Source organism: Devosia yakushimensis (assembly GCF_030159855.1).
GTDB classification, from domain to species: domain Bacteria; phylum Pseudomonadota; class Alphaproteobacteria; order Rhizobiales; family Devosiaceae; genus Devosia; species Devosia yakushimensis.
The window spans coordinates 687069-743252 of sequence record NZ_BSNG01000001.1 but is presented as its reverse complement, the minus strand read 5'-3'; the positions used below and the strand labels follow the sequence as shown (position 1 = coordinate 743252).

The following is a 56184-nucleotide window of genomic DNA, read 5'->3' as shown; positions in this document are numbered from 1 at the left end:
GTGGGGACATGACCGAGCTGGGCGAGAATCTCGTTGGCCTCGGCAAACGTGACCCTCGGAAAGGGCAGCGCCGGCGGAACGATCCTTATGCCGAAAAGCAACTCAATCTCTGGCCCATGAACCTCGGCTACCGTTCCGATGGCATAAGCCAGCCAGCGCTCCTCGAACGCCATCAATTGATGATGGTCCTCAATCCAGCCAATTTCCATGTCGATGGAGGTGAACTCGGTTTCGTGTCGCGAGGTGAACGACGGCTCGGCCCGGAACACGGGGCCGATCTCAAACACCTTTTCCATACCGCCCGCTATGGCCATCTGCTTGTAGAATTGCGGCGACTGGGCAAGGAAAGCCGTGGTGTCGAAATATTTGACGGCGAAAACCTCGGAACCGGACTCGCTGGCCGTCCCCATCAGCTTGGGCGAGTGGATTTCGCGGAAGCCTTGCTGCTTCCAGAACGCACGCATTGCCTCTTCCAGCGTCGTTTGCACGGCAAAGACTAATTGCTGCTCGGGATAGCGCAGGCTCACCTGCCGGTGGTCGATCCATTTATCCAGGCCTGAATCGTGCGCGATCGGCAGATGAGCATCGGCCAGCGCGCAGATCTCGACGCTTTCGAGCACGACCTCGAGCCCGCCGAGCTTGACGGCGGGCGCAGCGACCACCGTGCCGGTGACGATCACCGCGCTTTCGGGCGTCAAGGCGTCAAGAGCCGCTGTCAGGACCGCTTGGTCTTTGCTCTGGGTGAGTTGAACCTTGCCGGTCGGGTCGCGCAGGACGATGAAACGCATGCGTTTCTGATCGCGAATGGCTTCGGCGAACCCACGCAACGTTACGCGTTGCCCGATGCAACGGGGCAAATCGGAAACCAGGGAGCGGCTTGAAGGTAAAGTATCAGACATGACTTTCTCCGGGACAAAAGCCGGGATGGAAAAGCCAAATCCTGCAGCCCTTCCGAAAACCGGCAGGGCTGTGGTGATTAGTGAGCTACGCTAGAACGCGCACACGACATCCACGACCCCGGAGGGGCCGTTATTATTGACCGTGGTGTGGCGCTGCGTGCTCATGGCGCGATTTAGTCGCAACCACGAGGAAATGTAAACCACCAGTCCCTGAACGGCTTCAAACGCACCGCTTGTCGGCCGGCCGCCTCAATACGACCTTGGCTCGCCCATATGCGTCCACGTCCCTAATACTTTAGTAGCGGCCCGCGCCGCCGCCGGCCCCGCTCGCCGGGAACCGCCCGCTTTACGGCCCGTTTAACGAACACAGCTGTCACGGGTCGCGAACACTATCTGACTGAGCGCACCCAATTTTTCCTTGTCTGCCATATTGATCCGATGGTGCTTGCGCCATATCGTAGCACTTGGAGGACAGCTGAAATCGGATGGGCGCGACACCAGCGTTACTGGCGCTTGTACATGCCGTGTCCTATGAGTTTTCCAAGCCAATGCACCCGTTTGCATGGGCTTGCACCACATTGCGCCCCTGGGGCGCCAAGAAGGAGTAATTAACGTGAAAGTTTTCGGTATCCTCGCCTTTGCGGCCGCGACTGCTGTTTCGACGCTGTCGCTGTCCGCTGCCGAGTTCGAAGTCCACATGCTCAACAAGGATGCTGCCGGCAACACCATGGTGTTCGAGCCCGCCTTCCTGCAGATCGCTCCCGGTGACACCGTTACATTCATTCCCACCGACAAGGGCCACAATGCCGAGACCATCAAGGGCATGTTCCCCGAGGGCGGCAATGAGTTCAAAGGCAAGATCAACGAGCAGTTCAGCGTGACCTTCGATGTCGAAGGCGCCTACGGCTACAAGTGCGCCCCCCACCTTGCCATGGGCATGGTCGGCCTGATCGTCGTCGGCGAGAACCCCGCCAACCTTGCAGACCTGCAGGCCGCCCGCGTCCCGCCCAAGGCCAAAGCCAAGTTCGACGAATTCGTCGCGCAGATCGGCCAATAATCAATGCCATCGAAACGGGGACAGACGTGCCGGCAAGCAGATGTCCGGCCGCCTGTCCCGGTAGACCAATAGTGTCATGGAGCAACCCAGTCCTTCTGCCGAACAGATCGCCAAAGTCGTCGGAGCGATAGGAAAACGCGCTGCACTTGCGCGTACCCTGCCCCTCGTAGCGATTGCCATCGCCGGTGGATTGACCGGGTTCTCCCTTATTCTTGCCCTTACCCGCACGGCTCATTCCGGCCTGCTCCTGGCCATGGCCAGCCTCACCCTGCTGGTGGTTCTGGGCCTCGTTGCCTGGTCCTGGCGCCGCGCCGGCAATTTGCGCCGCATCGCCCGGCGCACCGATATCCGCCTGCACCTGAACGAAGCCCTCTCAACCACGATCGGGCTCACCCCGGGCAATCAGAACGCAGTTACCCGCGCCCAGGCGGCCCATGCTTCCGGCGTCGCCGGCCGGATCGATATCGGCCGCGCCATTCCCCTCTTTACGCGCAGCATGGCCCTGGCCATTGCCGTACTGACATCAGCCATTTTCGGCGCCTCGGCCGCCTATAGCCTGATCGGCCCCGCCGCGCTGCCCCCGGCGGCAGAAGCAGCTTCCGCCGAACCCGCCCCCCAAGAAACCATAGCGGCCGATGATATCGACGTCCTGGCACGCCTCATTGCCGACGACGCCGAGCGGCGCGACAGCGACTATCTCAAGGCGGTCGCCAATTCATTGCAGGAATTGGCCCAGGCCGCCCGCGATGGCACGCCTCCCCAGCAATTGCACGACCAGCTCGACGCCCTGCTCGATCACGCTGCTGCCGGATACGATGGCCGCATGCCCGATTGGATGTCGGCCAATACCGCCGATGCCAGCGCGCTGATCCAGAATGCCCGCGCCTTCAGCCAGGCGCGCCAGCAGGCCGCCCTTGCCCGCCAGCAAGCGCAGGGCGATACCCCTACCGCCGGCAGCTCCAGCGCCGACATGTACAATTTGCCGGAAGACCGGCTGGTGCGCAGCGCCAGTACGCCACCGCCCGGCACCCAGCCGCCACCCAAACAGGGTGAAGGAGGCGAACGCGAAGGGGGGCTGGAAAGCGCCAGCCTCAATGGCGGCGATTTTGCCGCGACGCCCATGCAGGACGAAGCCTTCGAAAGTGCCGGCGCGCTGCCGGTCGGTGCCGCGGCGCAATCAGGCAAGGGCGAAAGCAATATCGCCGGCGGCGGTTCCCAGCCGCTCGCGCCCGATAGCGGCTTTCTGCAATCCATGCCCGACCCCAGCCAGGCTATGTCCATCGCCGCCGACGACCCGCAAAGCGGCAGCCGCATCCGCCTGCATGTCCCCACGGGAGCCGAGCTGAGCGACACGGCATCGCTTGGCGGTGACCTTGCTACGGATTGGGCACGCCAAAGTGCACAGTCTGTTAGCCGCCAGAAGGTGTCTGCTAACGCGAGCGCCCTCGTCGCGCGCTATTTCAATCGCCTCATCCAGTCACCCGCCCCGGTGCAGTAGCTCATGGTCCTGCTGCATCCTCTGTCCCTGATCCTGCTGAGCCTTGGGCTGATCATCCTGGCGTTCCATATCCGCCGCCGGCAGACCATCAATGTCCCCAGCCTGCGCATCTGGCGCGAAATCGGCATGGGTCAGGCCAGGCGCAACCGCATCCTGCAATGGCCCCGGCCCAGCTGGGCCCTGTTGCTGCAATTGCTCGCCCTGGCTGCTTTGGCCGCAGCCCTCGCCCAGCCCTTGCTCTTCCGCGGCGACAAGGTCGATCACTGGATTTTCGTAGTCGACCGCTCGGGCTCCATGCAAACCATGCAGGACGGCGCTGACCGGCTTTCCCTGGCAAAAGCCCAGCTGCTCGATCGCATGCGCGACCCTGCCAGCGGGGGCAAGATTTCGCTCATTTCGCTCGCGGGCACGGCCGCCCCCCTGGTCGCCCGCCACCCGCTGGGCGGCGAAGCAATCGCCGGCGCCGTAGCTTCCATCCATGCCAGCGATGGCGCAGCCGACTGGCCCGCGCTCTTGCCGGTCGTGCAATCGCTGCTGCACCCCGGCGAACAAACCAGGCTCGTCATTTACAGCGATGAGGCGCCGCCCCAGGCCGGCCTTGCCGATGTCTCCCAGGAGACTGTCACCCTCGGCAACACCGCGCCCAATGCCGCCCTCACCGCCCAGCTTGCCCCCCGGCAAAACGAACCCAACCGCTGGACACTGAGCGGCAATGTCCAGCTCGACGACCTGCCAAGCACCGAACTCATTGTCTCCTATGCCCCCGACGCCAAGGCCACGCCCCTGGAATGGACAAGGAAAACAATCGGTTCGACCGCTACGGAGGCGCCGCAAGACACTGGCCCGCAGACCAAAAGCTTCACTATCAATCTCAACCTGCCCGGCCCGGGCATCGTTTCCGTCGCCCTGGCAGATGATGCCGCGCTCTTCGACAACAGCGCCTGGTTCGTGACCCGGGCCGAGCCGGCGCCGCTCGATATTCTCTATGTCGGAGGCGGCGAGCAGCCCCTGCTGACCGCCCTCAAGGCCATTGACGGCGCGGCCATCTACCAGGCCGAGGGTCTCCCCGGCGACCTCTCGCAATTCGGCCTTGTCGTGGTCGATAATCGCCAGGTGGCGCGCCAGCCTGAAAGCAATGTCCTGTGGATCGGCAATGCCGGCGTTTCCGGCACCGCCCTGCCTCCCTTGAGCGCGCAATCTCCAACATTTGTCGCTTCAGCCCATCCGCTCATGCACGATATCGCCTGGAGCACGCTGTCCATCGACGCGGCCCAGGCCATTGGGCCCGCGGACAATGCCGATGTCCTGCTCCGCGCCGGCGAGGTTCCGCTGATCACCGCCACGCCCAATGCCAATGGTTACGACATCCGGCTGGCCTTCGATCCCCGCCGGTCCAATTGGCCGCAGCAATCCGGCCTGCCCGTCTTCGTCGCAAACCTCATCCACTGGCTGGGCCTTGCGCCCCAGGGCCAGTTGCAGCCCAACTGCACCATAGGCGAGCGCTGCGCCCTCGATGCGCGCTTCGCCGGTGGCACGATCCGCCGCCTGGATTGGCCTAACGAGCCAGCGCCCCTCCCCGCCGCAGATTTCGTGCCCGAGCAGGCCGGGCTCTACGAGCTGAGCGCCGGAAATCTCACCCGGCTTCTCGCCATCAATCCCGCCGCACCGACCCTGCCTTTGGCAGCCAGCGAGGACCTGCCGCAACCCGCCGCATTCCCGCTGGCACTGTGGCCAATCCTGCTCGGGCTCGTGATCCTCGCTTTGATCGCCGAGGCCATCATTTCCGGTCGCGGACCCGAACGCTTTCTCCAGGCCGAAGGCCTGCGCAACGCCAATCCGCTCAGCACCCGGCGCCGCCTCACTTTGGCCCTCCGCGCCCTGGCGCTTGTCGCTGTCACGCTGGCCTTGCTGGATATCGGCATCCCATGGCAACGGGCCGGCGAACACACAGCGACGGTTCTTGCGCCCGGCGGCCCAGCAACGGCAGGCGAGGCCACGATTATCGCGGCCCCCGTCCCCAGCATCACCGGCACGGACGCCACGTCGCCCGCGCGCGCCGGAGCCATCCCGGCCGCCATTCAGCTCGCCGCGGCCAGCCTTCCCTGGGGCGAACCCGGCCGTATCATCGTTTCCGGAGCAACCGGCACGGAGCCGGCGGCCATGGCCGCGCTCGCCGCCGCACTCACCGAGCGTCAGATCTTTGTCGATGCCCAACCCGCCCTGGCAACAGACGACGCCCTATATGTATCCGCCCTGGAAGCACCCACGCCCGTCTATGCCGGCGACACCGTCGCCCTGACGGGCATCGTCCACGCGACCACGGAAACCCGCGTCACCCTGCGTTTCGAGCGGGAAGGCGTGGTTCTAGTGGAGCAACAGGCGGCCCTCACCGCGGGCGACAATCGCGTCGAAACCATGCTTTCCGACATGGCCGAAGGCGCCGCCGAATATACCCTGACCGTTACCGCCGATGACACCGATCCGGCCAATAACACGCTCTCCACCATCATCGACGCGCGCCCCGCGGGCAAGGTCGCCGTCATCGCCAATGATCCCATGCGCAGCGCGGCATTCCTCGATTGGCTGACCAGTCAGGGCATTACCGGCGCAGCCCTCGAGCCCAAGCAGGCGCCCTATAAGCTCGAAGACTGGAAGGGCTTTGACGGCGCCGTCCTGCTCGATGTGCCGGCCATCGCCCTCACCACCCAGCAGCAGGAATTGCTCGAAAGCGCCGTCGCCGAACAGGGGCTGGGCCTGCTGATCCTGGGCGGCCCCAACAGCTTCGGCCCCGGCGGCTATCTCGAAACCCCGCTCGACCGGGCTTCCCCGCTCTCCAGCCGCGTGCCCCGCGATGCGCCCGAAGCCACCCTGGTCTTTGTGCTCGATCGCTCCGGCAGCATGCAGCAGCCGGTCGGCGCCACGACAACCCGCCTCGATATCGCCAAACAGGCGACGCTGGCCGCCGTCCGCCTGCTCAATCGCAACAGCCAGGTCGGCATCGTCGTCTTCGATTCCGACCCCAATATCGTCCTGCCCTTGCAGCGGATCGACGACCCCGCCATTGCCTCAGCAGCACTCTCCAATGTCGATCCCGGCGGCGGCACCTCGATTTATCCCGGCCTCAAGGCAGCGCTCGATATGCTGCGCGGCGTCGAGACGCCCGCCCGCCACATCATCGTCATGACCGATGGCTTGAGCCAGCCCGCCGATTTCCCCGGCCTGCTGGCCGATATCCGCGCCGAGGGTATCACTGTGTCTTCAGTCTCCATCGGCAAGGGCGCCGAGCGCACCCTGATCGAGCGCATCGCCCGCCTCGGCGGCGGCACGTTTCACGCCACCGACGACTTTGCCGCCCTGCCCTCGATTCTTTCGCAGGAAGCTATGCTGCTCTCCGGCTCGCCCATCGAGCAGGGGACAACCCAACCGCTCTGGGCCGCCCGCGACGAACCATTTCTCCGCGGCCTGCCCGCCCAGATGCCCCCCATCGATGGTTTCGTGCTGACCACGCCCAAGCCCGAGGCGAGCCTTTCCATGGTCGTGCCCGACAGCAAGGGCGAACCCATGCCCCTGCTCGCCTCCTGGCGCTATGGCGCCGGCCAGGTGCTGGCGCTCACCACCGAGGCCGCCGGCCCCTGGTCCCAGCAATGGCAGGCCATGCCGTCCTATCCCGCGCTCTGGTCACAGGCGATCCGCCAGTTTCTTCCCGCTGTCGAGCGCGGCGATCTCGCCCTCGACATCATCCGGCGGGGTGACGGCTTCACGGCCAACCTGACCCTTTCCGGCGCGGCCGATGGCCTCATCCCCACCCTTTCCGTTGGGCCGGAGGATGGTGAAACGCCGCTACCACTGGAGCGCATCGCCCCAAACCAATATGCCGCCACCTATTATCCTGAAACGGCTGGCCGATACCGCTTCGCCGCCACGGCCGGCGAGATGACCACGCAATCGACCGTTGCAATGGGCTACCCCGCCCATCTCGGCCCGCTGACGCCCGACAATGCCCTGCGCCAGCTCACCACCGCGACCGGCGGAAGTTTCGGCGAACCACGGGCCCGCGACGTTCCCGCCCGCTGGTCGCTGCAATCATTCTGGCCCGCCTGGGCCGCGCTGGCGCTGGCCCTGTTCATGGCCGAACTCGCCGTGCGCTATACCGGGCTCATCCGCCCACGCCGCCAAAACCAATCACCGCAGAAAACAAGTTCGGGTCCCCGGGTGCAAACCCCGCGCCACGAACCTGCGCCCGCCGTTTGATCGAGGAGGAAGATCAGTCCCATGTCCGCAACCGCTGCCAATGCCCAACAGGCCGACGCCGAACTCACCCGCCTGCTGGAAACCCTGATCCGCGCCCGCGCGGAAATCGGCCGCGTGGTCCTGGGCCAGCAGGATATCATCGAGGATCTGCTGATCGGCCTGATCGCGGGCGGCCATGTGTTGCTGCAAGGCCCGCCCGGCGTCGGCAAGACGCTGCTGGTCCGCACCCTGGCCACCGCCACCGGGCTTTCCTTCGCCCGCGTGCAGTTCACGCCCGATCTGATGCCGGCCGACATTACCGGCTCCATGGTCCTGGTGCCCGATACGGATGGCCGCAACCACCTCGAATTCCAACGCGGCCCCATATTCACCCAGCTCCTGCTGGCCGACGAAATCAACCGCGCCACCCCCCGCACCCAATCGGCCCTGCTCGAAGCCATGCAGGAGCGCACCGTCAGCGCTGCGGGCACCAGCATGCCCCTGCCCGAGCCCTTCTTCGTCCTCGCCACGCAGAACCCGCTCGAAATGGACGGAACCTATATCCTGCCCGAAGCCCAGATCGACCGCTTCCTGCTCCAGCTCGACGTGCCCCTGCCCACTTCCGAAACCCTCTCGGCCATTCTCGACAGCACCACCGGCACCGATGAAGCCGTAGCCGAACAATGCCTCTCCGACCAGGATATCATCGCCATCCAGGCGCTGGTGCGCAGCGTGCCCATTGCCGAACATGTCCGCCGCGCCATTGCCGATTTCGCCATCGCCACCCAGCCCGCAGGCGCCAACGCCATTGACGATGTCCGCCGCTATCTGCGCTTCGGCCTCAGCCCGCGCGGCGCCCAGGCCCTGGTGCTGGCGTCCAAGGCCCATGCTTTGCTCAATGGCCGCTTCAATGTCAGCTTCGAGGATGTCAAAGCCATGCTGCTGGCCACCACGCGCCACCGCATCCACCTCAATTTCGAGGGCAATGCCGATGGCGTCTCGCTCGAAGCCCTGCTGCAGCGCCTATTCGACACCAGCATAAAAGGCGTGCTGTGAGGCCCTCTCCCGCCCTTCTCGAGCAGCTTTCGACAGCGCGCCTGCTGATGACGCGTGCTGCGCCCTCGGCCGGCATTGGCGAACGCCGCTCGCTCAGCAAGGGCGCCGGCATCGAATTTGCCGAGCACCGCCCCTATCGCCAGGGCGACGATGTCCGCCATCTCGATCCGCGCGTACTGGCGCGCCTGGGCGAATCCTATGTCCGGCAATATTTCGTCGACCGGCAATTGCCGGTCTATATCCTGCTCGATGGCAGCAAATCCATGCTGGCCGGTAGCCCGCAGAAATACGCCACCGCCACGCAAATCGCCCAGCTCATGGGCTTTGTCGGCCTGGCCGCGGGCGATCGCGTCCGCATTGGCTTTTCCGGCGCTTCCGGCTTCAAATGGTCCCAGCCCATGCAGGGCCCCGCCCGCGCCGAACAGCTTTTTGCCTGGTTCAATGACCTCGCCCCCGGCGGCAGGGCCGATTTCGGCGGGGCCATCGAGCGTGCCGCCCGCGACATGGGCAAGGCGGCCTATGTCGTGGTGCTCAGCGACTGGTGGGACGAAACAATTGCCCACGCCCTCGACCGCCTCGAGGGCAATGGCCACGAGGTCATCGGCGTACAGGTTGCCGCCCCCGAGGAGATCGCTCCCAATGCGCTCGGCACTGGCAGCGTGATGATGATTGACGACGAAACCGGCGATGAACTCGAAACCACGCTCGACGAAACCGTGCTGGCCGATTATCGCAATGCTCTGGCCGCGTTCCAGGCGCAATTGCGCCAGCGCCTGGTCAGTCGCGGCGGCCGCTTCTTCGCGCTCTCCTCCACCGCCGACATAACCAGGTTTTTTCTGCGCGATCTGCGCGCCGCAGGGGTTCTGCTGTGACTGATATCGAGACCCTTCATTCCCCCACCGACGCCATCGTCGTCACCGATCTCGTCAAGCGCTATGGCCGCATGCTGGCGCTCGATAGCGTCAGCCTCACCGTGCCAAACAATACCATGTTCGCCCTGCTCGGCCCCAATGGCGCCGGCAAGACCACGCTGATCCATATCCTGTGCACCATCCTCCAGCCCGATGGCGGCCAGGCCTGGCTCGCTGGCACCAATGTTCAGAAGCAGCCCCTCAAGGCCCGCCAGAATATCGGCGTCGTGTTTCAGGAACCCAGCCTCGACGACCGCCTCACCGCCTACGAAAATCTCGATTTCCACGGCCGCGTCTACAATGTCAAAAGCGCCGACCGCAAACGCGGTATCGACGAATTGCTGGCATTGGTCGAGCTGGAAGATTGGCGCCATGCCGTGGTCCGCACCTTCTCCTCCGGCATGAAGCGGCGGCTCGAAATCGCCCGCGCCCTGCTCCATTCCCCGCGCATTCTATTTCTCGATGAACCCACCGTCGGCCTCGACGCCCAATCGCGCGCCGGAATCTGGGCCTATCTCGATACATTGCGCAAACAGCGTGACCTCACCATCGTCGTCACCACCCATTACATCGAAGAAGTCGAGAACTGCGACAAGGTCTCGATCATCGACCATGGCAAGATCATCGCCGATGGCTCGCCCCTCCACCTCAAGAGCCAGCACGGCAAGGAAACCGCCCGCGTCATCCCGCGCGATGCCGAAACCGCCGCCGCGCTGACCGCCCGCTACGGCGCCTTGCAAACCGCCAAGGATGGGAGCCTCATCATCGACGCCAGCGCCCCCGGCTTTGCCGACGCCTTTCTAGCCGAATTCGGCAGCCGCATCCGCCAGGTCGCCTTCGACAAGCCCAGCCTCGAAAGCGTCTTCCTCACCCTCACCGGCCGCGAATTGCGCGACCGCACTGCCGACGAACACGAAAAGCGCGGCGCTGCCGCCCGCAGGGGTCGCCGCTCATGAAAATCGCCATCTATCGCCTGCTCTTCCTCGCCGCGCTCATTGCCCTCTGGTGGCTCGCCTCCACCATGGTCGCGCGCAATCTCGTGCCCTCCCCGCTCGCCACGCTGGAAGCCGCGCAACGCCTCATCGCCGAAGGCCGGCTGGGCACGGCCCTGTTCGATAGCCTCTCGATCTATCTGGGCGGCTACGGCGTCGCCATTCTCGTCGGCATCCCGCTCGGCCTGCTCATGGGCACCATCCGCCCACTCGGCAAGACGCTCGAAATCTTCGTCTATGCCCTCTCGGCCACGCCCCGCGTCGCCTTCATTCCGCTGATCATCGTCTTTCTCGGCCTCGGCCCCCAAGCCAAAATTCTCATCATTTTCCTGGGCGCCGTCATGCCCATCCTGATCAACACCTATGCCGGCGCGCTGAATTCCGATCAGGAACTGGTCGAAATGGCCCGCTCGGTCGGCGCCACGCGCCGGCGCATCTTTACCCAGATCGTGCTGCCCGGCGCCGTGCCCTTCATCATTGTCGGGCTGCGCGTCGGCGCCACGATCGGGCTGATCAACACCGTCGTCGCCGAACTCTACACCGCCGTCAAAGGCCTGGGCGGATTGCTCGCCATCTATGGCAACACCTTCCGCATGGCCGAATATTTCGTCATCGTCCTGACCCTGGCCTTTGTCGGGGTCATCGTCACCGAAGCCCTCCGCTTTCTCGAGGTTCGGCTGGGACGCTGGCGCCGAAGTGAAGTAATCGTCTGATCAAGAACACTTTTCGATTCAGGAGCGTCCCATGACATTCAAATTGCTCAGTGGCCTCGCCGCTGCCTTCCTGCTCTCCACTCTGGCCACCCAGGCCGAACCCTTCCGCCTCATCGTCACCGATCTTGAAACGCCCCTCGTGCCCAATTCCGTCATGGATCTGGCCCTGCAGGAGGGCTATTTCGAGCGCGAAGGCGTCGAGGTCGAGCTGGTCCGCGTGCAGCAGACCCCATCGGCCCTGGCCGCCATCCAGGCCGGCGAAGGCGAAATGGCCAATATCGGCACCGATGCCCTGCTATTGCTGGTCGCCGGCGGCGCCACCGATCTGCGCGCCGTGGTTTCGCCCAACAAATCCCTGCCCTTCCTGATCGCCGCCAAGGATTCCATTGCCACCCCCGCCGATCTGGCCGGCAAGAGCTTCGGCATCGGCCGTCCGGGCAGCCTCGACCAATCCCTCAGCACCCGCGTGCTGCAAGCCGCCGACGTCGATACCTCCACCCTCGACTTCGTCGCCCTCGGCCAGCCCAATGTGCGCGCCCAGGCGCTGCTCGCCGGCCAGGTCGACGCCACCACGGTTTCCATCGGCACCTGGAGCGCCATGCCCGACACCACGGGCCTCCATGTCCTGATCGACCAGGACGCCTATTACGCAGCCGCTCCCGTGGTCAGCAAGGTGAACATCGTCACCCAGAAAGTGCTCGACGAGCGCCCCGAAGACGTCAAGAAGGTCATCACCGCCCTGGTCAAGGCCTCCCGCGCCTTCGCCGCCGATCCCGCCGTCTGGGTCGCCGCCATGCACAAGGCCCGCCCTGACATCGACGTAGCAACGCTTGAAACGCTGGGCGCCAGCTTCGCCAAAAGCTGGAGCGTCAATGGCGGCCTCAACAAGGACGAGCTCAACTACACCGTCACCTCGCTCTACGAGGGCGAGGATTTCGCCAATGTGCGCAAGGTCGGCCTGGCCGAATGGGCCGATTTCTCCATTCTCGACGCGGTCCTTGCCGATCTCGGCCCCGAAACCACCATGGACAATGTAACCCGATGATCGACGACGTCCCGCAGCAGACCGTGTCAGCCGATAGCGTGGCCACCGCGCCGCGCATCACGCTGCGGGGCGTCTCCAAGACCTTCGGCAACCAGAAGGAGGGCGGCGGCACGCTCGCCCTCAACAATGTCGACCTGACAGTCCGCGATGGCGCCTTCGTCTCCCTGCTCGGCCCTTCCGGCTGCGGCAAGACCACGATTTTGCGCATGGTCAACGGCCTCATCGCGCCCGATACCGGCTCGGTCACCGTTTCCGGGCGCACGCCCGCGCCGGGCCCCGAAATGGGCTTCGTTTTCCAGTCCTTCCGCCTCATTCCCTGGTCGAGTGTGCGCGGCAATGTCGAATTCGCCCTGGTCGAGACAATCCCCGATCGGTCCGAGCGCCGCGCCCGCGCCGAGCGCTATATCGAGCTGGTGGGCCTGCAGCGCTTCGCCGATGCCTATCCCAGCGAGCTCTCCGGCGGCATGAAGCAGCGCGTTGCCCTCGCCCGTGCCCTCGCGTCCGAGCCCGATATCCTGTTGCTCGACGAACCCTTTGCCAGCATCGACGCCCAGACCCGCGAGCTGATGCAGATCGAGCTCATGCGCCTCTGGACCGTGCGCAAATCGGTGGCCCTCTTCGTCACCCACAGCGTCGACGAAGCCATTCTGCTGTCCGACCAGATCGTCCTCATGGGACCCCGGCCCGGCCGGGTGCTGGAAGTCATCGATGTGGGGCTCGAACGCCCCCGCTGGACCTATGACGTACGGGCCGAACCCCGTTTTATCGAGCTGCGCAGCTATTTATGGGACCGGATCAGGACGCTCGTCCTGACCGACCCGCAATCCGATTTTTATGGCCGCGACCTGGGAGCAAATATCTGAAGCAAGGCGCGAAAAGGTGGGAACCGGCTTTTCGCAAATAGCCTTGCGGCAACAGGGAATCTAGAGCCGGCGATTTGACCTTCTCAAATCGCATAAGGCTCTAGGCGCGGGACTTTAGGAGGAAGCCTTGGGACTGCTGGGAGGAATTTACGCGATCTGGTTGCGCGAGGTGAAGCGCGCGCTGCGCGATCGTGGCCAATTGATCGGCGGCGTCAGCCGGCCCCTGATGTGGGTGCTCATCATGGGCATCGGGCTCAATCCCTATTTCCGTGGCGAGGTGTTCGGCGAAGTCCGTTTCGCCATTCCCTATACCTATATCCAGTTCATTTTCCCGGCCATCGTCGTCCTCAACATCATGTACACGTCCGTGCAATCGGCCGTGTCGGTGATCTGGGATCGCGAATTCGGCTTCCTGCGCGAAGTGCTGGTGTCTCCACTCCCCCGCTGGGCGGCCCTGCTCGGCAAAATCCTGGGCGGCACCACCATTGCCGTGTTCCACGGGTGCCTGGTGCTGGTGCTCGCCCGTTTTGCCGACGTCAATTTCACCTTCGAGCAATTGGCGCGCGGCCTGGTGCTGATGTTCCTCCTCGCCTTCGGCCTCACCGCCTTCGGCGTCGTCATTGCCAACCGCATCCGCAGCTTTGAGGGTTTCGGCGTCTTCTCCAACGCCGTCATCCTGCCGCTCTATTTCACTTCCAGCTCGGTCTTCCCGCTCGACCCCGCCCTCACCCGCGCCCAGACCCTGGTGGTCTACCCGCAATGGTTGGTCACCCTCGTCGAGTGGAACCCCATCACCTACGCGGTCGATGCCCTGCGCGGCAATTTCATCCGCTTCAACCAGTTCGACCCCAATGTGGGCCCGCTGCTGCTGCTCGCCATGGCCATAGGCTTTTTCGCCTGGGCCCTCTACGACTTCCAGAAGGCGTGAGGCCATGACCGGTGCCCGTGAGCAAAAAGGCAAAAAGCCGCGCCCCCGCTGGGTCGGCGATATCGGTACGCTCATCGTCATCTTCGGCCTGCTCGGGGCGGTCTATCTGCTGCCCTCCGACAGCGCCCTGTCCGAGCTGGAACGCTCCGGCCGCCTCAGCGTCTGCATGCCCGATCTCTACCCGCCGCTGGTGACCAAAGATCCCGAACGCCCCGGCTTCGACCGGGAATTGCTGGCCGCCGTGGCGCAGCAACTGGGCGTCACCCTCGCAGTCGTGCCCAATAGCTCGATGGCCAATGATTTCAACCCGCGCAGCTGGCGGGTCACGCGAGCGCAATGCCAATTGCTGGCCGGCGGCATCGCACTGACCCGCCCGGTCCTCTCCTATCTCGACGCCACCGAGCCCTATCTCTCGACCGGCTGGGCCGCCGTCTCGCCCACGCCGCTCGACAGCCTCGAAGGCAAAAAAGTGGGCTTCTATGCGGGCCTCACCGGCCTCGACCGCGTCGCCCTCAGCCGCTACCTGCGCGCCGCCGGCATCCGCCCCCGCATCGTCGCCTCGGCTGCAGACCTATCGGCCGGCCTGCTCTCGGGCGAGTTCGACGCCGGGGTAACCGAAGCCCTCACCGCCCGCCAGATTGCGGGTGAGCAGGACTGGCCGGTCGCTTGGGTGGATGGCAATGGCGAGCGCTACCCGATCGGCATTGGCCTGTGGAAGGGCGATCTGACCCTCAAGCGGCGGATAGCCTCGGCGCTGCAGGCGCTTGAGGCCGATGGGACGATTGCACGGCTCAAGGAGAAGTATGACATTGCCGATATCAAGGGTGTGCTGGGTGGTGGTCCGGAGTCGGCACCAGTACTGAACTAGCTCGTCAGCGCCCTTACCAACGGCCGCAGCACACCCCCAACCACCGCACCCCGATCGATCGCCGCCAGCACCACCAGCGCAATGGCGATGATGGTGACCCGCGGCTCGACCAATGCCCATAGCCGTGGCGCCACAGCCGCCAGAATATGCCCGCCCGTAAACGGCGGCAGCGGCACGAGGTTAATCACCGCAAACACCACACTCATCTCGGCCAAAATCTGCAACCACGCCGTGATCTGGTTGGACGCTGCCGCCGGCGCCAGCGCAATCGCCACTGGCTTGAGTTGCAGCAACAACACTCCCACCGCCACGACCACGGCCAGGCTCGCCACCACGCAGATCACCAGCCCCAACCGCCCCTGTCGCAGTTCGGCGGCATCGATCCGCATCGGCCTGATCCAGCCACAAAGGCTCGCGACCGCTGCCAGCAGTCCGAACAAATCGAGATGCGTGAATGGATTACCCGTCAGCCGCCCATCATAGCGCGGCCCCTTGTCGCCCAGCAGCCCGGCAATCCCGGCCAGCGCAAAACCATGCTGGCCCGTGACCACCAGCATGGCCAGAACCCGCATGATGATCTGCTGCAGCGACAGATCAAAGCTCATTGCGGCACGCTCGTTGGCCCCAGGTGATAGCGATCGACCATTTCGGCCAGCGTGCCATCGCTGATCAATTCACCGATGGCTTCGCCGAGAATGCCGTTGAGATAAGTATTGTTCGAGCGCGTCACGATGCCGATATCGGTGCGCCGGTCGGGGAATGCCAGCGGCAGCAGATGATACCCGGCCGCCTCCGGATCGCCCGCCGTGGCAAAATACAGCGCCGGCTCCCAGATCACCGCCGCTCCCACGCGGCCATCGTTCAGCCGGTCCAGCACTTTTTGATTGTCATAGAACGGCTGGCGCACCCATCTCTTGTCCGCTGGCAATGCCCGTAGATAGCTGAGGAGGCGGTTGTCCGACAACGAAAGGCTCCGGCTGCCAATGGCCTGGTCGAGCGGCAGGTCGGCCAGCGATTTCAGCTCCGCATTGCGCGTCACCAGCACATTGCCGGTGGACAGATAGGGCCGCGTCAGCAGCACCCAGTCCGGCGCATTGCGCGACAGCACATAGCCCAGCATGGCGTCGCAATTTTCCGCCAGCAGCACGAAAATCTGCTCGGGAATATAGGGCAAGCGATAGTCCAGTGGATGGGTGCGGACCTGCGGATTGTTGATGGGGTAAAGCTCGACATCCACCAGCAATACCGAGCCGATCGTCTCGGCCAGTTCCTTTTCGAATGCCCCCGCCATGCCATCGGGATTGTAGCAGAAGGTAATGCTATTGCCGTTCTGGCGCAGCTGGTCGGTGTAGAGATCGCGCGGCACGATATCGAATGTGCGCTGTGCCTGCGCCGCTCCGGTGCATAGCAGCGCCAGCACTGCCCCCAGCAATAGCGCCAGATACCGCTTCATCGACAATCCCCTCTTCAAACGGATAGGCCCGGCAGAGCGACACTCTGCCGGGCCCAATTCATGCCGGGTCCGCCTTACTTGGTTTCGGGCAGGGCAAACACGTAGAGCGTGTTGCTGCCGGAAACCGCGTCATCCGTCGCACCCGAAGCGGTGATCAGGTTGGTCGCAAAGCCCGGGCCGCCGGCCGGGATGGCAATGAACTGCCGGCCGTTGGCTTCATAGGTGATCGGATGGCCGGAGGCGCGCGACGCCAGGGTCGTGCTCCACACCAGTTCGCCCGTTTCCTGATCGATAGCCTTGAGCTTGCGATCGGCCCCGCCGGTGAAGATCAGCCCGCCAGCCGTCGCCACGATGGGCGAATATTGCGGCATCTGCTGGGTATAGCTCCACACCGTCTTGCCAGTGACCACGTCGATGGCATCGATACGGCCTGCATCGGTCACGCCTTCCGGCATCTTGTAGGCCATTTCGGTGTTGTAGACGTCCAGGCCCGTCGGCTCCTGGTCCAGCGCGGTCAGATCGCCGCACATATTGGTCAGCGGCACGAACATGACCTTGCTGTCCGGGTTGAACGCCGTCGGCGACCAGTCGCGGCCACCCAGGAAGGTCGGGCACATATGCACCGCAACATCGGGCACCAGCGGCATCGCCGCTTCGTTGACCGTGACCAGGCCCGTATCGTCCACCGACGAAATCAGGTTCTGTTCGACCGTCGAACGGGCATAGATGAAGTCACCCGTTTCGGCGTCGAACTGCCACAGGATACCGGTCTTGCAGGGCACGCCGGTCAGCACGCGCTTGGTGCCGCTGGCATTCTGGCCGATGGCGAGCAGGCCATCCATGTCGGCACTCGGCCCGACATCGATATCCACCGGCACCATTTCATAGGTGCATTCCTGGTCCCAGTTGTCGCGCGGCAGAACCTGGTGACGCCAGACGATTTCGCCGGTCTTGGGCTTCACGGCAAAGCGCGTGTTGGTGCCGAACATGGTGCCGCCCTCGGTCCCGCGCTGGGTTTCCGAAGCCGGGCCTGCGCCGGTCGAGCCGTAATAGACGAGGTCGAGCGTGGGGTCGTAGGTCATCTGGCCCCAGGCGCCGGTCATCCAGCGCTGGTCGAATTCGGAATTGCCCCAGGTATCGTCGCCTTCTTCACCCTTGTTGGGGATGAAGCTGTTGCGCCAGAGCTCTTCGCCCGTGGCCGCGTCATGCCCGGTGACATAGCAGCCGAATTCGGAATATTGGCAGGTCGAGCCAGCCACCACCACGCCATTGGCCACGATCGGGCCGGTCGTGTTGGAAACCAGGTCCGTGCCGCCGCCGCGATCGGTTTCCCAGGCCACCTGGCCGGTCTTGGCGTCGAGCGCGACAATGAAATTGTCCCAGGTCGCCATATAGATCTTGTCTTCATAAAGCGCGATGCCGCGCTTGGCCTCGCCCAGCGTGTTGAGCAATGCCTTGTCCGGCAGCGTGCGGCGATATTCCCAGATCAGCTGCCCCGTAGCCGCATCGATGGCCTGCACCACATCGCCCGGATTGCCGGTGAACAGCACGCCCTGATATTCGATCGGCGCCGCTTCCATATTGCCCGGCTCCATGGCGCGGGCCCAAACCAGCGTCAGCTGGCCGACATTGTCCTTGGTAATTTGATCGAGCGGGCTATAGCGGTAGTTCTCGATCGTGCGCCCGTAAGAGGGCCAATCGCCCGGTTCCGGATTGGCCAGAACCTCGTCGGTCACTGGCGCCAGAGCACTGATATCCACCTGGCCATAGGCGTGACTTGCTAGCCCCAGCACCGCCACGGATGCCAGGAGAACAGAAATTTTCGACTTCATGATCTCTTCCCTAAATTGAAGCTTGTATTCGCCCGGGGTTCAGTCCCCGGCGTTATTATGACCCATCAATATGCATCCGCTTGTCCCCCAGCCCCCCTCAGGGCTTTTTGACGATGAAAATATTGCCCAATTGGTCTTCGTTATAGACCATCTCGCTCGCGCCAGGATCGGCGCCGTGCATTTCCAGCACATAGGCGACGATATTGACGTAGTCCTGCTCATTGCCGATCGTGCCGGCCTTGCCGGGCGGCATCTGGGTGTGGGCGAAAGTGTAGAAATCCAGCACCGAGCTATCGACCCAGTTCTTGTTGAAGAATGCGCCCGTGATCGCCGGGCCTCCAGGGCCCCCGCGTCCGGTCGCGCCATGGCAGGTCTGGCAATTGGTAGTGTAAAGGGCTTTACCAGCCTCAGCCTGCGCCGCCGTGAACACGCCATCCCAGATGGTGCGCTCGCTGGTGTCGACATCGCCGCTGGCGACAGGTTCGGCAGGCGCTGCTGCCGCGGCAGCAGCCGCTTCGGCTTCGGCCTTTTTGGCAGCGGCCTCGGCCTTCTGTTCCGGCGTCATGGAGTGCTGAGCATAGGCAGGCAGGGCAATAGCCGACAGCGCCAGGGCGGCGGCAAGATAGAATGAATTGGCTTTCAAGACTTTTCCTCATTAGGTGCGGCGCGAAGCAAAAGCTTCGTCTTGCGGGTTAGGCCCCGCATTTTTGTTGCCATCTTTGAAGCACCGTAGACCCGTGCGGCACTCTGCCGCAAGAGGGTAAAGTCATCACAGCATTGAATTTTCTCCACACCACCTTCTAGGCAATTAGTCGCATATGCCGCTCAGGCCGCACCTGTCCAGCGCTCGCCTTCGGGCCAACTACCATACGAGAATCAAGGTGTTGGCGGGAATCCACCTACGGACCGCCCCAGATCTCGACGGCGCCGTGACCCCGAATGCGCAATGCGCTATTTGTTCGCTTACCGAACAAGGGAAAACGGCATGCGCGAAGGCGACATCATCAACGGTCTGGTCAAGGGACTCGCTGTCATCGAATGTTTCGACGAAGAACATGCCAGCCAATCGATCACCGATGTCGCCAATCGCACCGGCCTTGAACGCGCCACCGCGCGCCGGTGCCTGCTGACCCTCACCAGCCTGGGCTATGCCAGCTATGATGGCAAATTCTTCCGCCTGACGCCGCGCGTGCTCAATCTGGGCCATTCCTATCTGGCGGCCACCCCCCTGCCCCGCCTCATCCAGCCTTTCCTCGAAGAACTCACCGCCGCCACCGGCGAAAGCACCTCCGCCGCCATGCTGGAAGGCACCGACATCCTCTACATCGCCCGCGCCTCGATCCGCCGCGTCATGTCGATCAATCTGGCCCCCGGCGCGCGCCTGCCCGCCTATTGCACCTCCATGGGCCGGGTGCTGCTGAGCGCCTTGTCGCCGGCCAAGGCCAAGTCCGTGCTCGATCAGTCCGAGCTGATCGCCTATACCGCCAAGACCAAGGCCGATCTTGCCACCATCACCACCGAACTTGCGGTCGTTGCGGCGCAGGGTTTCGCCGTGATCGACGAGGAACTCGAACTGGGCCTCTGCTCCATCGCCGTGCCGATCTTCAATGCCCAGGGCCATACGGTTGCCGCCCTCAATATCGGCGCCCAGACAGCCCGCGCCTCCACCTCCCACATGATCGCCAATTTCCTGCCGCTCATGCGCAAGGTGCAGGCGGAGGTGCGACCGTTGTTGCGGTAGGCTGTGCGGCCGCCCCCTCGGCAATCCACAGCCCCCAAAACGGTACTCAGACTGTCACAAATCCCCCCTAGGATGGTTTTCGCTGGCGCTATCCATCGCCTGACGGACTCACTCACCTTCCGTCACAAAACACCGTCACACAACCCCCTCCTGACGGTGATTGAATCTGTGAACTTCATATTTTTCAGATACTTGCACTGTCATAAACCAGTCATTGAACCGCAATAAAACTGTTGCACGCCCCTCATATGGTCGGCGGCGTCAGAGGGCGGCGTCGGCAAATGCCGGATCGGCCAGCCAGGTTTTGAAATCGACTTCGTAAAAGGGAAATCCCCATGAAAACCGCACTTTACGCCAGTGCTGCAGTCATCGCGCTTGCCGCGTTTGGCACCACCGCCGCCTTCGCCCAGTCGCGCGACACCATCCAGATCGCCGGCTCGTCCACCGTTCTGCCCTTCGCCTCGATCGTGGCCGAGGAATTCGGCGCGGCTTTCCCCGAATTCAAGACCCCTGTGGTTGGCTCGGGCGGCACCGGCGGCGGTCTCAAGCAGTTCTGTGAAGGCGTTGGTGACAACACCATCGACATCGCCAATGCCAGCCGCGAGATCAAGGACAGCGAGCGCGAAGCTTGCACCGCCGCTGGCGTGACCGACATCCGTGAAATCCAGTTCGGCTATGACGGCATCGTCTTCGCCTCGGCCGCTTCGGGCCCCGATTTCGCTCTCACCCCCGTCCAGGTCTACAAGGCCATCGCTGCCAAGGTGCCGGTTGACGGCGCTCTGGTCGACAATCCCTACACCAAGTGGTCGGAAATCGACGCTTCGCTCCCCGATCAGCCGATCGCCCTGGCCATCCCGGGCACCAATCACGGCACCCGTGAAGTGTTCCAGCTCGAAGTCGTCGACGCTGGCGCCGAAGAAGCTGGTCTTCCCGAAGGCCTGACCGAAGAAGAACACACCGCAGCCCTCACCACGTTCCGTCAGGACGTGGTTGTGGAAATCTCGGGCGACTACACCGAGACCCTGGCTCGCCTGACGTCCAACCCCAACACTGTTGGCGTGTTCGGCCTCAGCTTCTACGATCAGAACAAGGACACCCTGAAGGTCGCGACCGTTAACGGCATCACCCCTTCGAACGAAACCGTCGCCGCTGGCGAATACCCGGTTTCCCGCCCGCTGTTCTTCTACGTCAAGGGCCAGCACATCGGCACCATCCCCGGCATCGAAGAATACGTGCAGTTCTTCCTCTCCGAATCGGCTGCTGGCGGCTCGCTTGAAGCTGCTGGCCTGATCCCCCAGCCGGAAGAAAAGACCGCTGAAGTGCTTGCCGCTTTCGAAGCCGGCGCACAATAAGCCAATCCGGACCGCGCCCTCGGGCGCGGTCCTTCTCCTTTTCCACCTGGGGCGCTTAGCGAATGAATTCCCTGATCATTGCCGGCCTGCTGCTGGTTCTGCTTGGTCTGGCCTATCAGTCAGGCTGGTCGCGCGGCCGCGGTCTTGCCACCGCGAACGGCGTCAAAGTTCACTCCCGCCCGCAATATCACGGCTCCTACGTCGCCATCTGGACGCTGGTGCCCGCCCTCGTCATCATCGGCCTCTGGGGCTGGCTGGGCGATGGCATCACCCACAATTTCATCGTTTCGCAGATCCCCACCGAGACCGTGCAGTCGCTCGATCAGGTCGGCCTCAATGCCACCATCGCGCGCATCAAGGCCCTGGCCTCCGGCTATGGCGTGGCTGGCGAGATCCTGCCCTATGAGCAAACTGCCGGCGATGCCCTGCGCTCGTTCCAGTTCATCACCTTCCTCGTCGTCATTGCCGCCGCTGCGATAGCCGGCGCCGCGGCGCTGTTCTATGCCCGCAGCCGCGTCACCGCCCGCCACCGTGCCCGCAATGCGGTCGAACGCGTCATCAACCTGGCGCTGCTCGCCTGCTCGGCCGTCGCCATCCTGACCACGGTGGGCATCGTCGCCTCGCTGGTGACGGAGGCCGCGCGCTTCTTCACCTTCATCAACCCGCTCGATTTCTTCTTCGGCACGGTCTGGAACCCCAACAATGCCGGAACCGCCGGCAATTGGGGCAGCTATGGCCTGCTGCCGCTGCTGGTCGGCACGCTGATGATCACCTTCATCGCCATGCTGGTGGCCGTGCCCGTGGGCCTGATGGCAGCGATCTATCTCAGCCAATATGCCCCCCGCCAGCTGCGCGCCATCGCCAAGCCGATCATCGAAATCCTGGCGGGCATCCCCACCATCGTCTTCGGCTTCTTCGCCCTGGTCACCGTTGGCCCCTTCCTGCGCGACATCGGCAATTTCATCGGCCTGTCCATCAGTGCCACCAGCGCGCTGACCGCGGGCGTCGTCATGGGCATCATGATCATCCCCTTCGTGTCCTCGCTCTCCGACGACATTCTCAATCAGGTGCCGCGCAGCCTGCGTGACGGCGCCTATGGCCTGGGTGCCACGCAGTCCGAAACCATCCGCAATGTGCTGCTGCCCGCCGCCCTTCCCGGCATTGTCGGCGCCTTCCTGCTGGCCGTCAGCCGCGCCGTGGGCGAAACCATGATCGTGGTGCTTGCCGCCGGCAATAGCCCCGTCCTGCGCGGCAATCCCTTCGAGCCGGTGGCCACCATCACCGTTTCCATCGTCAACCAGCTCACCGGCGATACCGACTTCGCCGGTCCCCAGTCGCTGGTCGGCTTTGCCCTGGGCCTGACGCTCTTCGTCATCACCCTCTGCCTCAATATCTTCGCACTGTTCATCGTCCGTCGCTTCCGGGAGCAATACGAATAATCATGGCCGACACGCTCTCCACCACCGCCCCGGCGTCCAACGACCGCACCCGCCTGATCCGCGCCAGCCTGTCCCGGCGCCACCTCAGCGAGTCGATTTTCCGCGGACTTGGCCTTGCCGCCATCATTGTGGCTCTCGGCTTCGTCGCCCTGCTCTTCGTCGATATCGTGCGCAAGGGCATCCCCGCGTTCACGCAGTCCAATCTGCACCTGTCGGTCACCTTCGACCCCGAAATTATCAGCGTGGACCCCGCTCCGGTTCGGGCGGCGGGTCAATCCGAGGCCGATTTCCAGGCAGCCAATCTCAAATGGCAGCGTGATGTTGCCATGCTGAACTGGAACAAGGTCATCGAAGCATCGCTGCGCGCCGCCGCGCCGGCCGGCTACGAGATCGATACCCGCCAGATCCTGACCATTGCCGAAACCGATGCCCGCCATCGCGTCCGCGAGCTTTTCGTCAAAGACCCCACCCTGCTCGGCAAAACCGTCCAGGTCGACGTGCTGGCTTCCGCCAATGCCGATAACTGGATCAAGGGCAATATCAATCGCGACCTGGGCGATGCCCAGCAGCAGCTTTCGGCCCCGGCCCGCGGCCTGATCGATCAATATGAGACCAATGGCACCATCACCTCCGGCTTTGCCTGGTCGATCTTCACCAATGTCGATAGCCGCGCCGCGCCTGCCAGTGCCGGTCTGCTCGGCGCCTTTGTCGGCACGCTGTGGATGATGCTGGTCGTTATCCTGCTTGCCGTGCCGATCGGGGTGGCCAGCGCCATCTACCTCGAAGAATTCGCGCCCAAATCGCGCCTCACCGATCTCATCGAAGTCAATATCAACAATCTCGCCGCCGTGCCCTCCATCGTCTTCGGTCTGCTCGGCGCTGCGGTATTCATCAACTACATGCACCTGCCCATCTCCGCCCCCATCGTCGGCGGTCTGGTGCTGACCCTGATGACCCTGCCCACCATCATCATCGCCACCCGCGGTGCGCTTCTCGGCGTCTCCCCCGCCCTGCGCCAGGCGGCGCTCGGCATGGGTGCCAGCAAGACGCAGATGGTGTTCCATCACGTGCTGCCGGTCACCTTCCCCTCGATCCTGACCGCCACCATCCTGGGCGTTGCCCATGCGCTGGGCGAAACGGCTCCCCTGCTGCTGATCGGCATGAAGGCCTTCGTCGCCGCCGTGCCCGCCACCCCGCTCGACCAGGCCACCGCTCTGCCGGTCCAGATCTATCTCTGGCAGGGCAATGAAAACCGCAATTTCTTCGAACCCCGCACCGCCGCCGCGATCATGGTGCTTCTCGTCGTCATGATCATGCTCAACGGCGTCGCGATTTATCTCCGCTCGAAGCTCGAAAAGCGCGCATAGTGAGAAGGAACAGCTCCAAATGGACATGCTCGCCGGCAAGGTTAAAATGACCCACCAGACTGTGAACTCCACCATGAATCCCACAGACGCACTCGAACGCCCGATCCGCCTGCACGCCAAGGACGTCACCGTCCATTACGGCGCCAAGCAGGCCCTGCACGGCATCTCGATCGACATTCCCGACCGTGCTGTCACCTCCTTCATCGGCCCCTCGGGCTGCGGCAAGTCGACCTTCCTGCGCTGCATCAACCGCATGAACGACACCATCGAAGGTGCCAAGGTCGGCGGCCTGATCGAGCTGGATGGCGAGAACATCTACGATCCCAGCCTCGACGTCGTGGAACTGCGCGCCCGCATCGGCATGGTGTTTCAGAAGCCCAACCCCTTCCCCAAGTCGATCTATGACAACGTCGCCTATGGCCCCAAGATTCACGGCCTGGCCCGCTCCAAGACCGACCTTGACGAGATCGTGGTATCTTCCCTGCGCAAGGCGGGCCTGTTCGAGGAAGTCAAGGACCGCCTCAACGAACCCGGCACCGGCCTGTCCGGTGGCCAGCAGCAGCGCCTCTGCATTGCCCGCGCCATCGCCGTCAGCCCCGAAGTGATCCTGATGGACGAGCCCTGCTCGGCCCTCGACCCCATCGCCACCGCCATCATCGAGGAACTGATCGATGAGCTGCGCGAGAACTACACCATCGTCATCGTGACGCACTCCATGCAGCAGGCCGCCCGCGTCAGCCAGCGCACGGCCTTCTTCCACCTGGGCAATCTGATCGAGGAAGGCGTCACCGAAGACATCTTCACCAATCCGGTCAACAAGCAGACCCAGGACTACATCATGGGCCGCATCGGCTGATCGAACCCCGGACCAAGAGAGACAACGACATGCCCACTTCCGGCCCCGAACATATCGTCTCGTCCTACAATGACGAGCTCGTCGCCCTGGCCCAGTCGATCGCCGAAATGGGCGGTCAGGTCGAGGTCGCCATCGAGAACGGCACCAAGGCGCTGCTGCGCCTGGACCGTGAGCTGGCCGATCTCACCATCATCGCCGATCAGCGCATCGACGACATGCAGCGCCGGATCGACGACATGGCCGTCTCCATGATCGCCCGCCGCCAGCCCATGGCGTCCGACCTGCGCTCGATCATCACCGCCATCCATGTCGCTTCCGATCTCGAACGTGTCGGCGACATGGCCAAGCAGCTGGCCCGCCGCTCGCTCAAGCTCGAAGGCCTCAACCTGCAGCCGACCTTCTATAACGGCGTCAAGAACATGACCAATCTGGTCCTCCGCCAGATCAAGGATGCTCTCGACTCCTATTCGAGCCGCGACTCCGCCGGCGCCATCGAAGTGTGCAATCGCGACGACGAGGTGGACGCCATGTACACCTCCCTGTTCCGCGAATTGCTCACCTACATGATGGAAGATCCGCGCAACATCACGCCCTGCACTCACCTGTTGTTCTGTGCCAAGAACCTCGAGCGCATCGGCGACCACGCCACCAATATCGCAGAACGCGCCTATTACCTGCAGACTGGCAAGCAGCTCACATCCGAAGTGGTGGAGCTGCATCGTACCCAGCTCAAGGCCTAGCCCATGCCGGCAACTATTCTCGTCGTCGAGGACGAAGGCGATATCGCCATCCTCCTGCGCTACAATCTCGAAGCCGAAGGTTTCCGCGTCGTCACCGCGGAAACCGGGGATGAGGCCCAGAGCCAGATCCACGAAAAGCTGCCCGACCTCATCCTGCTCGATTGGATGCTGCCGGAGATTTCGGGTATCGAACTCTGCCGGCGCCTGCGTGCTCGCGAGGAAACCGCCCGCGTGCCGATCATCATGCTCACCGCCCGTGGCGAAGAGGAAGAGCGCGTTCGCGGTCTTTCGACCGGCGCCGACGACTATATCGTCAAGCCCTTCTCCGTGCCTGAGCTGATCGCCCGCATTCATGCCCTGCTGCGCCGCGCCAATCCCAATCTGGTAACGGCCGCCCTCAAGGTCGGCGATCTCGAGCTCGACCGCACCACCCACCGCGTCCGCCGCGCCAATCGCGACGTCCATCTCGGCCCCACCGAATACCGCCTGCTCGAATATCTCATGCGCCATCCCGGCCGAGTCTATTCGCGCGAGCAATTGCTCGATGGCGTCTGGGGCAACGATGTCTATGTCGATGAGCGCACCGTCGACGTGCATATCGGCCGTCTCCGCCGCGCCATCAATCGCGGCCGCGAATCCGACCCTATCCGCACCGTCCGCGGCGCCGGCTACGCCTTCGACGAACGCTTCGCCCAAGTCGCCTGACCCCCAAAAGCATCCTCACTACGAAATCCCCGCGAAAGCGGGGATTTTCGTTTGTGCGCATAGAAACGGCAGGCCACAGCGCACCCCCACCGGCCAGTCCCTCCCCCTATCAGGGGGAGGCTAGGAGGGGGTACTCCAATGGCCACGTAGGAACAGAAATCCCAGCAACTCGATGTCACCCTCCCCTTGATGGGGAGGGCCAGGGAGGGGTGAGGGAAGCCACAAAGGCTCGATGGTAACCACTACCCCACAAAAGGGCCCATGCTACCATCCCCCCACCGCCCTCCCTCGAGTCGCCTGTAATGTCCTCCACATCCCGGCTCAACCCGCTGCACCTGCTGATCGCCTTCGGCACCGGCGGCCTGCTCACGTTGATGGTCTTTTTCAACGGCGAACTGGGCCGCTACGGCAATGCCCTCTTCTCCTCCTGGGCAGCGCATGGCACCGGTACCGTCGCCGCTCTCGTCTTCCTCGCCCTGCTCTACCGCCACCGTCCGGCTGCCGCTTCCGAACCAAAACCTCGCGCGCCACTCTGGGCCTATCTCGGGGGCATATCGGGCGCCGCCACGGTCATGCTGACTTCCACCACGGTAAACTCCCCGCTTGCCTTGGCCGGAACGCTGGCTCTGGGTCTGGCCGGCCAGGTCGTTTTCAGCCTCGCTGCCGACCGCTGGGGCCTGTTCGGCCTGCCCAAACGCCGCCTCGAATGGCGCGATCTCGCTGCCGTGCTCCTGATCCTGGCCGGCAGTGCCCTGATCATCCTTGTCGGCATGGGAGGACGCCCGTGATCGTCCCCATCCTCTATGCCGTGCTGGCCGGGCTTCTGGTCGGCCTCAGCCGCCAGCTCAATGGGCGCCTAGCCCTTTCAAGCTCCCCATTGATCGCCTCGTTCTGGAACCACCTTGTGGGCTTCGTCGCGCTTACCGCGCTGGGCCTCGCCATTGGCGGCCTGATCCCGGCCGGAGCGGCCGACGCCCCCTGGCACGCCTATATCGGCGGCCCCATCGGCGTCATCTTCGTCGCCTCCGGCAGCTGGCTCATTCCCCGTATCGGCGCAGTCAACACCGCTCTTCTGGTCATCGGCGGCCAGATGGTTTCCGGCGTCCTGCTCGACCTCGCCCGCGGTGCCCCCTCGACCCTTTGGGCCAGCGCGCTAGGAGTAGTGCTCATCCTGGGCGGCATGGCGCTGACACAGCGGCGGCGGTAGCCCCAATCTATCCCTCTTATCCCCGCCACCAAAACCTCCCGCATACTGCCTCCATCTTCCGGGATACGGGCGGCGCTGCAGCGACGAGCGTCCGGAGGCCAGCCGGGGGAGTGGGGGTCGCGCTCTGCTCCGGGTCGAGCGGACAAGGCAATCGGGCGGGCGCTACGGCAAACGCTGGGGTCTGCGATCGCGCCGTCCGATAAAGTCCCGGCACCCCGAGGCGGCATGCGTCTCATACTAATCACTTTCGAGGCAAATGCCGCCTCGGGGTCCGTCCGTCTATTCGATAACCGCACCAGGCGGCGCTTCCGCACGCAAAAAAAGGACCCCGCAAAAGCGGAGCCCCAAGGATGCAACAAAATGCGTACCAATCAACCAGCGGCGGTATAAGCCGTCTTCACCACGGTGAAGAACTCAGCCGCATACTTGCCCTGCTCGCGCGCGCCGTAGCTCGAGCCCTTGCGGCCGCCGAACGGTACGTGGAAATCCACACCTGCCGTCGGCACATTGACCATCACCATGCCGGCTTCAGCATTGCGCTTGAAATGCGTCGCATATTTCAGCGAGGTGGTGACGATACCGGCGCTGAGACCGAATTCGGTGTCATTGGCCGTCGCCAGCGCTTCTTCATAGTCCTTCACCCGGATGACCGAAGCCACCGGCCCAAAGATTTCCTCGCGCGAAATCCGCATGGAATTGGTCGCCTCGGTGAACAGCGTCGGCTGGAGGAAATAGCCCTCGGTCGCAGCCTTCACCAGCTCGCCGCCGGCCACCAGCTTGGCGCCTTCGGCCTTGCCGATGGCGATATAGTCGGTGTCCTGCTTGAGCTGGCTGGGGTCGACCACCGGGCCGATTTCCGTATCCTTGGCCAGTGCATCGCCAACCCGCAGGTTGCGGGTGCGCTCGGCCAACGCCTCGACGAACTTGTCGTGGATCCCCTCGGTCACGATCACGCGCGAAGAGGCCGTGCAGCGCTGCCCGGTCGAGAAGAAGGCCGACTGTGCCACGCTTTCGACCGCCACCTTGAGATCGGCATCATCCAGCACCACGGTCGGGTTCTTGCCACCCATTTCGAGCTGGAACTTGCGATTATGCTCGATCGAGGCAGCCGCAACGCGCTTGCCGGTGCCCACCGAACCGGTGAAGGAAATGGCGTTGACATCCTTGCTGTCGAGAATGGTCTGGCCTACGACCGAACCCTTGCCCATCACCAGGTTGAGCACGCCCTTGGGCAGCCCGTTGCGCACCAGGATATCGACAATGGCCCAGGTCGAACCGGGCACCAGATCGGCTGGCTTGATCACCACGGTATTGCCATAGGCCAGCGCCGGGGCAATCTTCCAGGTCGGAATGGCAATCGGGAAATTCCACGGCGTGATGATGCCGATCACCCCGATCGGCTCGCGCGTGATCTCGACACCCACGCCCGGACGCACGCTGGGCAGCACTTCGCCAGCCAGGCGCAGCACTTCACCGGCGAAGAAATCGAAAATCTGCGCCGCGCGCGTCACTTCGCCAATGCCTTCGGGCAGGGTCTTACCCTCTTCGCGGCTCAGCAGTTCGCCCAGCTCGGCCTTGCGCGCGATGATTTCCTGGCTGGTTTTGCTGAGGATCGCATGGCGCTCCAGAATCCCCGAACGCGACCAGGCCGGAAATGCGGCCTTGGCCGCGGCAATGGCCTGCTTGGTTTCCTCGGCGGTCGCGCGGGCATAAAGCCCCACCACTTCGGCCGTATTGGACGGGTTGATGTTCTCCACACCATCCGAGCCGATCCATTCCCCGTCGATGAGGTTCTTGTGCAATTGGGTCATATCATATGCCTTTCGGGGGGAGAGATCAGAGAAGATTTGCCTTGGCCAGATCGCGCAGCAAATGGCTGGCGCCATAGGTCCAGGGGGGACATTTGGTGGAGAGGTTCACCTTGTTAGATAGGGTGCCCAGCGACGATGTCGAGATCGAGACAGTGTCGCCAATTTTGTGGGTAAAACCCTTGCCGGCGCCGCCACGATCCTGCACCGGCGCGAACATGGTGCCCAGATAGAGCACCAGCCCGTCCGGATATTGATGATGCCCACCAATGGTGGCGGCCACGAGGGATTCGGGCGTGCGCGAAATCTGGCTCATCGAGGAATGCCCATCGAGTACGAAGCCATCTTCGCCTTCCACACGCAGCGCAATTTCAGCCTGCTTGATGGTTTCGAGCGTGAAATCGCCATCGAACAGGCGGATAAACGGCCCAAGCGAAGCCGAGGCATTATTGTCCTTGGCCTTGCCCAGCAGCAGCGCCGAGCGGCCTTCCACATCGCGCAGATTGACGTCATTGCCCAGCGTCGCGCCGATGATTTCGCCCTTGCTGGTCACCAGAACAGCCACTTCCGGCTCGGGATTGTTCCAGCTCGAAATCGGGTGCAGGCCCACTTCGGCGCCATAGCCCACCGAACTCATCGGCTGGCCCTTGGTGAAAATCTCGGCGTCCGGCCCGATCCCCACTTCGAGATACTGGCTCCACACGCCCTTTTCGATCAGCGCCGCCTTGACCTTGGCCGCCGTCTCCGAGCCCGGCACCAATTCGCTGAGATCGGTGCCGATCAACCCCAGGATTTCCCCGCGCAGCGCATCGGCCCTCGACTTATCCCCCCGTGCCTGTTCCTCGATTACTCTTTCGAGCAAGGACACCACAAAGGTCACGCCCGAGGCCTTGATCGATTGCAAATCGATAGGCGACAGCAGGACAGGAATGGACGCATCGGGCGTGGCCGCCGCGCTATTGGCCATGATGGCGTCGACGCCACCAAGCACCTGTCCGGCCGCATCACGCACATGCTCGGCAGCCGCCCCGGACTCGGCGATATCGCGCACCGTGGCCCGGCCCGCGCTGGTGATATCCACCAGCTGGTCGCCGCGCACAGTCACGATTCTGGGGTGGTCATGCCCGGCAATTCGGGCCCGGCCGACAAGCACCCCATCCGGATAAAGCCTCACGTCCAGTCTCCCCTAAAAACGCCAGGCTTGTGAGTAACCGGCAGTTCCCCCAGGCGCAAGTGCGGCGGACCTAAAGTCATACTTTTTGCTATGAACCGAATATCCACACGCGCGTTCAACTTGGGTTCATGTGCGCCGCAATACTGACGCAATGGATGGGGATTGCTCCCATCGCCACATTTTATGGAGGTTCCCATGCGTCGCCTTGCCGTTCTCGCCCCTCTCGCTCTTGTTGCCGGTTTCGCCATGCCAGCCTATGCCGGTTCGATTTCCATCGAGGGGCGCGGCGAAGTGACTGCCAAGCCCGATACGGCCTATGTTACCTCCGGGGTCACCACGCAGGGCGCCACCGCCCGCGAAGCGCTCGATCTCAACACCAAGGCCATGGCCGACCTGCTCGCCGCCCTCAAGGAATCCGGCATCGAAGCCCGCGATATCCAGACCTCCGGCTTCTCGGTCAGCCCCAATTACGTCTATTCCGACGCCCGCGACGAAAACGGCTATTCGCTGCCGCCCAAGATCCAGGGCTATCAGGTGTCCAACACCGTGACCGTGGTCGTACGCCAGCTCGACGGCCTGGGCGCCATCCTCGACAAGTCGGTCACTGTCGGCGCCAACACCATCAATGGCGTCAGCTTTGACGTTGCCGATCCCACAGCGCTCTACAACGAGGCCCGCAAGGCCGCTTTTGCCGACGCCCGCGCCAAGGCCGAGCTTTATGCCGACGTCGCCGGCAGCAAATTGGAAGAAATCAACTCGATCAGTGAGACTCAGGGCTTCAATCAGCCCCAGCCCGCTCCTATGTACGCAAGGGCACAGGCTGCCGACGCCGGTTCGGTTCCGGTCGAGTCCGGTGAATTGAGCTTTGCCATCAACGTGTCCGTCCAGTGGGAACTGGCCGACACCAGCAAATAAAACTAACCCTTTCCCCTCTCAACGAGGGGGGCTTGGGCGGTGGGGGCGGCTTTCGTAGTCACCCGCTCCCACCAACCCCATTTTTGGCCCGCCTGGCGCCGCGCACAAGCCAGACCAAGGTCTACCCGTTCACCACCGTCCAAACCATATTCAGCCCCACCACCACCAGGAAAACGGCAAAGACGTATTTCAGCGTCTTCTGGTCCAGCCGATGCGCCAGCGCCGCCCCCACCGGGGCAAACAGGGCAGCCAGCACCGCCACCAGCAGCAGCGCCACCAGGTTGATATAGCCCAGGCTCAGCGGCGGCAGCCCGGCAACACCCCAGCCCGAAATCACAAAACCCACCGTTCCCGAGATGGCGATTGCCACCCCGATGCCGGCCGATGTGCCCACCGCCGCATGCATGCTCGACCCGAACGCCACCAGCGTCGGCACGGTCAGTGATCCGCCGCCGATCCCCATCAGCGCCGAAATATATCCCACCACAAATGCCGAGATGCGGTGCGTCAGCGACGAGCCATTGAGATGCCCCATCAACCGGGTCTGGAACGCGAAGACGATATTGGCCGCGATGAGGAAAGCCATGACCGCGAAGACGATGCGCAGCACATCGCCTGAAAACCATCCGGCCATCAGTCCCCCGATAAACGTTCCCGCCACGATGAACGGTACCCACAGCCGCAGCACCTTCAAATCCAGCGCCCCGCGCTTGAAATGAGCGCGCGCACTCATGAAGCCGGTGGGAATGATGATCGCCAGCGATGTACCCACCGCCACATGCTGCACCACGTCGCTGTCATAACCCAGCACCATCAGCGCCGTGGAAAGCGCCGGCACGATGATGGCGCCGCCGCCAATGCCCAATAGTCCTGCCGCGATGCCCGAGGCCACGCCGGTGACCATCAGCCCCAGCACGAAGGGCCAATAAGTGGCCAACGCTGCCCAATCCATTACGCCTCACCGATGATATGCAGCACGATCTCGCGCCGATGCGGGCGCCTTCGATGCTCGAACAGATAAAGCCCCTGCCAGGTGCCGAACGCCGGCTCGCCCTCGGTAACCGGAATGCCGATGGAGGTCTGGGTCAATGCCGCCTTGATATGGGCCGGCATATCGTCCGGCCCCTCGGTGGTATGCACCAGCCAGTCCATGCCTTCGGGTACCAGGCGAGCGAAGAAGCCCTTGAGATCGGTCTGCACGTCGCTATCGGCGTTTTCCTGGATCAGTAAAGAGCAGGAGGTGTGACGCACATAGGCCGTCAGCAATCCCGTCGTAATGCCCGCCCCGCTAACGAAATCCCGCGCGGCGCGGCTGATCTCGTAGAGCCCTTGCCCCCGCGTTTCGATAGTGGTCGTTTCAATGGCTTGGTGCATGTCGATTCCGCGCCGTGGTCGGGTCGAATTAGCATGAAGCCGTCTCAAGCGCCAATCAGGCGCCCAAATCGTGCCATGATCCAGGAGGCGCCGACGAGCACGGTATTGCGGAACTCAGCCGCAAACCGCCGCGTTCTGGGCATTCCAGGGAGGGGATCGGTATTCACCGCCCGTTGTGAGTCATTCACACAGCGTTCAGATTGAACCGTGATGCTGATGCCAAACGTCCACCCGATCAGTCGACGACAAGAAGGATAACAACAATGCGCCTCAGAAATTGGCTCCTGACCGGCTCCAGCTTGACGCTGCTCACTGCAGCGCCGCTGGCCGTTCTCGCCCAGGACGCTCCGCAATTGCCGCAGCAATGTATCGATGCGGGCTTTACCACCATCGAGGAATGCATCGCGGCCCAGCCGGCCGAAGCCGCGCCAGAGCCCGCTCCTGCGCCCGAAGCCGCGCCTGAACCGGCACCCGAACCTGAACCGGCTCCAGCTCCTGAACCAGAGCCAGCCCCGGCGCCAGAGCCGGCCCCTGCACCAGAGCCCGCTCCGGAACCAGCCCCGGAAGCGGCTCCGGCTCCTGAAGTCGCGCCGGAACCTGCGCCCGAGCAGCCTGCTCCGGCCCCTGAGCCCGCGGCGGAACAGCCTGCGCCCGCTCCAGAACCGGCACCAGCGCCCGAACCTGCGCCAGAGCCTGCCCCGGCTCCCGAACCCGCTCCCGTCGAGCAGCCGGCCGCTGAACCTGCTCCGGTCGAGCAGCCTGCTGCCGAGCCCGCCCCTGCGGAACAGCCCGCCCCGGCCCCTGAAGTCGCGCCGGAACCCGCTCCCGAACAACCTGCTCCGGCCCCCGAGCCCGCGGCTGAACAGCCTGCGCCCGCTCCAGAACCGGCACCGGCCCCCGAGCCCGCTCCCGTCGAGCAGCCCGCAGCCGAACAGCCTGCTCCCCAGGTCGACATCTCTGCCGATCTGCGTGCCCAGGTGGATATCTACAATGCCGCGGTCGCCGACCTGATGTCGGGCGGTGACGCAGCCGCCGCGCAAAGCCAGATCGACGGCGCCCGCAACCAGATCGCCGCGCTTTGCGCCCAGACCGGCAATAGCGATATCGACGCCTGCCTGGCCGCCTATGGCCTGTCCCTGCCTGCCGTGCCCGGCATCCAGCCGACGGCTCCGGCCGAGCAGCCTGCCGCTCCGGCCGAACAGCCCGCGATGGATCCGGCTCAGCCCCCGGCAGCCGAAACCCTGCCGGCTGAGCCCGCCGAGGTCATCGAAACCCTGCCCGAGGGCATTACCCAGGAGCAGATCGCTCCAGTGCTCGATAGCGCCAAGGACGTCGAGGCAGCCCCGGCCGTAGAAGGTCAACCCGCGGTCGAGATTCAGCCACAGCCTGTCCCCGAAACGCCCCCGGCGCCCCCGCCGGTCGATGACGCCGCCGCCCAGGCCGCTTTCGAAGTACCCGAAGAGGCCGCGCTGCGCTCTGCCGTTCAGGAAGAGGGCCAGGCTGTCGAAATCCAGGCCCTGCAGCCCCAACAGGTGCCGCAGAACGTCACGATCATCAACCAGACCAACGTGGTCAACAACATCGTCAACAACAATACGAATGTGACCAACAACACGCAGAACAACACCGTCATCAACCAGCAGAACAATACGCAGGTCATCCAGCAGGGCGGCTTCGGCGACACTCTGACCCAGGTGATCCTGCAGATCGGCACCCAGCTCATCGTCAACACCCCCGGCCAGGACACTGACCGCTTCTATGATCCGGGTGCGGACGAGGTCTATTACGAGCAGCTGAGCAATGGCCGATACCGCGAGACCGTGACCCGTCCCGACGGCAGCCAGATCGTGACTGTCCGCAATCGCAATGGCGACATCCTGCGCCGCTCGCGCTTCACCCCGGATGGCCGCGAATATGTGCTGGCCTATTTCGATGACCGTTATGACGACCAGCTGCTCGAATGGCGTGATCCGGGCCTCGACCTGCCCCCGCTCCGGCTCAATATTCCGGTGCAGGACTACGTGCTCGATTCCCGCTATGCCGACGAGCAGCAGGTGGAAGTCTTCTTCCGCCAGCCTCCCGTCGAGCAGGTCGCCCGTCTCTACTCCATCGACGAGGTCAAGCGTTCGGCCCGCGTCCGCGACAGCGTGCGCAAGCTCGAAGTGGGCGGTCTGACCTTCGATACCGGCGCGGCCACCATCAGCCGCGATCAGGTCAGTGCCCTGTCCAACGTTGCCAACGGCATGTTGCAGCTGCTGGCCGCCAATCCGGGCGAGACCTTCCTCATCGAAGGCCACACCGATGCCGTGGGTTCGGAAATCTCCAACCTGCAACTCTCGGACCTGCGTGCGGCCACGGTCGCCCGCATCCTGACCGACTTCTACGGCGTGCCGCCGGAAAACCTGGCCACCCAGGGCTATGGCGAACGCTACCTCAAGATCCGCACCGAACGTGCGGAGCGGGAAAACCGTCGCGTCACTATCCGCCGCATCACCCCGCTGATCACCGTCGCCAGCAACTAGGCGAGCAGCAGGACAAATACGAAGGCCGGGCAGTTAGCCCGGCCTTTTTGTTGGGCACCCACCCAGAATGGCCACCAGCCCGTCCCTCCCCCTATCAGGGGGAGGCTAGGAGGGGGTATCCCCTCAAGTAAGCGACAAATCCACTCCCACCTTGCCACCGCCACAAAAATTGCTATGGCTTCCTCCGGCCCCGGAGCGCGATATGAAGCAATTGGAACTCTTTCTCGAAAACATCATCCTGGCGTCGCGCTGGCTGCTGGTGATCTTCTATATCGGTCTCGGCATCGCGCTGGCCCTCTACGCGGTCACTTTTGCCTACAAGCTCTGGGATTTCGCCTCCCACATGTTCGGCATGGACGAGACCGACGCTATCCTCAAGGTTCTCAGCCTGATCGACGCCGCACTGATTGCGAGCCTAGTCGTCATGGTCATCATCTCCGGCTACGAGAACTATGTCTCGCGCTTCGACGATGGCGGGGACGTGCACTGGCTCGGCCAGATCGATTCCGGCTCGCTCAAGATCAAGGTCGCCTCCACCATCGTGGCGATTTCCTCGATCCACCTGCTGCAGATTTTCCTCAACGTGCCGCAATACAGCAGCCAGAACATCATGTGGTATACCATCATCCACCTGGTATTCGTCTTCTCGGCCCTGTTCCTGGCCCTGATCGATCGCATTTCCCGGAAGCCCGCGGCCAAGGAAAAGACCCCGGAACTCTAAAAAATCTTCCGGCGCGCGCAAGAAACCGCCGCCTGACGCATTTTTCTGGCTAACGATCCCCTTGAATCAAAAGCACAATTCCGGCCCGTGGCGGGCGTGGAATAGCGTGATCACGTAAATGGGAACAAAAACAAAAAGCCGGCGTTTCTTTCCTACGGTGAAACAAAGGAGCGAACTCATGGCTAACCCTGACCGCGATACCGTTTATACCAACGATGGCAACCGTACCGTTTATACGCGCGAGAGCAGCGGAACGGGCTGGTTCGTTGGCATCATCGTTGCCCTTGCGCTGCTGGCCATCGGCTATCTTGTCTTCTCGGCCAATTCTGGCCCCTCGACCCCGGCCACCGGCACTAGCGCACCGGCCGTTGAAAGCACGGCGCCCGCCCCGATGACGGAGGCTCCGGCCGCCCCCGCGGCAACGCCGGCTCCCACTGATGCGGCGCCCGCCGCCGAACCGGCTACCCCGGCTCCGGCAGCTGAACCGGCCACTCCGGCTCCGGCCGCTGATCCGGCTACGCCTGCCCCGGCGATGTAACAACAGCTCTCATTGCCGTCGGCCCTCCCTCCGATGGCAAAAAAAGGCCCTGGCTCGTCCGGGGCCTTTTCCTTTTGCGCCTTGCCACAGCCGCATTCGATGCCCATCTCGGAGACACCATCAACCAGGGGGAACGCCCGTGTTCAATATCGACCAGATCGTCAAAGCCCTTCAGACCGATAAGAACGCCCAGCGCACGGCCATGACCGGCGCAGCGGGCCTCGCCGCCGGCATGCTGCTCAGCGGCGGCGGCCTCGGCAAGCTCGCCGGCAACGCCGTCAAGATCGGCGCCGTAGCCGCAGTCGGCGGCCTTGCCTACAAGGCCTGGCAGAACCACCAGCAAAATCAGGCCGGCGCTGCCACGGCCCAGCCCAGCGAAGATGCCTTCATTCCTGCCCCCAGCGATCAGCATGGCCAGGAAGAACTCGGCAAGTCCCTGGTCCGCGCCATGATCGCCGCCGCCAAGGCCGATGGCCGCATCGATGCCGACGAAAAGGAAGCCATCTTCGCCAAGCTCGAAGGCATGTCGCTCAGCGCCGACGAAAAGGCCTGGGTCTTCGATGAGCTCTCCAGCCCCCTCGACATCAATGCCGTCGTCGCCCGCGCCGATACTCCCGAGCACGCCGCCGAAATCTACGCCGCGTCCCTCATCGCCATCACGGCCGACACGGCCTCCGAGCGCGCCTATCTCGATGCCCTGGCCAGCAAGCTCAAGCTCCCGCCGGCTCTCATCGCCGAAATCCACAAAACCGCAGGCGAAAAAGCGCCCGAGCCCGCCCAGGCTCCCCCGGCGCCCTGGGCCTATACGCCCTCCGGCAGCAACGTCTAACCTGCCAGGCGCCTTGGTTCTCCCTGGCGAGAACCAAGGCGCCGCAGTTACATTGGTGTGCGTTCTTGATCGTGCCGAGGCCCCGGGCCATGTCTGCGGCAACACAAGAGGTCACACCATGGAACTCGGACTCTATTCCTTCGCTGAAAACACTCCCGATCCCCTGAACGGCGGCCACCTGCAGAGCCCCGCCGAACGTCTTAAGGACCTGCTGGAAGAAATCGAGCTGGCCGACCAGCTCGGCCTCAGCTTTTACGGCCTGGGCGAGCATCACCGCCCCGACTACACCGCCTCGTCACCTGTGACGATCCTGGCTGCCGCCGCCGCGCGCACCAAGTCGATCCGCCTCTCCACCGCCGTCACCGTGCTCAGCTCGGAAGACCCGGTGCGGGTCTATCAGCAATTCGCCACGCTCGATAACCTCAGCAATGGCCGTGCCGAGATCATGGCTGGCCGTGGCTCGTTCATCGAAAGCTTTCCCCTCTTCGGGCTCGATCTCAACGATTACGACGCCCTGTTCGAGGAAAAGCTCGAAATGCTGCTGAAAATCCGTGAAGGCGGCAAAGTCACCTGGCCCGGCAGCACGCATACCAAGCCAATCCCCGGCATTGCCATTTATCCCGTGCCCGTCCAACAGCCCTTGCCGCTCTGGATCGCCGTCGGCGGCACGCCCAATTCCGTCGCCCGCGCCGCCTATTATGGCCTGCCCCTGATGATCGCCATCATCGGCGGCCAGCCGCGCCAGTTTGCCCCGCTGGTCGAATTCTATCGCGAAACCGCCGAAAAGGTCGGGCGCGATCCCAAGGCCCTGCCCGTCGGCATCAGCTCGCACGGCTTCATCGCCGCCGACAGCCAGGATGCCCGCGACATCGCCTTCCCCGCCCATGGCGAGGCCATGAGCCGCATCGGCAAGGAACGCGGCTGGCCGCCCACCACCCGCGCCCAATTCGACGCCGGCGCCACGCCCAACGGCGCCTATTTCATGGGGTCGCCGCAGGAAGTCATCGACAAGATCCTGATGCAGCACGAATGGTTCAAGCACGACCGCTTCGGCCTGCAATTCAGCGTCGGCACCCTGCCCCACGACAAGGTCATGAAGGCCATCGAGCTCTACGGCACCGTGGTCAAGCCGGCAGTGGACAAGGCCTTGGGCTAGCCGCCTGCACCCACCGGTGCCTCAGTCGTCACCCTCCCCCTTGTGGGGAGGGAAGCGAGATAGGACTTAGCCCTTGCTAAGTCCGTGATCGAGCAGGGTGGGGGGTGTGCGCAGCATACTCGACACTCCCGGTGTCATAGCCTGTGGGCTGGTCATCCCCCCAAACTATTCGGCGGGTGTGCCAAACCAGTCATGCCGCACCCGTGGCTCCGGCAATAGTCGCCGGATCAATACCGCCAGGGGATGCGGCCGCGTGGGGCTATGCTTATTGCCCTCGCGACGCCGCGCCGCCTCGATCTCAGCCTCGACATCGGGATGGATGCAGGCCTCACGCGTAATATTCTCGAAGTGATATGGTGCAGGGATCATCTCTCATCTCCCGTTTTGCGCTATTTCCAATTGTCGATCAGGACATCGTCAGGATGCGGCGCACCCTTGCCTGTCTCGACCAGTGATTTGAGGCTCATCAGGAACGTGCCCCATTTGGTGCTGCAGTGGTGCATGAACTCCACCGGCTCCTTCCAGCCCATATGCTTGAAGAGCACGATGGCGTAGTCGCCTTCCTGCTTGAGGTCGAAAGCGATCCTGGTGCCGATCCATTCGGCCGGCCCACCGGTCACTTCCCAGAGCACACGCTTGCTCGGTTCGAGTTCGAGCACCTTCATGTCGAAGCCACCCGCCTCACCGAACCGGAACCGGAGTTCGCCGCCGGCCCTGGTGTCACCCTGCGTATCGATGGTCCACCAGCCCGCCAGCCCCTTGATGGTGCTGAGCGCGGCATAGACCTCGCTGGTAGAGGGCGACAGGATTCCAACTCTGTGTAGAATGTCAGCCATTGCGGTTCTCCTCGTGCTGGCCGTTTCGATGCAAGGAGGCTAGGGCAGGAACGTCGGGAGGTGGGAGTTACAAGTGTGGCGGGATTCCGATGGACGCCCTGATCGCGGCCGCAGCGCGGGCCCTCGCCACGGGTGACATCCTTGGCGCCCTGAAGCGCGTTGCCCTGCGCGACGACGGCCCCGCCCTGGCCCTGCGCGGCATCGCCATGGCCCAACTCGGCGACCTTGCCCGCTCCAAGGCGCTGCTCAAAAGCGCGGCCCGGGCATTCGGTCCGAAAGAAGCCGTCGCCCGCGCCAGATGCAGTGTTGCCGAGGCAGAAATCGCCTTCGTATCGCGCGAACTGAGCTGGCCCTTGGCCACGCTCGCTGCGGCGCGTGCAACGCTGGAACAGCGCGGCGACCGCATCAACGCGATCCATGCATTGCATCTCGAAGTGCGCCGCATGCTGCTGCTGGGCCAATTGGATGAGGCCGAGCAGAGGCTGGGTGCGCCGGCCCCCGCGCCAATCCCGCCCGCCCTCACGGCCGCCCATCACATGATTGTCGCCGGCATCGCCATGCGCCGGCTGCAGGCGGCGCCGGCCCGCGCCGCCCTGGCCCAGGCGCATCAGGCCGCCCGCCAGGCCGGCATTGGCGCATTGGTCGCCGAAGTGGAGACGGCCTCCGCAATCTTGGAAGCGCCAGCCGCACGCCTGATTGCCGGCGGCAAGGAACGCCTTCTCCGCATCGACGATGTCGAGACCCTGCTGGCCTCCGATGCCCTCATCATCGACGCCAACCGCAACCTCGTGCGCAGCACAGAGACCATAATCGCCCTGGCCGCCCGCCCGGTTCTCTTCGCGCTGGTTCGCACCCTTGCCGAGGCCTGGCCGCACGATGTCACGAGGGAGACGCTGCTTATCCGCGCGTTTGGCGCCAGGCATGCCGATGAATCGCACCGGGCGAGGCTCCGCGTCGAAATCGGCCGGCTTCGCGCCGCGCTTCGGCCGCTCGCCAATATCGTGGCCACCAAGCGCGGTTTCGCCCTCAAGCCGCGCCGCAAATGCGAGGTCATCGTCCTCGCGCCCCCGGTCGAGGAGCGTCACGCCAATGTCCTGGCCCTGCTTGCCGATGGCGAGGCCTGGTCCAGTTCGGCCCTGGCCATCGCGCTGGGAGCCAGCGCCCGCACCGTGCAGCGCGCCCTGGAAGAGCTGTCGGCCAGCGGCAAGGCCCAGTCTTTCGGCCGCGGCCGCGCCCTGCGCTGGATCACCCCGCCGCTGCCCGCTTTCCCGACAATCTTGTTACTCCCGGGTCCGCTTCCCGGTGGCTAGGCTCTCATCAGGCAACAAACCGAATGGGATAGCATCATGAAAACCATGGCTGCAGAAATACTGAACGAATACGGCCCCTACCCCGGCGTCGATAACGTCCACGGCGTCACCTTCGACGGCAATCATGTCTGGTTCGCCTCCGGCGACCGGATCAATGCCATCGACCCCGACAGCGGCGCAGCGGTGCGCTCGCTCGACGCCGCCGCCTATGCCGGAACGGCCTTTGACGGCCAGCATCTCTATCAGATCGCCGAAAACCGGATCGACAAGATCGACCCGGCAACCGGCCGCGTACTCGCCTCCATCCCGGGCCCGGCGGGCGGCGGTGAATCCGGCCTGGCCTGGGCCGAAGGCACCCTCTGGGTCGGCGAATACCAGGGCCGCAAGATTCACCAGGTCGATCCCGAAACCGGCAAAATCCTGCGCACTATCGAATCGAACCGGTTCGTCACCGGCGTCACCTGGGTCGATGGCGACCTCTGGCACGGCACCTGGCAGGACGATAAAGGCGACGTGCGCCATATCGATCCCAGCACCGGCGAGGTCCTGGAAGTGCTCGAAATGCCCGCCGGCATTGGCGTGTCCGGCCTTGAATCCGACGGCGCCGGCCGCTTCTTCTGCGGTGGTGGCAGCGATGGAAAGCTGCGCGCCATCCGCCGGCCCGAGCGCGTGTCCTAGAGCATGTCTCCCAAAAGTGGTTGCCGGTTTTGGGAGAAAGACATGCGTCAAACAAGGAATCTAAAGCGCACAGAGCGAATCCTTGAGATCGCGACGCGCTTTAGGTCCACGTCACATCCGCTTCATCGGCCCGTCCTAACTTTTCCTGATTGACGCGCCGCTCCATCCGGGGCGGCGACATCAGGAGAAATCAGCATGTTTGCCAAACCATTTTGGGCGGTCCTCCCCCTGGCCGCCACGATGCTCGCCGCCCCGGCCCTCGCCCAGGAAGAGCCGCCCACCATGAGCTCGGAAGTTCTGGGCAGCTACGTCATCCCCGAAATCAACCAGGGCATTGGCGTCGACGCCGAACATTTCTACGCCATCGATAACACCACCATCGCCAAATATACCAAGGACACCCAGGAGCGGGTGGCGATGAAGGATTATGAGGATATCGGCGCCATTCACTTCGATAGTGCTGCGGTGGTCGACGGCAAGATCTACGTCGCCCACTCCAATTACCCCATCTGGCCGATGACCAGCTCGCTCGAAATCTTCGATGCGGCCACGCTCGATCACCTCGAAAGCCACAGCTTCGGCATCCAGATCGGCTCTTTCACCTGGGTCGATCAGGCGCCCGATGGCTCCTGGTGGGGCGGCTTTGCCAATTACAATCGCGTCTTCGACAAGAGCCCGATTGCCTATGGCAACAAATACAACACCCAGGTCGTCAAGTTCGACGCCGATTGGCAGGTCGAACAGGCCTATGTCATCCCCGATGTCGTCGTCGAGAAATTCGACGACATGTCCAATTCGGGCGGTTCCTGGGGTCCCGATGGCCACCTCTATCTCAGCGGCCACGACCCAGCCGAAGCCTATGTGATGGACATTCCGGCCATAGGCTCGACCCTCAAATGGATCGGCACCGTGCCTCTGGAGATCGCCGGCCAGGGCATCGCCTGGGACCGCTCCCAGCCCGACGTGATCTACGGCTTCGTGCGCGAAACCAATACGGTCACCGTCAACAAGGTCGATCTCACCAGCCTAAAATAGCCGTGTGAGAAGAAGCACCTATGGCGTCAGGCGAAGGCTCTCCGCCAATTGCCTGATTGCCACCTCGGCCCCCGCGTCGTCCACGCCGGCCTTATGGCTGCAAAGCAGGGTCGCCACGCCCTCGGCGGGTCGCCACAGCAGGAATTGGGCGGCGAGCCCACCGCCCTTGCTCTCCATCGCATAGCGCGCCGAGGCCCATTCGGAGCCGCCAAAGGACACGACGGCCGGTCCCTCGATCCGCTTGCCATCCACGATTTTTCCCGCACCGGCAAGGTTCTCGCGATCCCCGGCAATCCGGGCCGCCACCGAAAAATCGATCTGCCCCCAGGGAACGAGCGCCTCATCCACCAGGTCTTCCACCCGGCCCGGCCCCGGTTCCGGGATCACCTCATGCACGCAGATCACCTGCGTCTGGGCGCAGGCATCGTCGCAGGAATAGCGCATGATCCCGTCAGGCCCGGCAGCCGAGTGCCAAATGTCGGACGCCGCCCCCGCGGACATTGGCGCGCCCACCAGCGCGCTTGCCAGCGCGACAAGCAGTATTCCGCCCCGCATCACTTGCCCGAGCGCTTGATCGACTTGATCTGCAGCGGCGGCAGGCCGGACTTCTCCGAAATCGCCCGATCCTGTTCCATGATGGCGGCGCGGGCCGGCTCATCGCCATCGAGGCCCCCGAGCAGGCTCGCATCCACCTTGCGGTTGGAGCGCTGGCTGCCGTCCTCATAGACGATATCGAACATCACAAATTCACTGCGCGCCGTTGGTTTTTTGGCCATGATCTATACTCCTGAATGCGAACGCGCGGCCTGCGCCGGAGGCGGGCCGCCCGTTGCCGAGACTTAGTGTGAAGAAGGCGCCTAGCTGAAAATGCGCTCGCCCTGCTCGTCGATGATTTGCCGGCCCTTGTTGAAGGCCAATGCCACCAGATCATCCTTGGAACTCATACGGTCGGCCCGAACAAAGCGATAAGTCTTGAGTTCACCGCCAATGCTCTTTTCGATGATCCCGGCCAGCTGCAATTCGCTGCCCGCACGCATCTCGATGGCCTTGATCAGGAAGTCCTTATAGCCTTCCTCGCCCAGCACCTTGTCGCCGGCAGGGGCGCTCTCGCTATTGCCACCACCGAAAAGCTTCTTGAGAAACGACATATTGGGCTCCCTATTCTTGTTTTAACGTCGGCGCCGGATCGGCAAGGGCAAAATCAGTTCGCCGCGCTTTTCCATTTCCTCGCGCAGCCAACCCGGCGAAATATCGAAATGGTTCGGCCAGGTCGGCACACCATTGGCCAGCTCAACCGTGGCAAAGAAGCGCCGGTCGCGCAACGGTTCAGTCCCCTCGCCCCGCTCCCCGATCATCGGCGCCGCATCGAATGTGCCGCTCGACCCATCGGAGAACGTCACCACCAGCTTGAACGGCACGATGGTGCGGATAGCGGTGACCTTGAGGCGAGGAATAGACAACTATTCGGCCGCCACCGACGTGGTGAGCAGGCCGGCTTCATGCAACTCCAGATGCAAATTCGTCGCGTCGATTTCATAGCCGTTCGGCCAGGCCGGTACAGTGTGATGCAAAGTGACACGCGAAAAGAATGCTTCGTCCTTGAGCGGCTCAACCATTTCGCCACCCTGGGCTAGAATATCGGCAAAGTCCCGCACGCCTTCCCGACCATTGGAAAACCGCAACCAGAGTTTAAAGCCTGGCAGCGGCTTGAGAGCAACGACGTCAACATACTCAATCATCTTCGTCAGCTCCCTGCACAGGCCAAAGCGGCACGTGTAGTCTAGCGCGCTCCCAGTTATCCAGCAATTCCTGCCGGTGCCGTATGGTCCAGGCGCGCAAATCGCGCTTGGCGCCGGCCGGCAGCTTCCCTTGCAGAAGCTCGGCGGTCTCTATCGCAATCACCGCCCGATATTGCTGGTAGCTCACATGATAATGAGGCGGCGGATGATCCCGCCAAAACATCTCAATGACCATGCCGTAGAAGATCGCAATCGTCGGCATGGTCTGGGGTGAGCCCTAATTATCCAGGAAGCTGCGCAGCTTGCGGCTCCGGCTGGGGTGCTTGAGCTTGCGCAGCGCCTTTGCCTCGATCTGGCGAATGCGTTCGCGGGTCACCGAGAACTGCTGGCCCACTTCTTCGAGCGTGTGATCGGTGTTCATGCCGATGCCGAAGCGCATGCGCAGCACGCGTTCCTCGCGCGGCGTCAGCGACGCCAGCACGCGGGTCGTGGTCTCGCGCAGATTGGACTGGATCGCCGCATCGATCGGCTGGATCGCATTCACGTCCTGGATGAAATCACCGAGGTTTGAATCTTCCTCGTCGCCGATCGGCGTTTCGAGCGAGATCGGCTCCTTGGCGATCTTGAGCACCTTGCGCACCTTGTCCAAAGGCATCTGCAGCTTTTCGCTGAGTTCCTCGGGCGTCGGCTCGCGGCCGATTTCATGCAGCATCTGGCGGCTGGTCCGCACGATCTTGTTGATCGTTTCGATCATATGCACCGGAATACGGATGGTGCGCGCCTGATCGGCGATCGAGCGGGTGATCGCCTGGCGAATCCACCAGGTCGCATAGGTCGAGAACTTGTAGCCGCGGCGATATTCGAACTTATCGACGGCCTTCATCAGGCCGATATTGCCTTCCTGGATCAGGTCGAGGAACTGCAGCCCGCGATTGGTGTACTTTTTGGCAATCGAGATCACCAGGCGCAGGTTGGCCTCAACCATTTCCTTCTTGGCGATGGCAGCTTCGCGTTCGCCCTTTTGCACCTTGTGCACGATGCGGCGGTATTCGCCGATATTGAGGCCCGCTTCGGTCGCCAGCGTCGCCACATCGCCACGGATTTCGTGGATGGTATCGGCTTCGCGCTTGGCAAATTCCGCCCAGCCCTTGCCCTCGAAACTGGCAAGGTCAGCTTCCCAGGCCGGGTTCACTTCCTGGCCGTAATAGCTTTCAAGGAACTTGTCGCGCTTGACGCCATAGCTTTCGGCCAGGCGCAGCAGGCGCCCTTCCAGCTTCACCAGGCGCTTGTTGATGTCGTAAAGCTGCTCGACCAGGTTTTCGATACGGCCGGCATTGAGCGACAGCGACTTGACGTCGGCAATCACTTCGCCACGGAAGCCCTCGATCTGCTTGCGGTCGGCATCGGACACGGTGGCGCTGCGGTCTTCTGCATGCCGGTCCTGGATTTCGCGCATCTGCCCATAGGCATTGGCGATGCGATCGAACGTCTCCACCACCTGCGGCTTGAGTTCGGCTTCCATGGCCGACAGCGACAGGGCGTTTTCGAATTCGTCGTCTTCTTCTTCGACCGGGTCCTGCGGGGCCTGCGGCTCCTCGGGCACGTAATCGTCGTCTTCGTCAGACGAAGCGCGCTTGGGCGCCGGTGCCGGCTTGGGCTTTTCGGCAACGGCTTCCGGCTTGGGCGCCTGATAGGCCTGCGACATATCGGGCGCCGCCTGCTTGGCGTCGGGGCCGGCATAGGTGGCTTCCAGGTCGATAATGTCGCGCAGCAGGATTTCGCCCTGTGCAAGCTGTTCGCGCCAGATGATGATGGCCTGGAACGTCAGCGGGCTCTCGCACAGGCCCTCGATCATGGTCTCGCGACCTGCCTCGATGCGCTTGGCAATGGCGATTTCGCCTTCGCGGCTGAGCAATTCCACCGAACCCATCTCGCGCAGATACATGCGCACCGGGTCATCGGTCCGGTCGGAACCGGCCTTGGTGTTGGACGTGGTGGAAACGGCCGTGCCGGTCGAGGCGGCCACTTCCTGGCCCTGGTCTTCCTCGTCCTTTTCGACTTCGGTCTCTTCGACCTCGTCTTCATCCACGACATTGATGCCCATGTCCGAGAACATGGACATGAAGTCCTCGATCTGCTCGGAGGACACTTCCTCCGACGGCATCACCGCGTTCAGTTCTTCATAGGTGACATAGCCGCGCTTCTTGGCGACTTTGATCAGTTTCTTTACGGCGGCATCGGAAAGGTCGAGTAGCGGGCTGTCGTTCGTCGCCTCGGGGGCGCCGGCTTCCGGCTTCTCGGTTTCCTTGGTGGTCTTGGTAGCTGCCTTGGTGGCCATCTGGTACTCCGTCGGGACCCGTCAGCGCCCGGGTTCCGCTAAGGCTTTAAGTGGTGACACCTCAAGGCAAGGTAAAGGTTTGGTAACCCAAGCGTTAACATTCGCCTGGGCGCCCCGGCCCGCACCGATAATTTCGCGTAGTGCCATACGCAAAATCGCGCAAACTCGCTGGTTTTCAGAGGTGCCCCCTAAAAACTGCGTGTCGCGCGTCCCGATAACGAGCCAAATCCTTCGATCAATGCCTCTGTGCCATCGACAGTTGTAATCTGGTTCTTGATGTCCCGCAGCCTTTCAAAGGTTTCTTCGCTCGGGTCTTCGCCCAGCGCCGCTTCGGCTGCCTTGAGTTCCCTATTTAGCTGAACTTTCTTGTTATGCAAGGCCAGCGCGTGACTCAATCCGATCTCGGTGTCGGGTTGCGCGATCTCCGAAGAGATTTGCCACACCCCCTGGGCGCGCAATAATTCACCCATCCGATCCAGCGCAGGTCCATGGCCGCGCACGCCTAATGCCGATCGGAGGTCCGCAGAGGAAATGTCGTGATGGCGCACAACGAGGTTCAAAATCTCGCTCATCACTTTTTGCGCAGCGGGCGTTTCGAAGTCCAGCGCCGCCAGAATTTCGAACTTGTCGTCCACCAGTGCCGGATGATTGACGAGGCTCAGGATGATCGCCGCTTCCCGCGGCGTCGCGTCCGGCCCGGCGCCCGGCTTCAGCAGCCGCGAATTGCGCAGAGTGTCCGATACGACCAGCCGCGGCGTGCCCCGGCCGGGATAGCCATAGGCTCCGCTTTGCCCATAGCCCCGTCCCTGGCCAAAGGTCGGCCGCCCGCCGCGCGGCTCGAACCGCCCCTGCCGCGCCGGTGCGAAAAAGGCCTTGAGCTTTTCGTCGAACGCCTGGGCATAATGGAACCGCACCGAACTGTCCTGGATCGAATTGGACCGCTCGCGCAGCCGCGCCTGCAAAGCCGCACGTTCCTCGGGCGCCTCTGGCACGAGGCCACCCGTTTCCATGCTCCAGATCACGTCCGAGAGACTCCGTGCCCGGTCGATCACATCGGCAAAAGCCTGCCGTCCCTGCGCCTTGATCAGATCGTCGGGATCCAGCCCCTCGGGCAGCGTCGCGATCTTGACCGTCTGCCCGGGCTTGAGATGCGGCATGACGATATCGGCAGCCCGTTCCGCGGCCTTGAGCCCTGCCTTGTCGCCGTCAAAGCACAGCACAGGCACATCGCTCATGCGCCACAGCAATTGCAGATGTTCCTCGGTCAGCGCCGTGCCGAGCGGCGCCACCGTGCCCTCGAACCCGGCCGCCACCGCCGCGATCACATCGAGATAGCCCTCGACCACGATCACCGTCTTGCCATCGCGTGCCGCCTGCCGCGCCATTTGCCCGTTATAAAGCGTCTGCCGCTTGTGGAAGAGTTCGGTCTCAGGCGAATTCAGGTATTTTGCCGGCACGTCAACGGACAGCGCCCGCCCGCCAAACGCGATCACCCGCCCCCGAAAATCCATGATCGGGAACATCACGCGATTGCGGAACCGGTCATAGGGCAGCGGGTCGTCGTCCCGCGTCGCCACCAGTCCGGTATCGATCATGTCCTGCGCCGAAACCCCGTTCTGCGCCAGATGCTCCTTGAGCCCATTGCGGCTGTCGGGGGCAAAGCCGATGCGGAACCGCGTCTGGCTCTGGGCCGAAACCCCGCGTTCGAGCAGATACCCCCGCGCCCGCGCCCCGATATTGTGCACCAGGGCTGCTTCGAAATATTTCGTCGCCAGCTCCATCACGTCGATGAGGCTCTTGCGCTCGGCCTCCCGCTTCTCCGCCCGCTCGTCGCGCGCCGGCATCGGCACCCCAGCCATCCCGGCCAGCTTTTCCACCGCCTCGGGAAAGCTCATCCCGGCCTTTTCGGTCAGAAACCGGAAATGGTCGCCCGAAACGCCACAGCCAAAGCAATGATAAATCCCGCGCCGGTCATCGGCATGAAAACTGGGGCTTTTCTCGCCGTGGAACGGGCAACAAGCCCACATGTCCCCCTTGCCCGGCTGGCTTTTGCGCTTGTCCCACATGACATGCTCGCCCACCACCTGCGTAATCGGCAGGCGTTGGCGGATCTCATCGAGGAACTGATCGGAAAAGCGCATATAAGCTAGATAGGCGCTTGGCCGCGCCAAGTCACCAGCATCACGCTGGCTTATCCCCGCTGTCTAATAGCCACGCATCACCAGCCGGACGCTCCTGCCGTTTTGCACGCTGACCCGCTCCAGAATGGGAACCTGTCTAAACGAGAACTTGCTTGGCAGATGGATCATCGCCACGACGTAATAATCTCCGTCCGCCACCCGATCAAAACTGAACGAGCCGCCGGAGCTGGCAATCGTCTTGCGCATATACTGCTCATAAAGCGGGTCGGCGTCGGGCATCTGCACACCCCCGAGCACCCGGTTCCGATCCCCATAAATCGCCGCGATTCGCTCGTCGGCATAGGCGGTCCGCGGAATGAGGAACACATCCGTCCCCACCGCGCGCAGCAGCTTGCCGCTGTTCTGGCGAATAAACGCCTGCCCGCTGACCTTGGCACGCCCGCTGGCATTGATGAATGCGGCCGCCTGAGCATCGAACGAAGCGGTCAACACCACCGGCGCGCGCGCCGCGACACAGCCGGAAACGGCCATCATGACAACGAGAATGGCCGCCAGACGGACCAAGACACGACGCCAACCCAATCCAGCCATAACCGCCCATCGCCCCCGCCAATGTTCACGTTATGTACTCATGACGCATCCACAGAGTCAAGCGGGCCTCATTGAGAAACGACCCGGCGCATGGGATGTTCGGCAGGCATTCGCCGGCCCCGACGCATGGGGACCAGCCACTTTCCGCAGCCGGGTCCATACATGCCGTCCACCAACAAATTTCCGCTTCGCCTTTTCCTGCTGCTCACCGCCGCCCCGGCGGTCGTGATTGGCGGCCTGCTCTGGTACCTGTCGGGCCTGCTGCCCTCCTGCGAAACCACCCAGCACGCGCGCCTGCCCTCGCCGGACAATGCGTTCGATCTCGTCATCTTCTCGCGCGATTGCGGCGCCACCACAGGCTTCAATACCCAGGCCGCACTGATCCCCGGCGGCGACACGCTGCCTGACGACGCCGCAAGCTTTCTCTCGATCGGCGTCACCGCCGATCTGGCGCCCCGCTGGGATGGCCCGGCGCGGATCGAGCTAACCATCCCTACCGGAACCGAGATCTATCGCCAGGACGAAACCGTCGCCGGCATCGCCGTGATCTATTACTGAGCTGGCAACCGCGAGCCACCGGCTCTCGTTGAGCGGGCATGACTGACACGATCGTTGAAACAATCGTCAAGCCGCTGCCCAAGAACTATCGCCGCCGCTGGCGCCGCGTCCTCTGGCGCACCATCAAGTCCATGACGCAGATGGACACTTCCATGCGCTGCGCCGGCGTCGCCTATTTCGGCTTCCTGTCGCTATTTCCTGCTGTCGCCACGCTGGTGTTGCTGATCGGGCTCTTTGCCCGGCCGACCTTCCTCGCAAATCTCGTCGACAGGCTGGAAGGCCTTATTCCTGACGTCGCGCTGCAGCTGCTGGCCAGCCAATTGGTTGCGCTCCTCCAACAGCCGCGGGCGGGGCTTGGCCTCGGCCTATTGGTCTCGTTCAGTATTGCGATCTGGAGCGGATCGCGTGGCGTGGCCGCATTGATGTTCGCTACATCCCGCACCCGCGCCGAGCCGGAAAAACGCGGCCTGGTGGCGACAATCGCTATCTCCATAGCCACGACGCTGCTGGCGGGCATTGCCATGATCGCCGTGCTGACGCTCGTGGCTATCGTGCCGGCCTATCTTGGCGTGTTGCCATGGCTGGGGACCAACCAGATGCTGCTACTATTGCTGCGCTGGCCGGTCCTGCTGGTCCTCGGCATCCTGTCCATCGCCGCCTTCTATCGCTTCGCCCCCGACCGCCGGGCCAAGCGCGCGCGCTGGATCTGGCCCGGCGCAACGATCGCCACCCTGCTCTGGCTCGCCGTCTGCGCGATCTTCTCGTTCTATGTCGAGCGCATCGGCAATTTCGAGGCCAGCTTCGGATCGCTGGCCACCGCCATCGTGCTTTTGCTGTGGATGTACAATTCGGCGCTCATCGTCGTGCTCGGCGCCACCATCAACGCCGAGCTGGAACGCGAGACCCTGGCCGAGCGGGCGCTGGCCCGCTAGGCCGCCTTGCTGCGCTGATAGAGCCGCCAGGCCCAGCCGAACAGGCCGAACGAGAAGAAGATCAGCAATATCCCGCCCAGGATCACCCCGATCGAGGCGCTGAGCAGCGGAAAGAACAGGAAGACCAGCCCGAGCAGCACATAGGACACCCCGGAGAGCACCACCGGCCAGATCCGCGCATAAAGCTCGCGCTCCCGCGTCACCACCACGATCTGCATCACGCCCACCACAAGCGCGGCAATGCCCACCAGCGTCGACATGAAGGTCACGGTCAGGATCGTCGCGATCAGCGGACTGATCAGGATGAGGATGCCCAGGATCAGTGACAGCGCATTGGCAATCACGTCGAACCAGTAATTGCCGCTCTTGCCACCGCCAAAAGTCAGGCTCCACAGCCCCAGTGCCCCATCGACGATCAGCAGAATGCCGCCCGCCAGCACCAGCACGGTCAGCGCCTGCGCCGGCCAGATGATCCCATAGAGCCCCGCCAGCAGCATGAACACGCCGCGCAGCGCCGTGGCAAAGGCAAACCGTCTTTTCGTATCAGCCGAAACCGTCATTCCAACCTCCAAAACCGGCGGACTCGCCCGCCTTGTCCCCGAGGAAGTCTAGCGCGATCATCGGTTTACGGCCAGCGCCGATCACCGTGTCATTCGAGCAGGCGCGCCTCCATCGGCGCATCCTGCCGGTAACCGGCGAAATAGTGCCCGCCATGCCGGGCCAGCTCCATATCCGTCAGCGCCAGCAACGGCCCGCTATCTCCGGCAAATGCCCGGCTGAAGGCGCTGTCGAAGGTCGCGGCCAGCTTGCTGTCCAATCGCGCCAGCAGGCGCGGCGCCCACTTGCCATTGCCCGTCCATGTGCCTCGCCCCAGCAGCATCAAATCGGCCAATTCCTGGTAGAGCCGGGCGGCAATCGCACAGATCTCCGCCGCCGGCCGGTCACCGCGCAAATCGTCGGCAAGATCGCTCACCAGATACCGCATCCGCTCATAGCTGGGCCCTGCCAGCGGCTGCGGCCCACGCGCCAGCAGCTCGGCCGCCTTCGTCTGAATGGCCCGCGCCAGCTCGTCCGCAGTGCCGATGATCCGCCCCGTCGCTACTGTGTGCGCCATGATCGGGCGGCCACCCCGGGCATCCTGATCGAAATAATAGGCCAGCGTCTGCGGGTCATGCACAAAGGCCTCGACCGGAAACCCCTCCTCCATGAACGATTCCCGCCACGCCCTCTCGAGGCGGGCAAACACCACGACAAGGTCGATGTCGGATGCCGCGGTCCCCTCCCCGCGCATGATCGAGCCTGATACGAAAGCCAGGGCCGCGCCGTCGAAACGGCTCGCCAGGGATTTGCGGGCCGCAACAAGGGCACGCTCGGCAATGCTGCTTGGGTCATTCTGGGCCATGGTGGCATCCTCAAACATGCGGATACGCCCGGGCCACAAAAAACCCCGCTCGTATCCGGCGGGGTTGGTTCGACATTCTATGAACAGATTGCGTTCATGCGCCGCCCAGCCACCGCAAACGGGTGGTGGTGGAAGCGGTTGAGCTGAGTGCAATCCTGTTCATGCGCGAGAAGCTACCGCGCCGCGGCCGCACCGTCAATTTCCGTCCGTCCTGCGACAAAAACTAAACCTCCCCCGGCAAATTGTTGATTGCCCGCCGGCCGCTCCTGTGGTTTCTCGCCTGCTCAATCGAGGCCCGCCACGGCGGTTTGCGTTCATGTCCCTGCCCCTTATCGCCCTGTTCCTTGCCGCATTCGCGTTCGGCACGGCTGAATTCGTCATCGCCGGCGTCTTGCCCGAGGTGGCCGACGGGCTCGGCATCTCGGTCCCCATCGCCGGCTACCTGATCACCGGCTACGCCATCGGCATTGCCGTGGGCGGGCCGCTACTGGCCGTCGCCACCAAGAAGCTTCCGCGCAAAACCCTTATTCTCATCCTGGGCACGGTGTTCACGCTCGGCCAGGCCCTTTGCGCCATCGCGCCCAGTTTCGAGCTCCTGATGGCCGCCCGCGTGCTGGTCGCTGTCGTCCACGGCACCTATTTCGGCATTGCCGCCATAGTCGCGGTCAGCCTGGTTCCCGAAGACCGGCGCGGCTTTGCCGTGGCCCTGATCCTCTCCGGCCTCACGGTCTCCAATATTCTGGGCGTTCCCGGCGGCACGGCCATAGGCAATGCGTTCGGCTGGCGCGCCACCTTCTGGGCGGTGGGAGCCCTGGGCCTCATCGCCACCCTTGGCGCCGCGCTGTTCCTGCCCGCAACCGCCGGCAATGCCGCCACCGGGGGCAGCTTCATGCGCGAGTTCAAGGCGCTGGGCCGCCAGCAGATCGTCAGCTCCCTGCTGATCGTCATCCTGGCGATGATTGGCCAATATAGCCTGTTCACCTATATCGCCCCGCTGCTGCGCGAGGTCACCGGGCTCGATCAGGCGGTCGTGCCCTGGGTGCTGCTGCTCTACGGCGTCGGCTCCACCATCGGCGTCTTTGTCGGCGGACGTCTCGCCGATTGGAAACTGATGCCGTCGCTCATCGTCATTCTGGCGCTGCAGGCCATCATGTTCACCACGCTCTACTTTGTCAGCCCTTTCGCTCTGGCCATGGCCATTGCCGTTGTGGCCTGGGGCGGGGTGAATTTCGCCTTCGGCTCGCCGGTTCAGTCGCGCGTGCTCGCCTGGGCGGCGGATGCGCCGAACCTGGCCTCGGCCCTCATTCCCACCGGTTTCAACATCGGCATCGCCATCGCCGCCATACTAGGCTCCACCCTGCTCGAAAATGGCTTCGGCTATCAGAACCTGCCACTGATCGGCACCGGTGCGCTGCTCCTGGCAGTGCTGGTTGCCGTTTTCTCCTACACTTGGGAACTTCGCGCCGGTACGACTCCGCCGGTCCCGGCCGGAGCTTCGGCCTAGCAAGACCTCGGAGAATATCAATGCGGGAACGTATGGCGGCCTTATGCTTCGGCCTTGCCGTGGTAAGTTCGCCAGTCGCCGCACAGCAGTCCGGCGGCTGGGTGGAAGAGAAATGCCGCATCTATGAAGCGGCCTGGGCGCAGGCCCTGGAAACCCACGGCAGCGGGCAGATGAACTATGCCTTCATAGCAGGCAATGAGAACTTTATTGCCGGCGGCTGCACCGGTCCGTCCGACATATGCCCACGCTCCAGCCAGGAACTCGACGTGGCAAACGCGCTGACGCTCGCCATGATGAATGCAGGCGCCGCAAGCACATTTCTGCCCTTCAAGTGCCCTGCGCAGCCATCGGCTGCCGGCGGCTGGTCGGGTCCCGGACTATAGCGCCGCCGATTTGTCATGATGCTGGCCAACCATGCCGGCGTCCATGCTCCCCGAGGCAACAATGAAACAAGCATTCCCTTTGCTGGGCCTGGTGCTCTTTGCGCCTCTTCTCACGCCGTCGCAGACGGCCGCGGGTCCGGCCCCCGATTCGATACTCTGCTGGTCGCAGCTCGAACTCCTGATGTCGCGGCAAAAGTTAACCGAGGACGAGGCCGCAATTTACCAGGCGCAATGCACTTGTCTGGAACAGAAAGAGCGCGGCAATCAGCCACAAGGCGAAATGTCCTGCACAACTGCCCGACATCAAAATGGCCATCAGGGATAACCTGTTGGTGACTATACATTAATCCCCCACCGCCATAGTCGCGCCAAATCCGCTAGGATGGACTTGGACGTTTCGGGGCGCGTCGATGATACTCGATCAGATTTCATTCCTGACGGCCATCGGCTTTTCCAGCGCGGCGCTCACTGTCACGCTGCTGGTGAGCTGGATGGTCTCGCGCAAGGACAGCTATTTGCTGAGCTGGTCCATCGGCATGGCTTTGGTCGTCGCCGGCGTCATTGCCTATAGCATGCTCGACCAATACGTGCCCGCCGTGCAGTTCATGTCCTTTGCTTTGCTGATGGCCGGCTTCACCTTCATTTATGGTGGTGCAGTGCAGTTTCGCACCGGCACCGTGTCTATTCCCAAAGTATTCTCCCTGGGTTCGGCCACGATAGGGCTGACCAGCAGCATCTTCGCCCTGGGCTATTCGGGCATTGCCACGGCCGCCGCCAATTTCGGCATCGCCCAATTGCTGGGCCTGTCTGCCTTTGAATATTGGGCCGGCCGCAAGGAAGCCGCGCTTCCTCTCACGCTGACCGTCGCGCTCTACGCGCTCACCGCCCTGTCCTTCGTGCTGTGCGGGCTGGTCCTGCTGATCGATGGCCAATATGTGCTCACCGCGCGCCCGGAAAACTGGGCGGAAGACATCAACAGCATCATGGCCATTGTCGGCCTCACCGGCATTGGCGCCCTCTCGCTGACGCTCAACCACTCGCGGGCGGCCCGGCAGCACCGCAGCGAGGCGATGACCGATGCGCTGACGGGCCTGCTCAACCGCCGTGCCCTTTTCGACGCGCACGGCTCCGGCCGGCTGGCACCCGGCACCGCGATCATCATGTTCGATCTCGATCACTTCAAGGATATCAACGACCGCCTGGGCCACGCCGTGGGCGATTGCGTATTGCAGGATTTCGCCGGATTGATCCGCGACGGCATCCGCCCCGCCGATGCCGCGGCACGGCTGGGCGGCGAAGAGTTCTGCGTTGTCCTGACCCATCTCCCGCAACGCTCGGCAGCGGCAGTCGCCGAACGGATCAGGGCCGCGCAGGAACTGGCCGGCATCGCCATCTCCTCCACCGTCAGCGCCGGCGTCGCCATCAGCGGGGTCGACGGCGACAGCTTCGAAGCCCTGCTGCGCGACGCTGATGAAGCCCTCTACAAAGCCAAATCCAACGGCCGCAACCGCGTACACGCACCGGGTCCGAGGCTGGTGGCATAAGGCCCCCTCATCCCTCCGGGCACCTTCTCCCACAAGGGGAGAAGGGAGGCTCGGTGCTAGGTCAAACTCGGAGCCAACCCTCGCCCCTTGTGGGAGAGGGACAGATCATTCTTCGTCCAGAAGAATGATCAGGGTGAGGGGTGCGATGCCTCCGCAAACACCAGCCTCAACCCCACCACAACGTCAGTGAAAGTTGCGGTCTCGGGAGGCCCCCTAAGCGCTCAACGCCGCCTTCACCTTTCCACTGGCCCGGCCAAAATCGATCCGCCCCGGATAATCCACCTTCAACTGCGCGATAACCTTGCCCATGTCCTTTGGCCCCTCCGCGCCGGTCGAGGCGATCGCCGCCTGGATGGCTGCATCGACCTCCCCTTCGCTCAGCGCCTTGGGCAGGAACTCGTTGA

Annotated in this window: 58 protein-coding genes (2 of these 58 running past the window's edge); 35 read left to right on the top strand and 23 right to left on the bottom strand. The window is 63.5% G+C overall.

Translation table 11 applies throughout. The features are described 5' to 3' along the window. On the bottom strand, positions 1 to 899 hold the 5' portion of the coding sequence (aspS, locus tag QQL79_RS03525; RefSeq protein ID WP_284387961.1) for an aspartate--tRNA(Asn) ligase. The gene continues 418 nt to the left of window position 1, outside the view; the window shows 899 of its 1317 coding nt (coding positions 1-899); its start codon is at positions 897 to 899; the stop codon falls past the left edge of the window. A 562-nt stretch (positions 900 to 1461) separates the two neighbouring features. Here aspS and QQL79_RS03520 point away from each other — a divergent pair. The 11 genes from QQL79_RS03520 (at position 1462) to QQL79_RS03470 (ending at position 15060) form a co-directional block, all read left to right on the top strand. After that, the gene (locus QQL79_RS03520; protein WP_370461173.1) at positions 1462 to 1956 is read left to right on the top strand and encodes a pseudoazurin; all 495 of its coding nucleotides are present in this window, start codon (positions 1462 to 1464) and stop codon (positions 1954 to 1956) included. A 76-nt stretch (positions 1957 to 2032) separates the two neighbouring features. Then, on the top strand, positions 2033 to 3454 hold the full coding sequence (locus QQL79_RS03515; protein WP_284387959.1) for a hypothetical protein: 1422 nt from the start codon (positions 2033 to 2035) through the stop codon (positions 3452 to 3454). 3 nt (positions 3455 to 3457) lie between these two features. After that, a complete protein-coding gene (locus QQL79_RS03510; protein WP_284387958.1) occupies positions 3458 to 7705 on the top strand; it encodes a VWA domain-containing protein in 4248 nt (1415 codons plus the stop codon). 21 nt (positions 7706 to 7726) lie between these two features. Next, a complete protein-coding gene (locus QQL79_RS03505) occupies positions 7727 to 8740 on the top strand; it encodes an AAA family ATPase (RefSeq protein ID WP_284387956.1) in 1014 nt (337 codons plus the stop codon). A 47-nt stretch (positions 8741 to 8787) separates the two neighbouring features. Beyond that, positions 8788 to 9612 (top strand): DUF58 domain-containing protein, encoded by an 825-nt coding sequence (locus QQL79_RS03500; protein ID WP_284387955.1) that lies wholly within the window; start codon positions 8788 to 8790, stop codon positions 9610 to 9612. Further along, positions 9609 to 10607 carry an ATP-binding cassette domain-containing protein gene (locus tag QQL79_RS03495; protein ID WP_284387953.1) on the top strand — a complete coding sequence of 333 codons (999 nt, stop codon included), beginning with the start codon at positions 9609 to 9611 and terminating at the stop codon, positions 10605 to 10607. Before QQL79_RS03500 ends, QQL79_RS03495 begins: the two co-directional genes overlap by 4 nt. Continuing rightward, positions 10604 to 11356, top strand: a complete 753-nt coding sequence (locus QQL79_RS03490) for an ABC transporter permease (protein WP_284387951.1) — start codon at positions 10604 to 10606, stop codon at positions 11354 to 11356. The genes QQL79_RS03495 and QQL79_RS03490 overlap by 4 nt, the downstream gene beginning before the upstream one ends. Before the next feature lie 31 nt (positions 11357 to 11387). Further along, positions 11388 to 12401, top strand: coding sequence for an ABC transporter substrate-binding protein (locus QQL79_RS03485; RefSeq protein WP_284387949.1), 1014 nt, complete (start codon positions 11388 to 11390; stop codon positions 12399 to 12401). Beyond that, positions 12398 to 13264 carry an ABC transporter ATP-binding protein gene (locus tag QQL79_RS03480; RefSeq protein WP_284387947.1) on the top strand — a complete coding sequence of 289 codons (867 nt, stop codon included), beginning with the start codon at positions 12398 to 12400 and terminating at the stop codon, positions 13262 to 13264. Before QQL79_RS03485 ends, QQL79_RS03480 begins: the two co-directional genes overlap by 4 nt. Before the next feature lie 127 nt (positions 13265 to 13391). After that, complete coding sequence (locus tag QQL79_RS03475; RefSeq protein ID WP_284387945.1) at positions 13392 to 14192, top strand: ABC transporter permease; 801 nt, start codon at positions 13392 to 13394, stop codon at positions 14190 to 14192. A 4-nt stretch (positions 14193 to 14196) separates the two neighbouring features. Further along, positions 14197 to 15060, top strand: a complete 864-nt coding sequence (locus tag QQL79_RS03470; RefSeq protein ID WP_284387943.1) for a substrate-binding periplasmic protein — start codon at positions 14197 to 14199, stop codon at positions 15058 to 15060. Here QQL79_RS03470 and QQL79_RS03465 read toward each other — a convergent pair. From QQL79_RS03465 to QQL79_RS03450, 4 genes are all read right to left on the bottom strand, one after another. Then, complete coding sequence (locus QQL79_RS03465; protein ID WP_284387941.1) at positions 15057 to 15665, bottom strand: site-2 protease family protein; 609 nt, start codon at positions 15663 to 15665, stop codon at positions 15057 to 15059. The two genes, QQL79_RS03470 and QQL79_RS03465, sit on opposite strands and share 4 nt — an antisense overlap. Beyond that, complete coding sequence (locus QQL79_RS03460) at positions 15662 to 16513, bottom strand: substrate-binding periplasmic protein (protein ID WP_284387939.1); 852 nt, start codon at positions 16511 to 16513, stop codon at positions 15662 to 15664. The genes QQL79_RS03465 and QQL79_RS03460 overlap by 4 nt, the downstream gene beginning before the upstream one ends. 74 nt (positions 16514 to 16587) lie before the next feature. After that, the gene (locus QQL79_RS03455) at positions 16588 to 18345 is read right to left on the bottom strand and encodes a pyrroloquinoline quinone-dependent dehydrogenase (protein ID WP_284387937.1); all 1758 of its coding nucleotides are present in this window, start codon (positions 18343 to 18345) and stop codon (positions 16588 to 16590) included. A 97-nt stretch (positions 18346 to 18442) separates the two neighbouring features. Beyond that, positions 18443 to 18988 (bottom strand): c-type cytochrome, encoded by a 546-nt coding sequence (locus QQL79_RS03450; RefSeq protein WP_284387936.1) that lies wholly within the window; start codon positions 18986 to 18988, stop codon positions 18443 to 18445. A gap of 342 nt (positions 18989 to 19330) precedes the next feature. Here QQL79_RS03450 and QQL79_RS03445 point away from each other — a divergent pair, with 342 nt between their 5' ends. From QQL79_RS03445 to QQL79_RS03405, 9 genes are all read left to right on the top strand, one after another. Further along, entirely contained in the window at positions 19331 to 20086 is a 756-nt protein-coding gene (locus QQL79_RS03445; protein WP_284387934.1) for an IclR family transcriptional regulator domain-containing protein, read from the top strand. Positions 20087 to 20421: 335 nt separating this feature from the next. After that, the gene (locus tag QQL79_RS03440) at positions 20422 to 21438 is read left to right on the top strand and encodes a substrate-binding domain-containing protein (RefSeq protein ID WP_284387932.1); all 1017 of its coding nucleotides are present in this window, start codon (positions 20422 to 20424) and stop codon (positions 21436 to 21438) included. A gap of 62 nt (positions 21439 to 21500) precedes the next feature. Continuing rightward, positions 21501 to 22877, top strand: coding sequence for a phosphate ABC transporter permease subunit PstC (gene pstC, locus QQL79_RS03435; RefSeq protein ID WP_284387930.1), 1377 nt, complete (start codon positions 21501 to 21503; stop codon positions 22875 to 22877). 2 nt (positions 22878 to 22879) lie between these two features. Next, complete coding sequence (pstA, locus tag QQL79_RS03430) at positions 22880 to 24244, top strand: phosphate ABC transporter permease PstA (RefSeq protein WP_284387928.1); 1365 nt, start codon at positions 22880 to 22882, stop codon at positions 24242 to 24244. Between the two features lie 73 nt (positions 24245 to 24317). After that, entirely contained in the window at positions 24318 to 25100 is a 783-nt protein-coding gene (gene pstB / locus QQL79_RS03425) for a phosphate ABC transporter ATP-binding protein PstB (protein ID WP_284392807.1), read from the top strand. 29 nt (positions 25101 to 25129) lie between these two features. Then, positions 25130 to 25840 carry a phosphate signaling complex protein PhoU gene (gene phoU / locus QQL79_RS03420; protein WP_284387926.1) on the top strand — a complete coding sequence of 237 codons (711 nt, stop codon included), beginning with the start codon at positions 25130 to 25132 and terminating at the stop codon, positions 25838 to 25840. Between the two features lie 3 nt (positions 25841 to 25843). Then, positions 25844 to 26545, top strand: a complete 702-nt coding sequence (gene phoB / locus QQL79_RS03415) for a phosphate regulon transcriptional regulator PhoB (RefSeq protein WP_284387924.1) — start codon at positions 25844 to 25846, stop codon at positions 26543 to 26545. Between the two features lie 302 nt (positions 26546 to 26847). Further along, the gene (locus tag QQL79_RS03410) at positions 26848 to 27333 is read left to right on the top strand and encodes a DMT family transporter (protein ID WP_284387922.1); all 486 of its coding nucleotides are present in this window, start codon (positions 26848 to 26850) and stop codon (positions 27331 to 27333) included. After that, entirely contained in the window at positions 27330 to 27752 is a 423-nt protein-coding gene (locus QQL79_RS03405; protein ID WP_284387920.1) for a DMT family transporter, read from the top strand. Before QQL79_RS03410 ends, QQL79_RS03405 begins: the two co-directional genes overlap by 4 nt. A gap of 371 nt (positions 27753 to 28123) precedes the next feature. On the opposite strand, the gene QQL79_RS03400 is transcribed toward QQL79_RS03405, so the two are convergent. After that, positions 28124 to 29563, bottom strand: coding sequence for an aldehyde dehydrogenase family protein (locus tag QQL79_RS03400; RefSeq protein ID WP_284387918.1), 1440 nt, complete (start codon positions 29561 to 29563; stop codon positions 28124 to 28126). A 25-nt stretch (positions 29564 to 29588) separates the two neighbouring features. Further along, on the bottom strand, positions 29589 to 30734 hold the full coding sequence (locus tag QQL79_RS03395) for a fumarylacetoacetate hydrolase family protein (RefSeq protein WP_284387916.1): 1146 nt from the start codon (positions 30732 to 30734) through the stop codon (positions 29589 to 29591). Positions 30735 to 30929: 195 nt separating this feature from the next. Here QQL79_RS03395 and QQL79_RS03390 point away from each other — a divergent pair, with 195 nt between their 5' ends. Then, positions 30930 to 31649, top strand: a complete 720-nt coding sequence (locus QQL79_RS03390) for an SIMPL domain-containing protein (RefSeq protein ID WP_284387914.1) — start codon at positions 30930 to 30932, stop codon at positions 31647 to 31649. Positions 31650 to 31770: 121 nt separating this feature from the next. Here the strand turns inward: QQL79_RS03390 and QQL79_RS03385 are convergent, their stop codons facing one another. Beyond that, positions 31771 to 32601 (bottom strand): sulfite exporter TauE/SafE family protein, encoded by an 831-nt coding sequence (locus QQL79_RS03385; protein ID WP_284387912.1) that lies wholly within the window; start codon positions 32599 to 32601, stop codon positions 31771 to 31773. Next, on the bottom strand, positions 32601 to 33023 hold the full coding sequence (locus QQL79_RS03380) for a secondary thiamine-phosphate synthase enzyme YjbQ (protein WP_284387911.1): 423 nt from the start codon (positions 33021 to 33023) through the stop codon (positions 32601 to 32603). Before QQL79_RS03380 ends, QQL79_RS03385 begins: the two co-directional genes overlap by 1 nt. 263 nt (positions 33024 to 33286) lie before the next feature. Here QQL79_RS03380 and QQL79_RS03375 point away from each other — a divergent pair, with 263 nt between their 5' ends. From QQL79_RS03375 to QQL79_RS03355, 5 genes are all read left to right on the top strand, one after another. After that, entirely contained in the window at positions 33287 to 35545 is a 2259-nt protein-coding gene (locus QQL79_RS03375; RefSeq protein WP_284387909.1) for an OmpA family protein, read from the top strand. A gap of 202 nt (positions 35546 to 35747) precedes the next feature. Next, positions 35748 to 36266 (top strand): TIGR00645 family protein, encoded by a 519-nt coding sequence (locus QQL79_RS03370; protein WP_284387907.1) that lies wholly within the window; start codon positions 35748 to 35750, stop codon positions 36264 to 36266. A 178-nt stretch (positions 36267 to 36444) separates the two neighbouring features. Next, the gene (locus QQL79_RS03365; protein ID WP_284387906.1) at positions 36445 to 36804 is read left to right on the top strand and encodes a hypothetical protein; all 360 of its coding nucleotides are present in this window, start codon (positions 36445 to 36447) and stop codon (positions 36802 to 36804) included. Between the two features lie 139 nt (positions 36805 to 36943). After that, positions 36944 to 37633 (top strand): tellurite resistance TerB family protein, encoded by a 690-nt coding sequence (locus QQL79_RS03360; RefSeq protein ID WP_284387904.1) that lies wholly within the window; start codon positions 36944 to 36946, stop codon positions 37631 to 37633. A gap of 118 nt (positions 37634 to 37751) precedes the next feature. Next, positions 37752 to 38789: an LLM class flavin-dependent oxidoreductase gene (locus tag QQL79_RS03355; protein WP_284387903.1), complete on the top strand. Its 1038-nt coding sequence runs from the start codon at positions 37752 to 37754 to the stop codon at positions 38787 to 38789. A 165-nt stretch (positions 38790 to 38954) separates the two neighbouring features. On the opposite strand, the gene QQL79_RS03350 is transcribed toward QQL79_RS03355, so the two are convergent. Further along, on the bottom strand, positions 38955 to 39158 hold the full coding sequence (locus QQL79_RS03350) for a hypothetical protein (RefSeq protein WP_284387901.1): 204 nt from the start codon (positions 39156 to 39158) through the stop codon (positions 38955 to 38957). A gap of 20 nt (positions 39159 to 39178) precedes the next feature. Beyond that, positions 39179 to 39625 carry an SRPBCC family protein gene (locus tag QQL79_RS03345; RefSeq protein ID WP_284387899.1) on the bottom strand — a complete coding sequence of 149 codons (447 nt, stop codon included), beginning with the start codon at positions 39623 to 39625 and terminating at the stop codon, positions 39179 to 39181. A gap of 89 nt (positions 39626 to 39714) precedes the next feature. Here QQL79_RS03345 and QQL79_RS03340 point away from each other — a divergent pair, with 89 nt between their 5' ends. The 3 genes from QQL79_RS03340 (at position 39715) to QQL79_RS03330 (ending at position 42648) form a co-directional block, all read left to right on the top strand. After that, complete coding sequence (locus QQL79_RS03340; RefSeq protein WP_284387898.1) at positions 39715 to 40935, top strand: winged helix-turn-helix domain-containing protein; 1221 nt, start codon at positions 39715 to 39717, stop codon at positions 40933 to 40935. Positions 40936 to 40971: 36 nt separating this feature from the next. Next, positions 40972 to 41613 (top strand): Vgb family protein, encoded by a 642-nt coding sequence (locus QQL79_RS03335; protein ID WP_284387897.1) that lies wholly within the window; start codon positions 40972 to 40974, stop codon positions 41611 to 41613. A 195-nt stretch (positions 41614 to 41808) separates the two neighbouring features. Then, positions 41809 to 42648, top strand: a complete 840-nt coding sequence (locus QQL79_RS03330; protein WP_284387896.1) for a cycloisomerase — start codon at positions 41809 to 41811, stop codon at positions 42646 to 42648. Between the two features lie 18 nt (positions 42649 to 42666). On the opposite strand, the gene QQL79_RS03325 is transcribed toward QQL79_RS03330, so the two are convergent. The 9 genes from QQL79_RS03325 to QQL79_RS03285 all read right to left on the bottom strand — a co-directional run bounded on the left by QQL79_RS03325 (position 42667) and on the right by QQL79_RS03285 (position 49430). Then, positions 42667 to 43092: a hypothetical protein gene (locus QQL79_RS03325; RefSeq protein WP_284387895.1), complete on the bottom strand. Its 426-nt coding sequence runs from the start codon at positions 43090 to 43092 to the stop codon at positions 42667 to 42669. A gap of 110 nt (positions 43093 to 43202) precedes the next feature. After that, on the bottom strand, positions 43203 to 43424 hold the full coding sequence (locus QQL79_RS03320) for a hypothetical protein (protein WP_284387894.1): 222 nt from the start codon (positions 43422 to 43424) through the stop codon (positions 43203 to 43205). 81 nt (positions 43425 to 43505) lie between these two features. Next, on the bottom strand, positions 43506 to 43796 hold the full coding sequence (locus tag QQL79_RS03315; RefSeq protein ID WP_284387893.1) for an HlyU family transcriptional regulator: 291 nt from the start codon (positions 43794 to 43796) through the stop codon (positions 43506 to 43508). Between the two features lie 21 nt (positions 43797 to 43817). Next, complete coding sequence (locus QQL79_RS03310; protein WP_284387892.1) at positions 43818 to 44108, bottom strand: DUF2442 domain-containing protein; 291 nt, start codon at positions 44106 to 44108, stop codon at positions 43818 to 43820. Next, complete coding sequence (locus QQL79_RS03305; RefSeq protein WP_284387891.1) at positions 44109 to 44387, bottom strand: DUF2442 domain-containing protein; 279 nt, start codon at positions 44385 to 44387, stop codon at positions 44109 to 44111. After that, a complete protein-coding gene (locus tag QQL79_RS03300) occupies positions 44380 to 44649 on the bottom strand; it encodes a DUF4160 domain-containing protein (protein WP_284387890.1) in 270 nt (89 codons plus the stop codon). Before QQL79_RS03300 ends, QQL79_RS03305 begins: the two co-directional genes overlap by 8 nt. Before the next feature lie 15 nt (positions 44650 to 44664). Beyond that, positions 44665 to 46725 carry an RNA polymerase sigma factor RpoD gene (gene rpoD, locus QQL79_RS03295; protein WP_284387888.1) on the bottom strand — a complete coding sequence of 687 codons (2061 nt, stop codon included), beginning with the start codon at positions 46723 to 46725 and terminating at the stop codon, positions 44665 to 44667. A gap of 188 nt (positions 46726 to 46913) precedes the next feature. Beyond that, entirely contained in the window at positions 46914 to 48866 is a 1953-nt protein-coding gene (dnaG, locus tag QQL79_RS03290; RefSeq protein WP_284392806.1) for a DNA primase, read from the bottom strand. A gap of 63 nt (positions 48867 to 48929) precedes the next feature. Beyond that, positions 48930 to 49430, bottom strand: a complete 501-nt coding sequence (locus QQL79_RS03285) for a carboxypeptidase regulatory-like domain-containing protein (RefSeq protein ID WP_284387887.1) — start codon at positions 49428 to 49430, stop codon at positions 48930 to 48932. Positions 49431 to 49619: 189 nt separating this feature from the next. Between QQL79_RS03285 and QQL79_RS03280 the strand changes: the two genes are divergently transcribed. Together QQL79_RS03280 and QQL79_RS03275 are read left to right on the top strand one after the other, a co-directional pair. Then, a complete protein-coding gene (locus tag QQL79_RS03280) occupies positions 49620 to 50015 on the top strand; it encodes a hypothetical protein (RefSeq protein WP_284387886.1) in 396 nt (131 codons plus the stop codon). A 38-nt stretch (positions 50016 to 50053) separates the two neighbouring features. Continuing rightward, positions 50054 to 50947, top strand: coding sequence for a YihY/virulence factor BrkB family protein (locus tag QQL79_RS03275; protein ID WP_284387885.1), 894 nt, complete (start codon positions 50054 to 50056; stop codon positions 50945 to 50947). On the opposite strand, the gene QQL79_RS03270 is transcribed toward QQL79_RS03275, so the two are convergent. Together QQL79_RS03270 and QQL79_RS03265 are read right to left on the bottom strand one after the other, a co-directional pair. Continuing rightward, the gene (locus QQL79_RS03270; RefSeq protein ID WP_284387884.1) at positions 50944 to 51507 is read right to left on the bottom strand and encodes a DUF308 domain-containing protein; all 564 of its coding nucleotides are present in this window, start codon (positions 51505 to 51507) and stop codon (positions 50944 to 50946) included. The two genes, QQL79_RS03275 and QQL79_RS03270, sit on opposite strands and share 4 nt — an antisense overlap. An 89-nt stretch (positions 51508 to 51596) precedes the next feature. Next, complete coding sequence (locus tag QQL79_RS03265) at positions 51597 to 52349, bottom strand: nucleotidyltransferase domain-containing protein (RefSeq protein ID WP_284387882.1); 753 nt, start codon at positions 52347 to 52349, stop codon at positions 51597 to 51599. Between the two features lie 316 nt (positions 52350 to 52665). Here QQL79_RS03265 and QQL79_RS03260 point away from each other — a divergent pair, with 316 nt between their 5' ends. The 4 genes from QQL79_RS03260 (at position 52666) to QQL79_RS03245 (ending at position 55780) form a co-directional block, all read left to right on the top strand. After that, a complete protein-coding gene (locus QQL79_RS03260; protein WP_284387880.1) occupies positions 52666 to 53853 on the top strand; it encodes an MFS transporter in 1188 nt (395 codons plus the stop codon). Positions 53854 to 53873: 20 nt separating this feature from the next. Further along, positions 53874 to 54236: a hypothetical protein gene (locus tag QQL79_RS03255; RefSeq protein ID WP_284387878.1), complete on the top strand. Its 363-nt coding sequence runs from the start codon at positions 53874 to 53876 to the stop codon at positions 54234 to 54236. 61 nt (positions 54237 to 54297) lie between these two features. Continuing rightward, positions 54298 to 54561 (top strand): hypothetical protein, encoded by a 264-nt coding sequence (locus QQL79_RS03250; protein WP_284387876.1) that lies wholly within the window; start codon positions 54298 to 54300, stop codon positions 54559 to 54561. 85 nt (positions 54562 to 54646) lie between these two features. Continuing rightward, the gene (locus QQL79_RS03245; RefSeq protein WP_284387874.1) at positions 54647 to 55780 is read left to right on the top strand and encodes a GGDEF domain-containing protein; all 1134 of its coding nucleotides are present in this window, start codon (positions 54647 to 54649) and stop codon (positions 55778 to 55780) included. 213 nt (positions 55781 to 55993) lie between these two features. Here QQL79_RS03245 and QQL79_RS03240 read toward each other — a convergent pair whose 3' ends face one another. Further along, on the bottom strand, positions 55994 to 56184 hold the final stretch of the coding sequence (locus tag QQL79_RS03240) for a GatB/YqeY domain-containing protein (protein ID WP_284387872.1). It continues 262 nt past the right edge of the window; the window shows 191 of its 453 coding nt (coding positions 263-453); its start codon lies beyond the right edge, outside the window; the stop codon is at positions 55994 to 55996.

Excerpts from the sequence above, each read along its gene's own strand:
- QQL79_RS03440 (WP_284387932.1), top strand. The coding sequence starts at position 20,422 with ATGAAAACCGCACTTTACGCCAGTGCTGCAGTCATCGCGCTTGCCGCG.
- QQL79_RS03365 (WP_284387906.1), top strand. The coding sequence starts at position 36,445 with ATGGCTAACCCTGACCGCGATACCGTTTATACCAACGATGGCAACCGT.
- QQL79_RS03460 (WP_284387939.1), bottom strand. The coding sequence starts at position 16,513 with ATGAAGCGGTATCTGGCGCTATTGCTGGGGGCAGTGCTGGCGCTGCTA.
- QQL79_RS03485 (WP_284387949.1), top strand. The coding sequence starts at position 11,388 with ATGACATTCAAATTGCTCAGTGGCCTCGCCGCTGCCTTCCTGCTCTCC.
- QQL79_RS03305 (WP_284387891.1), bottom strand. The coding sequence starts at position 44,387 with ATGATTGAGTATGTTGACGTCGTTGCTCTCAAGCCGCTGCCAGGCTTT.
- QQL79_RS03355 (WP_284387903.1), top strand. The coding sequence starts at position 37,752 with ATGGAACTCGGACTCTATTCCTTCGCTGAAAACACTCCCGATCCCCTG.
- QQL79_RS03345 (WP_284387899.1), bottom strand. The coding sequence starts at position 39,625 with ATGGCTGACATTCTACACAGAGTTGGAATCCTGTCGCCCTCTACCAGC.
- QQL79_RS03465 (WP_284387941.1), bottom strand. The coding sequence starts at position 15,665 with ATGAGCTTTGATCTGTCGCTGCAGCAGATCATCATGCGGGTTCTGGCC.
- pstC (WP_284387930.1), top strand. The coding sequence starts at position 21,501 with ATGAATTCCCTGATCATTGCCGGCCTGCTGCTGGTTCTGCTTGGTCTG.
- pstA (WP_284387928.1), top strand. The coding sequence starts at position 22,880 with ATGGCCGACACGCTCTCCACCACCGCCCCGGCGTCCAACGACCGCACC.
- QQL79_RS03400 (WP_284387918.1), bottom strand. The coding sequence starts at position 29,563 with ATGACCCAATTGCACAAGAACCTCATCGACGGGGAATGGATCGGCTCG.
- QQL79_RS03265 (WP_284387882.1), bottom strand. The coding sequence starts at position 52,349 with ATGGCCCAGAATGACCCAAGCAGCATTGCCGAGCGTGCCCTTGTTGCG.
- QQL79_RS03245 (WP_284387874.1), top strand. The coding sequence starts at position 54,647 with ATGATACTCGATCAGATTTCATTCCTGACGGCCATCGGCTTTTCCAGC.
- QQL79_RS03320 (WP_284387894.1), bottom strand. The coding sequence starts at position 43,424 with ATGGCCAAAAAACCAACGGCGCGCAGTGAATTTGTGATGTTCGATATC.
- QQL79_RS03260 (WP_284387880.1), top strand. The coding sequence starts at position 52,666 with ATGTCCCTGCCCCTTATCGCCCTGTTCCTTGCCGCATTCGCGTTCGGC.
- QQL79_RS03520 (WP_370461173.1), top strand. The coding sequence starts at position 1,462 with ATGGGCTTGCACCACATTGCGCCCCTGGGGCGCCAAGAAGGAGTAATT.
- QQL79_RS03390 (WP_284387914.1), top strand. The coding sequence starts at position 30,930 with ATGCGTCGCCTTGCCGTTCTCGCCCCTCTCGCTCTTGTTGCCGGTTTC.
- dnaG (WP_284392806.1), bottom strand. The coding sequence starts at position 48,866 with ATGCGCTTTTCCGATCAGTTCCTCGATGAGATCCGCCAACGCCTGCCG.
- QQL79_RS03330 (WP_284387896.1), top strand. The coding sequence starts at position 41,809 with ATGTTTGCCAAACCATTTTGGGCGGTCCTCCCCCTGGCCGCCACGATG.
- QQL79_RS03500 (WP_284387955.1), top strand. The coding sequence starts at position 8,788 with ATGACGCGTGCTGCGCCCTCGGCCGGCATTGGCGAACGCCGCTCGCTC.
- phoB (WP_284387924.1), top strand. The coding sequence starts at position 25,844 with ATGCCGGCAACTATTCTCGTCGTCGAGGACGAAGGCGATATCGCCATC.
- QQL79_RS03385 (WP_284387912.1), bottom strand. The coding sequence starts at position 32,601 with ATGGATTGGGCAGCGTTGGCCACTTATTGGCCCTTCGTGCTGGGGCTG.
- QQL79_RS03335 (WP_284387897.1), top strand. The coding sequence starts at position 40,972 with ATGAAAACCATGGCTGCAGAAATACTGAACGAATACGGCCCCTACCCC.
- QQL79_RS03480 (WP_284387947.1), top strand. The coding sequence starts at position 12,398 with ATGATCGACGACGTCCCGCAGCAGACCGTGTCAGCCGATAGCGTGGCC.
- QQL79_RS03445 (WP_284387934.1), top strand. The coding sequence starts at position 19,331 with ATGCGCGAAGGCGACATCATCAACGGTCTGGTCAAGGGACTCGCTGTC.
- QQL79_RS03375 (WP_284387909.1), top strand. The coding sequence starts at position 33,287 with ATGCGCCTCAGAAATTGGCTCCTGACCGGCTCCAGCTTGACGCTGCTC.
- QQL79_RS03280 (WP_284387886.1), top strand. The coding sequence starts at position 49,620 with ATGCCGTCCACCAACAAATTTCCGCTTCGCCTTTTCCTGCTGCTCACC.
- QQL79_RS03315 (WP_284387893.1), bottom strand. The coding sequence starts at position 43,796 with ATGTCGTTTCTCAAGAAGCTTTTCGGTGGTGGCAATAGCGAGAGCGCC.
- QQL79_RS03300 (WP_284387890.1), bottom strand. The coding sequence starts at position 44,649 with ATGCCGACGATTGCGATCTTCTACGGCATGGTCATTGAGATGTTTTGG.
- QQL79_RS03515 (WP_284387959.1), top strand. The coding sequence starts at position 2,033 with ATGGAGCAACCCAGTCCTTCTGCCGAACAGATCGCCAAAGTCGTCGGA.
- QQL79_RS03270 (WP_284387884.1), bottom strand. The coding sequence starts at position 51,507 with ATGACGGTTTCGGCTGATACGAAAAGACGGTTTGCCTTTGCCACGGCG.
- QQL79_RS03490 (WP_284387951.1), top strand. The coding sequence starts at position 10,604 with ATGAAAATCGCCATCTATCGCCTGCTCTTCCTCGCCGCGCTCATTGCC.
- QQL79_RS03370 (WP_284387907.1), top strand. The coding sequence starts at position 35,748 with ATGAAGCAATTGGAACTCTTTCTCGAAAACATCATCCTGGCGTCGCGC.
- QQL79_RS03510 (WP_284387958.1), top strand. The coding sequence starts at position 3,458 with ATGGTCCTGCTGCATCCTCTGTCCCTGATCCTGCTGAGCCTTGGGCTG.
- QQL79_RS03455 (WP_284387937.1), bottom strand. The coding sequence starts at position 18,345 with ATGAAGTCGAAAATTTCTGTTCTCCTGGCATCCGTGGCGGTGCTGGGG.
- QQL79_RS03410 (WP_284387922.1), top strand. The coding sequence starts at position 26,848 with ATGTCCTCCACATCCCGGCTCAACCCGCTGCACCTGCTGATCGCCTTC.
- QQL79_RS03380 (WP_284387911.1), bottom strand. The coding sequence starts at position 33,023 with ATGCACCAAGCCATTGAAACGACCACTATCGAAACGCGGGGGCAAGGG.
- rpoD (WP_284387888.1), bottom strand. The coding sequence starts at position 46,725 with ATGGCCACCAAGGCAGCTACCAAGACCACCAAGGAAACCGAGAAGCCG.
- pstB (WP_284392807.1), top strand. The coding sequence starts at position 24,318 with ATGAATCCCACAGACGCACTCGAACGCCCGATCCGCCTGCACGCCAAG.
- QQL79_RS03250 (WP_284387876.1), top strand. The coding sequence starts at position 54,298 with ATGAAACAAGCATTCCCTTTGCTGGGCCTGGTGCTCTTTGCGCCTCTT.
- QQL79_RS03340 (WP_284387898.1), top strand. The coding sequence starts at position 39,715 with ATGGACGCCCTGATCGCGGCCGCAGCGCGGGCCCTCGCCACGGGTGAC.
- QQL79_RS03470 (WP_284387943.1), top strand. The coding sequence starts at position 14,197 with ATGACCGGTGCCCGTGAGCAAAAAGGCAAAAAGCCGCGCCCCCGCTGG.
- QQL79_RS03275 (WP_284387885.1), top strand. The coding sequence starts at position 50,054 with ATGACTGACACGATCGTTGAAACAATCGTCAAGCCGCTGCCCAAGAAC.
- QQL79_RS03505 (WP_284387956.1), top strand. The coding sequence starts at position 7,727 with ATGTCCGCAACCGCTGCCAATGCCCAACAGGCCGACGCCGAACTCACC.
- QQL79_RS03255 (WP_284387878.1), top strand. The coding sequence starts at position 53,874 with ATGCGGGAACGTATGGCGGCCTTATGCTTCGGCCTTGCCGTGGTAAGT.
- QQL79_RS03325 (WP_284387895.1), bottom strand. The coding sequence starts at position 43,092 with ATGCGCTATTCCTGCGACGATGCCTGCGCCCAGACGCAGGTGATCTGC.
- QQL79_RS03350 (WP_284387901.1), bottom strand. The coding sequence starts at position 39,158 with ATGATCCCTGCACCATATCACTTCGAGAATATTACGCGTGAGGCCTGC.
- phoU (WP_284387926.1), top strand. The coding sequence starts at position 25,130 with ATGCCCACTTCCGGCCCCGAACATATCGTCTCGTCCTACAATGACGAG.